Annotated in this window: 52 protein-coding genes (2 of these 52 running past the window's edge); 40 read left to right on the top strand and 12 right to left on the bottom strand. The window is 47.2% G+C overall.

Translation table 11 applies throughout. The features are described 5' to 3' along the window. Positions 1-576: the 3' portion of a GPP34 family phosphoprotein gene (locus WMO65_RS12320; protein WP_148391631.1), read on the top strand. The gene continues 87 nt to the left of window position 1, outside the view; the window shows 576 of its 663 coding nt (coding positions 88-663); its start codon lies off the left edge, out of view; its stop codon occupies positions 574-576. Positions 577-784: 208 nt separating this feature from the next. Then, on the top strand, positions 785-1,690 hold the full coding sequence (locus WMO65_RS12315) for a hypothetical protein (RefSeq protein WP_148391630.1): 906 nt from the start codon (positions 785-787) through the stop codon (positions 1,688-1,690). Between the two features lie 128 nt (positions 1,691-1,818). Here the strand turns inward: WMO65_RS12315 and WMO65_RS12310 are convergent, their stop codons facing one another. The 4 genes from WMO65_RS12310 to WMO65_RS12295 form a co-directional block, all read right to left on the bottom strand. Then, positions 1,819-2,112 (bottom strand): DUF6442 family protein, encoded by a 294-nt coding sequence (locus WMO65_RS12310; RefSeq protein WP_148391628.1) that lies wholly within the window; start codon positions 2,110-2,112, stop codon positions 1,819-1,821. Positions 2,113-2,242: 130 nt separating this feature from the next. Continuing rightward, positions 2,243-2,476 carry a kinase gene (locus WMO65_RS12305; protein WP_148391627.1) on the bottom strand — a complete coding sequence of 78 codons (234 nt, stop codon included), beginning with the start codon at positions 2,474-2,476 and terminating at the stop codon, positions 2,243-2,245. A gap of 230 nt (positions 2,477-2,706) precedes the next feature. Further along, positions 2,707-3,702 (bottom strand): SPL family radical SAM protein, encoded by a 996-nt coding sequence (locus tag WMO65_RS12300; protein ID WP_148391625.1) that lies wholly within the window; start codon positions 3,700-3,702, stop codon positions 2,707-2,709. A gap of 27 nt (positions 3,703-3,729) precedes the next feature. Further along, positions 3,730-4,587, bottom strand: a complete 858-nt coding sequence (locus tag WMO65_RS12295) for an AraC family transcriptional regulator (protein WP_148391623.1) — start codon at positions 4,585-4,587, stop codon at positions 3,730-3,732. A 244-nt stretch (positions 4,588-4,831) separates the two neighbouring features. On the opposite strand from WMO65_RS12295, the gene WMO65_RS12290 reads away from it, so the two are divergent. The 6 genes from WMO65_RS12290 to WMO65_RS12265 all read left to right on the top strand — a co-directional run bounded on the left by WMO65_RS12290 (position 4,832) and on the right by WMO65_RS12265 (position 12,195). After that, positions 4,832-7,411 carry a glycoside hydrolase family 3 protein gene (locus WMO65_RS12290; protein WP_148391622.1) on the top strand — a complete coding sequence of 860 codons (2,580 nt, stop codon included), beginning with the start codon at positions 4,832-4,834 and terminating at the stop codon, positions 7,409-7,411. A gap of 138 nt (positions 7,412-7,549) precedes the next feature. Next, the gene (locus WMO65_RS12285) at positions 7,550-8,476 is read left to right on the top strand and encodes a hypothetical protein (protein ID WP_148391620.1); all 927 of its coding nucleotides are present in this window, start codon (positions 7,550-7,552) and stop codon (positions 8,474-8,476) included. Positions 8,477-8,536: 60 nt separating this feature from the next. Continuing rightward, complete coding sequence (locus tag WMO65_RS12280) at positions 8,537-9,013, top strand: RNA polymerase sigma factor (protein WP_054351069.1); 477 nt, start codon at positions 8,537-8,539, stop codon at positions 9,011-9,013. Beyond that, the gene (locus WMO65_RS12275) at positions 9,010-9,717 is read left to right on the top strand and encodes an anti-sigma-I factor RsgI family protein (RefSeq protein WP_148391619.1); all 708 of its coding nucleotides are present in this window, start codon (positions 9,010-9,012) and stop codon (positions 9,715-9,717) included. Before WMO65_RS12280 ends, WMO65_RS12275 begins: the two co-directional genes overlap by 4 nt. Before the next feature lie 177 nt (positions 9,718-9,894). Then, positions 9,895-11,181, top strand: a complete 1,287-nt coding sequence (locus WMO65_RS12270; protein ID WP_148391617.1) for an alkyl/aryl-sulfatase — start codon at positions 9,895-9,897, stop codon at positions 11,179-11,181. Positions 11,182-11,298: 117 nt separating this feature from the next. Continuing rightward, on the top strand, positions 11,299-12,195 hold the full coding sequence (locus WMO65_RS12265) for a MerR family transcriptional regulator (protein ID WP_243128779.1): 897 nt from the start codon (positions 11,299-11,301) through the stop codon (positions 12,193-12,195). 48 nt (positions 12,196-12,243) lie between these two features. Here WMO65_RS12265 and WMO65_RS12260 read toward each other — a convergent pair whose 3' ends face one another. The 4 genes from WMO65_RS12260 to WMO65_RS12245 form a co-directional block, all read right to left on the bottom strand. Then, positions 12,244-14,283, bottom strand: coding sequence for an ABC transporter permease (locus WMO65_RS12260; protein WP_148391616.1), 2,040 nt, complete (start codon positions 14,281-14,283; stop codon positions 12,244-12,246). After that, positions 14,273-15,037 (bottom strand): ABC transporter ATP-binding protein, encoded by a 765-nt coding sequence (locus WMO65_RS12255; protein ID WP_033140540.1) that lies wholly within the window; start codon positions 15,035-15,037, stop codon positions 14,273-14,275. The genes WMO65_RS12260 and WMO65_RS12255 overlap by 11 nt, the downstream gene beginning before the upstream one ends. 307 nt (positions 15,038-15,344) lie before the next feature. After that, positions 15,345-16,379: a sensor histidine kinase gene (locus tag WMO65_RS12250; RefSeq protein ID WP_033140539.1), complete on the bottom strand. Its 1,035-nt coding sequence runs from the start codon at positions 16,377-16,379 to the stop codon at positions 15,345-15,347. Continuing rightward, positions 16,376-17,050 carry a response regulator transcription factor gene (locus WMO65_RS12245; protein WP_103731701.1) on the bottom strand — a complete coding sequence of 225 codons (675 nt, stop codon included), beginning with the start codon at positions 17,048-17,050 and terminating at the stop codon, positions 16,376-16,378. The genes WMO65_RS12250 and WMO65_RS12245 overlap by 4 nt, the downstream gene beginning before the upstream one ends. A 141-nt stretch (positions 17,051-17,191) precedes the next feature. Between WMO65_RS12245 and WMO65_RS12240 the strand changes: the two genes are divergently transcribed. From WMO65_RS12240 to WMO65_RS12220, 5 genes are all read left to right on the top strand, one after another. After that, positions 17,192-17,746: a histidine phosphatase family protein gene (locus tag WMO65_RS12240; protein ID WP_052099300.1), complete on the top strand. Its 555-nt coding sequence runs from the start codon at positions 17,192-17,194 to the stop codon at positions 17,744-17,746. A 107-nt stretch (positions 17,747-17,853) separates the two neighbouring features. Next, positions 17,854-19,248, top strand: coding sequence for an MATE family efflux transporter (locus tag WMO65_RS12235; RefSeq protein WP_103731702.1), 1,395 nt, complete (start codon positions 17,854-17,856; stop codon positions 19,246-19,248). Continuing rightward, positions 19,245-19,970, top strand: coding sequence for a DUF5058 family protein (locus WMO65_RS12230; protein WP_033140537.1), 726 nt, complete (start codon positions 19,245-19,247; stop codon positions 19,968-19,970). The genes WMO65_RS12235 and WMO65_RS12230 overlap by 4 nt, the downstream gene beginning before the upstream one ends. A 4-nt stretch (positions 19,971-19,974) precedes the next feature. Beyond that, on the top strand, positions 19,975-20,640 hold the full coding sequence (locus tag WMO65_RS12225; RefSeq protein WP_033140536.1) for a membrane protein: 666 nt from the start codon (positions 19,975-19,977) through the stop codon (positions 20,638-20,640). Positions 20,641-20,652: 12 nt separating this feature from the next. Then, positions 20,653-22,095 carry a M20 family peptidase gene (locus WMO65_RS12220; protein ID WP_148391615.1) on the top strand — a complete coding sequence of 481 codons (1,443 nt, stop codon included), beginning with the start codon at positions 20,653-20,655 and terminating at the stop codon, positions 22,093-22,095. Between the two features lie 82 nt (positions 22,096-22,177). On the opposite strand, the gene WMO65_RS12215 is transcribed toward WMO65_RS12220, so the two are convergent. Both WMO65_RS12215 and WMO65_RS12210 read right to left on the bottom strand, forming a co-directional pair. Next, the gene (locus WMO65_RS12215; RefSeq protein ID WP_148391613.1) at positions 22,178-23,056 is read right to left on the bottom strand and encodes an AraC family transcriptional regulator; all 879 of its coding nucleotides are present in this window, start codon (positions 23,054-23,056) and stop codon (positions 22,178-22,180) included. A gap of 27 nt (positions 23,057-23,083) precedes the next feature. Continuing rightward, positions 23,084-24,190 carry a C45 family autoproteolytic acyltransferase/hydrolase gene (locus WMO65_RS12210; RefSeq protein WP_148391612.1) on the bottom strand — a complete coding sequence of 369 codons (1,107 nt, stop codon included), beginning with the start codon at positions 24,188-24,190 and terminating at the stop codon, positions 23,084-23,086. 202 nt (positions 24,191-24,392) lie between these two features. On the opposite strand from WMO65_RS12210, the gene WMO65_RS12205 reads away from it, so the two are divergent. The 7 genes from WMO65_RS12205 to WMO65_RS12175 all read left to right on the top strand — a co-directional run bounded on the left by WMO65_RS12205 (position 24,393) and on the right by WMO65_RS12175 (position 31,203). Beyond that, entirely contained in the window at positions 24,393-24,833 is a 441-nt protein-coding gene (locus WMO65_RS12205) for a LytTR family DNA-binding domain-containing protein (protein ID WP_103731706.1), read from the top strand. Between the two features lie 3 nt (positions 24,834-24,836). Further along, a complete protein-coding gene (locus WMO65_RS12200; protein ID WP_148391611.1) occupies positions 24,837-25,322 on the top strand; it encodes a hypothetical protein in 486 nt (161 codons plus the stop codon). A 1-nt stretch (position 25,323) separates the two neighbouring features. After that, positions 25,324-26,178 (top strand): ABC transporter ATP-binding protein, encoded by an 855-nt coding sequence (locus tag WMO65_RS12195; protein WP_148391609.1) that lies wholly within the window; start codon positions 25,324-25,326, stop codon positions 26,176-26,178. 1 nt (position 26,179) lies between these two features. After that, positions 26,180-26,878, top strand: coding sequence for an ABC transporter permease (locus WMO65_RS12190; RefSeq protein ID WP_148391608.1), 699 nt, complete (start codon positions 26,180-26,182; stop codon positions 26,876-26,878). A 129-nt stretch (positions 26,879-27,007) separates the two neighbouring features. After that, the gene (locus WMO65_RS12185; RefSeq protein ID WP_148391606.1) at positions 27,008-28,516 is read left to right on the top strand and encodes a helix-turn-helix domain-containing protein; all 1,509 of its coding nucleotides are present in this window, start codon (positions 27,008-27,010) and stop codon (positions 28,514-28,516) included. Between the two features lie 165 nt (positions 28,517-28,681). Next, on the top strand, positions 28,682-30,010 hold the full coding sequence (locus tag WMO65_RS12180; RefSeq protein WP_158587338.1) for a GntP family permease: 1,329 nt from the start codon (positions 28,682-28,684) through the stop codon (positions 30,008-30,010). A gap of 155 nt (positions 30,011-30,165) precedes the next feature. After that, positions 30,166-31,203 carry a uroporphyrinogen decarboxylase family protein gene (locus WMO65_RS12175; protein WP_148391602.1) on the top strand — a complete coding sequence of 346 codons (1,038 nt, stop codon included), beginning with the start codon at positions 30,166-30,168 and terminating at the stop codon, positions 31,201-31,203. A 17-nt stretch (positions 31,204-31,220) separates the two neighbouring features. Here the strand turns inward: WMO65_RS12175 and WMO65_RS12170 are convergent, their stop codons facing one another. Next, positions 31,221-32,174: a LysR family transcriptional regulator gene (locus WMO65_RS12170; RefSeq protein WP_033140527.1), complete on the bottom strand. Its 954-nt coding sequence runs from the start codon at positions 32,172-32,174 to the stop codon at positions 31,221-31,223. 302 nt (positions 32,175-32,476) lie between these two features. Here WMO65_RS12170 and aspA point away from each other — a divergent pair, with 302 nt between their 5' ends. The 13 genes from aspA (at position 32,477) to WMO65_RS12105 (ending at position 48,791) form a co-directional block, all read left to right on the top strand. Then, positions 32,477-33,913, top strand: a complete 1,437-nt coding sequence (aspA, locus tag WMO65_RS12165) for an aspartate ammonia-lyase (protein ID WP_081960241.1) — start codon at positions 32,477-32,479, stop codon at positions 33,911-33,913. Between the two features lie 215 nt (positions 33,914-34,128). After that, positions 34,129-35,016 carry a fructose bisphosphate aldolase gene (locus WMO65_RS12160; RefSeq protein ID WP_148391600.1) on the top strand — a complete coding sequence of 296 codons (888 nt, stop codon included), beginning with the start codon at positions 34,129-34,131 and terminating at the stop codon, positions 35,014-35,016. Between the two features lie 668 nt (positions 35,017-35,684). Continuing rightward, positions 35,685-36,488, top strand: a complete 804-nt coding sequence (locus WMO65_RS12155) for a DeoR/GlpR family DNA-binding transcription regulator (RefSeq protein WP_033140524.1) — start codon at positions 35,685-35,687, stop codon at positions 36,486-36,488. 98 nt (positions 36,489-36,586) lie between these two features. Continuing rightward, on the top strand, positions 36,587-38,011 hold the full coding sequence (locus WMO65_RS12150) for an ABC transporter substrate-binding protein (RefSeq protein ID WP_148391598.1): 1,425 nt from the start codon (positions 36,587-36,589) through the stop codon (positions 38,009-38,011). Positions 38,012-38,087: 76 nt separating this feature from the next. Then, positions 38,088-39,017: a carbohydrate ABC transporter permease gene (locus WMO65_RS12145; RefSeq protein WP_054351079.1), complete on the top strand. Its 930-nt coding sequence runs from the start codon at positions 38,088-38,090 to the stop codon at positions 39,015-39,017. Between the two features lie 15 nt (positions 39,018-39,032). Further along, entirely contained in the window at positions 39,033-39,866 is an 834-nt protein-coding gene (locus WMO65_RS12140; protein ID WP_033140521.1) for a carbohydrate ABC transporter permease, read from the top strand. 9 nt (positions 39,867-39,875) lie between these two features. After that, on the top strand, positions 39,876-41,018 hold the full coding sequence (locus WMO65_RS12135) for an ABC transporter ATP-binding protein (protein WP_033140520.1): 1,143 nt from the start codon (positions 39,876-39,878) through the stop codon (positions 41,016-41,018). After that, positions 41,011-42,138, top strand: a complete 1,128-nt coding sequence (locus WMO65_RS12130; RefSeq protein ID WP_148391597.1) for an ABC transporter ATP-binding protein — start codon at positions 41,011-41,013, stop codon at positions 42,136-42,138. Before WMO65_RS12135 ends, WMO65_RS12130 begins: the two co-directional genes overlap by 8 nt. Before the next feature lie 2 nt (positions 42,139-42,140). Continuing rightward, positions 42,141-43,292, top strand: a complete 1,152-nt coding sequence (locus tag WMO65_RS12125) for a uroporphyrinogen decarboxylase family protein (protein WP_187370527.1) — start codon at positions 42,141-42,143, stop codon at positions 43,290-43,292. A gap of 21 nt (positions 43,293-43,313) precedes the next feature. After that, on the top strand, positions 43,314-44,903 hold the full coding sequence (locus tag WMO65_RS12120; RefSeq protein ID WP_148391594.1) for a xylulokinase: 1,590 nt from the start codon (positions 43,314-43,316) through the stop codon (positions 44,901-44,903). Next, a complete protein-coding gene (locus WMO65_RS12115) occupies positions 44,900-45,955 on the top strand; it encodes a 2-hydroxyacid dehydrogenase (RefSeq protein WP_148391592.1) in 1,056 nt (351 codons plus the stop codon). The genes WMO65_RS12120 and WMO65_RS12115 overlap by 4 nt, the downstream gene beginning before the upstream one ends. 4 nt (positions 45,956-45,959) lie before the next feature. Then, positions 45,960-47,417, top strand: coding sequence for an FGGY-family carbohydrate kinase (locus WMO65_RS12110; protein WP_148391591.1), 1,458 nt, complete (start codon positions 45,960-45,962; stop codon positions 47,415-47,417). An 18-nt stretch (positions 47,418-47,435) separates the two neighbouring features. After that, the gene (locus WMO65_RS12105; RefSeq protein ID WP_033140516.1) at positions 47,436-48,791 is read left to right on the top strand and encodes a phosphomannomutase/phosphoglucomutase; all 1,356 of its coding nucleotides are present in this window, start codon (positions 47,436-47,438) and stop codon (positions 48,789-48,791) included. A 79-nt stretch (positions 48,792-48,870) separates the two neighbouring features. Here the strand turns inward: WMO65_RS12105 and WMO65_RS12100 are convergent, their stop codons facing one another. Further along, positions 48,871-49,413, bottom strand: coding sequence for a hypothetical protein (locus tag WMO65_RS12100; protein WP_148391589.1), 543 nt, complete (start codon positions 49,411-49,413; stop codon positions 48,871-48,873). Between the two features lie 1,306 nt (positions 49,414-50,719). Here WMO65_RS12100 and WMO65_RS12095 point away from each other — a divergent pair. The 7 genes from WMO65_RS12095 to WMO65_RS12065 all read left to right on the top strand — a co-directional run. Beyond that, positions 50,720-51,448, top strand: coding sequence for an alpha/beta hydrolase (locus WMO65_RS12095; protein WP_148391588.1), 729 nt, complete (start codon positions 50,720-50,722; stop codon positions 51,446-51,448). 41 nt (positions 51,449-51,489) lie between these two features. Further along, positions 51,490-52,161: a YkgJ family cysteine cluster protein gene (locus WMO65_RS12090; protein ID WP_033140514.1), complete on the top strand. Its 672-nt coding sequence runs from the start codon at positions 51,490-51,492 to the stop codon at positions 52,159-52,161. Between the two features lie 134 nt (positions 52,162-52,295). Further along, positions 52,296-54,398 (top strand): glycogen debranching protein GlgX, encoded by a 2,103-nt coding sequence (gene glgX, locus WMO65_RS12085; RefSeq protein WP_033140513.1) that lies wholly within the window; start codon positions 52,296-52,298, stop codon positions 54,396-54,398. Between the two features lie 11 nt (positions 54,399-54,409). Then, the gene (gene fliB, locus WMO65_RS12080; RefSeq protein WP_033140512.1) at positions 54,410-55,510 is read left to right on the top strand and encodes a flagellin lysine-N-methylase; all 1,101 of its coding nucleotides are present in this window, start codon (positions 54,410-54,412) and stop codon (positions 55,508-55,510) included. 29 nt (positions 55,511-55,539) lie between these two features. Further along, a complete protein-coding gene (locus WMO65_RS12075; protein ID WP_148391587.1) occupies positions 55,540-56,496 on the top strand; it encodes a tRNA dihydrouridine synthase in 957 nt (318 codons plus the stop codon). A 2-nt stretch (positions 56,497-56,498) separates the two neighbouring features. Continuing rightward, positions 56,499-56,882 carry a hypothetical protein gene (locus WMO65_RS12070; RefSeq protein ID WP_033140511.1) on the top strand — a complete coding sequence of 128 codons (384 nt, stop codon included), beginning with the start codon at positions 56,499-56,501 and terminating at the stop codon, positions 56,880-56,882. A 79-nt stretch (positions 56,883-56,961) separates the two neighbouring features. After that, positions 56,962-57,671, top strand: the start of a protein-coding gene (locus WMO65_RS12065; RefSeq protein ID WP_103733032.1) for a sensor domain-containing diguanylate cyclase. The gene runs 1,192 nt beyond the window's last position; only the first 710 of its 1,902 coding nucleotides appear in the window; its start codon is at positions 56,962-56,964; its stop codon lies off the right edge, out of view.

The following is a 57,671-nucleotide window of genomic DNA, read 5'->3' as shown; positions in this document are numbered from 1 at the left end:
ATCGCCGGAATCGTGGCGGCGGGTATTATGGACTTAAAACTTAACGGCGTAATTACAATGGAAAATAAAAAAATCACAGTAATCAAAGACATTCCGAATGAACTCAGTCATATAGAATCTCTCTATACATATTTGAAGCAGAAATCACGCACGATGAATCAGTTAATGAATTATTATATGCTGTCAATTGGCAGCAGTATGAAGAAACTAACAGCAGAGCTGGGGGAGTCTTTGCTCCATGATGAAATGGCGACGAAAGGGAAAGGTGGTTTATTCGGCCATAAAACCATATATATTCCGGAAAAAAACCATAAGGAGGAAATGATTAGTATCTTAAAATCAGCGGCAGCTAAGGAGGAAAATTCTCCTCATGATATGGCGCTCATTTATTTATTGATGGAAACAAAGAATCTGTATCGATATTTTACAAATGAGGAATTCTATGAATTAAAATCTAAACGGAAAAAAATGAAGAAAAATCCTCAATATAAACAATTAGATGATATGTTAAATTATGCGGGGGATTTGATGTTTCTTGTTTTTATAGTGGTTGTTATATTTTTTGTTGTCTTTTAGGTTATGCAATCTTGTATTCTGGTTTGCTGACATTTGATTTATTGTTAAGGAGGGACGTAAATTAACACTTAGATAGATAAACTCCAGTGATAATAGGCTTTCGACGTAAGACTGACAGAAAATTGGAATTGGAACATATAGAAAAGTAAAGTGGAAGGTTTATGACGTTTGTGCTATTATTATATTACAAATGTATGGGAGGAATATCTTGAAAAGTAAAAAAGTGAGAAAAAAGAAGGTTGTGTTAAATTCAGCTTTGGCCGTTATTATTGGCGGGGTATTAATGGGATGCTCTGCGAATTCAGAATCCCCTGAGAAGCTGACAAAAGAAAAAGAAGTTAAAAAAGAAAAAGAAGTCAAAAAAGAAACCACGAAGCTGGAAGACTTGGAATTGTCAGACCGGCAATTAATTTTTAAAACAGATGTGGAAGCACTGACAGAATTAAATATTCCGGAATATGCTTTGAAGAAAACCGTCAAACAATATGAAGTTAATGAAGAAGTCGGAGGTAGAATTTTTACTGAAAGCGGAGGGATGACCAGTATATCATATGGAGAGATTGGAGATGAAACGGTCAGTATGGATAAGGAGCAGGCTATTGCGAAGGCAAATGCGTGGATCCATACAGCATTTAATGAGTTTGATGCAGAACTTCTGGAAAAGAAAGAGCCTGTTGTAGCAGAGATGCTTAAAACAGAATTGGGAGATGAGGTTGAGGAATCTGTTATCGGATATAGGATAGAATACCCAAACGAATATGATGGTATAAAAATACAGTATGAGGGTATTAGTGTAATGTTGGATGATTATGGTGTTATCTATGGTAATATAACATGGAATGAATACGAAAAAATAGATTCACCACACGATTACGGAGCAGCTCAAAAAGTTGATTTTAAACGATCGGAAGAATTAATAGCAGACGTAATAACGAAAGAAAATAAGGAATTAGGATTAGATGAAAATAGCGAGGATGCAAAAGTGGTTAGTAATGTAGAATTAATATTTGCAGAAATCGGTGAGGAATCTTATACACCTGTCTGGTACTATGAAATGGAGGATGGGAGAACATATTACGTAAATTGTATGGATGGTCAAGCCAACAGCCTATGATTTATATATCAACAGAAGTGGTCAATTCTGTATCCCCCTAATTCCGGAAGGGAGACCGAAAGCCCGTCCTTCCGGAATTGGGGACAAATGTTGCAGTCCCGGCTGAGGGTATGCAGAAGACAGCCTTTTTATCCGGTAATTCCAAACCAAATAAGCAGGGCTGTTCCAATGATACCCAGTACGATTCCAATGATGAAATATGTTTTTTCTTTGTATTCATCATACTTATATACAAGTGCAGCAGCACCTCCAAAGAACAGGAGAGAAAGACTTCCCTTCCATGCAGGATTACCCTTTACAATACACAGAATCGTCAAAATCTGTGCAGCGGCTGCTACAAAATCAAGCGCATGGCTTCTTGAACGGGTTTCGATCTGATTATCGCATTCATTCTTTACAGGGCGCTGTATCTTTGTTTTCATTTCTGTCGTTCTCCTTTTCCTGAATCTTTCGTAATGGTACTAAGCGTTATCTGTTTGACAGGCAAACATGGGAGAGGAGACAGGTTTGTCTGAAATACAAAAAACGGACTCCCAAGAGCCCATTTTCTGCTTACCAGTCTTTCATGACCTGAAAGATTTCCTCTTCATAGTCACCGGTGATATCTTCATTGTATCCGCCGTGTTTTACATTCGTCTCCACGCCCCAGCCGTCTTCCTGGTACTCCCAGATATGATAAGGGATACCTCTGTAGTCAAAGTCCAGGCTGCCGCAGCCGTCCACTTCATTATATTGGAATTCCAGGGATTTCTCTTTCAGAAGAGTTTGTATTTTTTCCAGACGCATATGTATTTCCTTCCTTTCCGGTTATCTTCAGATAGTATTGTAACAAAGAGAAAGAAAAATAGCCAGCCCTCATGGTAAAAATACTGGCGGAAATTTTGTATGCCGGATGATATGCAGTAATAAACATCCAACCGATAGGAAAGTATGTATCCTGACAGAAGCCACGTATCCCGGAAGATTCGCGGCTTCTTTTTCCGACATATGGATATGTGGGGATAAGTCGGAAACACTTAGCTGAAATATAATATTTCCATATTCGGCAGTTTTCTGGCAAGCTCTTTGCGGAAAAACAGTTCGCCCTCCTGTCTGGACGGTTGATTGTAGCCGTATTTGCCGCGGCCTCTGACCTGCATTTTATCTTTGTCGTAAAGGTCAGGGGCATCCGGGAATGCCTCCTCATTGATCTTGCGGTGGACAAAGCTGTAGCTCATGAAAATGATTTCTATAAATGCTGTTTTCTTGATCTTTTCCGAAAGCTTTTCCGATAGGACCGTGATCAATCCGCTGTACATATCCTGCCATCCGGACAGGAAAATAACAGGGGCAATGAGGATTCCGCAGGGGTATCCTGCTTCACACATCTGGTTCAGGGCTTCGATGCGTTTGTTTAAAGGGGAGGTGCCGAGTTCAATCTGCCGGATGATTTTTTCCGGATTTACGCTCATGCGGAATATGACCCTGCCGCCGTGATGCAGGGAGAGAAGAGGCGCTACATTTGCAAATTTGGTCGGAAAGGTCAGGCGGCCTTTTTCATTTTCGGCAAAGCGTTCTATGGTCCATTCCAGATTGTGTGTGATGGTATTTTCCAGGACCAGATCGCTGTTGCTGCCGATTTCAAAGGTCAGATCTTCTGAAGCGCGGTTCGCTGTTTTCATGATTTTATCAAGCATTTCTTCCCGGTTTACGAAGAGACGCAGATAAGAGCATTTGTTATAGTTGCAGACCAGATAACAGTACAGACAGGCGGCAATGCAGCCGGATGAGGTGTAAGGTACCAGAAAATCAGAGACTTTGGCATTGGGTACATGCCGGTGTGTTTTGCGGATGCCGATAATGAGATACTGCTTCATTTCCCGGAAATCAGAGTTTGGGCGCGTGCGCAGTTCATCTATTTTATTGTGGCTGTCAATGGGAATCCAGGTTTTGTCCTGATATTTCTGCTTCAGGTATTTTCCCAGTTCATAGCCCATGGCTGCTTCTTCATAGTAGATTTTGTCTGGAAACATAATGCGGACCTCCAAGTTAGTATAAACTTAGGATGGCAGTTCCGGTGAAAAATATTCCCTGATCTCGCTTCGTATCTTCTGCGGTGTATCACCATACAATTTTTTAAAGGTGCGCATAAAAACTTTGTAGTTACGGATACCGTTTTTTTCCATGAGTACAGTGATGCTGTCGTCCGTATTTTTTAAATCTTCATATAAATGCATGGTGCGGACAGAGTTCAGGTATTCCAGAAAGGTCTGTCCCGTATACCGTTTAAAAAGACGGCAAAAGTATTCCCGGCTCACTGCCAGACTTGCGGCTGCATCGTCCAGTGTCAGCGGTTTTTGAAAATGATTCCGTACCCAGTCCATGACCTGTGTGACACGTTCCAAGTCCCGGTTGGCCCCCGTTTCCGGTGCGGAAGGGGAGAGCGTACAGAAGTTCCTATACAGATGGTACAGAAATTCATAGAGTTTGGCAGCAAAAAAGAACTGATAACCATTTCCCTGACGGGTATAGGCATCCAGCATATGCTCCAGGCTCTGTCTGAGGCCGGAAAAGACCTCCCCGTTATCCGCAGGAGCGATCATAGTCTGAAAATGCAGTTCGGTGCCGGAAGGCAGAAAATTATGCAGATGCTCAGCGGAAATCTGCAGCAGAATATAACAGACAGAGCCATTGGCACGGGTCATATGGAGTTCTTTGCTGTTGATGATCATCAGATTGCCCGGGGTGAGCAAATAGGAACCCGCCTGTACTACTGCGGTCAGTTCTCCCTCCATCATATACAGAACTTCCAAATAATCATGCCAGTGGGCCGGAATGGTCAGATCTGTACACTGGGAGAGCATGAATTTTGCAGGCAGACCGTTGTTTTCACTGATTTTCTCATAATAGTATGACATGGGCTTTTCTCCTTCCGGTCATGTGGTCTTGTCATGGTGTGTAATTTGAATTTATCAATACTGACAGAGAACCTTCTGGGAACATTCTAGCAAACCAGGTGAAAAATATCAATATCAGCCTATAAATAGTTAAAAAGAACCGTAGAAATTTCCTGTTTTATTCGTCATAATATAAGACAGGATAGCAGCTGGGAGTTACGGAACAGCTGCGGTTAATAAAGACAAGCAGTCTGGGAGGAATACCATGCAGTTAAAAAAGAAAACATTTACAGGAACAACTTCAAATGAAGTGACAGCCAGAGAGACAGAAAACAGAAAAATTGCCCGTCAGGCAGCAGCAGAGGGGTTTGTACTTTTAAAAAATGAGGACCATATTCTGCCCATCAAAAATGGTGCAAAGCTTGGACTTTACGGTGCCGGTGCAGTAAAGACCATCAAAGGCGGCACAGGCTCCGGCGATGTCAATGAAAGAGAATGCATCAATATCTGCCAGGGATTGAAAAACGCGGGATATGAGATCACAAGTGACGCCTGGCTGGAGGCTTACGCATCTCTCTATGAGGAGACACGGCTTAAATGGCGGGATGAGATATTGGGAAAACTGCCGGCATATAACAACAATTTCTTTGAGGCATATTCTACAACCCCGTTTTTCATGCCCTGCGGAAATCCCGTTGATGTGGAAAAGGCTGCTCTGGATGGTGCAGATACAGCCATTTATGTACTGAGCCGTATAGCGGGAGAAAATGCGGACCGTCATGACACGGAAGGTGATTATTATATTTCCGCGGAGGAAAAAGCGCTGATCGCTCAGTTATCAAAGGCTTATGATTCCCTTGTTCTGGTGATCAATACAGGAGGTCTTGTAGACCTGGCGTTTGCAGAGGAGTTTGACAATATTAAAGCTGTGCTGCAGTTTGTGCAGGCAGGGCAGGAGGGCGGCAATGCCTTTGCGGACGTGATATCCGGCAAAGTGACACCAAGCGGCAAACTGGCGGATACCTGGGCCCTTGATTATAAAGACTATCCGAGCAGTGATACGTTCAGCTTTAAAAACGGGGATGTGAATACAGAAAAATACCAGGAAGGCATTTATGTAGGATATCGGTATTTTGATACCTTTGACGTGCCTGTGCGTTATCCGTTCGGTTATGGTCTGTCTTATACGGATTTCTCAGTCAGCACAAAAGGGATTGAGGCTGTGAATACAGAGAGCGGAAAACCGGAAATCGCGGTAACGGTGGAGGTGACCAACACAGGTGATACATACTGCGGCAAAGAAGTAGTGCAGATCTATGTCTCCTGCCCTCAGGGAAAACTGGCTAAAGAATACCGCCGTCTTGCCGGATTTGCCAAAACAGAGGAATTAAAGCCGCAGGAGTCCTGCAGTATGACCATTACATTCCCGGTATACCAGCTTGCCTCTTTCGATGAGGAGAAGGCAGCCTGGATTCTGGAGGGAGGCACTTATGGTATCTGGGTGGGCAGCTCCATTCAGGATGCAGAGCCTGCAGGAAGTCTATGTCTGAACAAAGATGCCGTTCTGGTACAGTGTGAACATATCTGCCCGCTGAAAGAGGAGCTGAAGGAGCTGACACCGGACCATGGCAGGATGATGGAGAAAGAAGCTGCCTGGCTGGAAAAAACAGCAGGGCTTCCCTGTGTACATATGAGCGCAGAGAATATAGGAAAAGAAATCGTGGTTTACTCAGAACTGCCGGAACATTTTACCGGCAGGGCGGGTGAGATTGTGGAGTCCCTGTCCCGGGAGCAGCTTGTGCTGATGGCGACCGGAGACCCGGGAAAAGGCCAGGATGCTGTACTCGGTTCAGCAGGGATCACTGTGCCGGGAGCTGCGGCTGAGACCTCCTCCGCTGCGTCCGGGGAACCCTGGAATCTGCCGTCCATGGCTCTGGCAGACGGCCCTGCAGGGCTGCGCCTGAACCAGAAATATCAGGTGGTTGACGGAGAGATTGTACCTGAGAATTTCATGAACTCTATAGAAAAAGGATTTTTCGCAGAGTCGGTAAAAGAGGAAGGAACCTCCTATTATCAGTTCTGTACTGCGATTCCGGTGGGAACACTCTTAGCCCAGACTTGGAATGCCGAACTTGTAAAAGAAGTGGGAGAGATGATAGGAAAGGAGATGGAACTTTTCCAGGTGACTTTATGGCTTGCACCGGGCATGAATATTCACAGGAACCCTCTCTGCGGAAGAAACTTTGAGTATTATTCCGAGGACCCTCTGCTGTCAGGTATCATGGCTTCTGCCATGACTCTGGGTGTGCAGAAGGTACCGGGATGCGGAACCACCATCAAACATTTTGCCTGCAATAATCAGGAGGATAACCGTATGGGTTCCGACTCCGTACTCTCCGAGCGCGCGCTGCGCGAAATCTATCTGAAAGGATTTGAGATCGCAGTGAAAAATTCCCAGCCCATGTCCATTATGACCTCTTATAATATGATCAATGGCGTGCATGCTGCCAACTGCTACGACATTTGCACCAGGGCAGCCAGAGATGAATGGGGATTTGCAGGCGCCATCATGACAGACTGGACGACGACCTTTGCGTCCCCCAGAGGCGAGTGTACAGCGGCAGGCTGTATGCGTGCGGGCAATGATATGGTAATGCCGGGCATCCCCCAGGATCATGAGAACATCCGTCAGGAGCTGTCAGAGGGAACGCTTAGCATACAGGAGCTGAGACGCTGCATCTGTAATACCGTAAATCTGATTCTGCAGTCCAACCGTTATGAGGATGCAGTCAGCTATCTGGAGCAATTTACAGGGCTGGATTCATATCTGAAGGTGGAAAAGTAAAAAAATAAAATAAATTTCATATTTTTGAAAGGATTCCTCCGGTCCAATCGTTTTATTAGTATAAAGAGGAATTTCCGGGCGTTCTGCCGGGAAGAAACCGCTGAAAATAAAAGGATGAAGAATCGGAGGAATAAAAAGATGAAGTTTGATAAAAGAAAAGTTTTAGCTGCCGCGGCAGCAGGTGTGCTCCTGGTTGGGACAATGAGTACCGTTGTGATGGCAGGAGGAAAAGGGGATCACAGCCGTCTGTGGTGCCGGGATAGTGTGTGCAGAGAACATGGAGCAGACTGCTCATATCCGGAAACCTGTGCAGGAACAGATTATCAGAAGAGGGAAGACTGTGAACATGGAGCAGGTTGTCAGAACCCGGGCAACTGCGTCTATGGTACTTCCGGACAGAGCCGGGATACTGTCATAAACGGAACAGGCAGCCGGGACCGTACAGGTGTTGTAAATGAAGCGGACAGCCAGAATCGTGCAGACACCGGGAATAAAGCAGGCAATCAGAGTGGTAAAGGCACTGCAAATGAAGCGGGCAGCCAGAAACGTACAGGTACTGCGAATGAAACTGACAGCCAAAACCAGTTCGTCACTGTGAGCTATGAGGACAGTGTGAAACAGACATCTGCCGGGAATAATCCAGACAGTCAGGCAGATGCCGCAGACAGTCAAAACCAGACAGATTCTGCGTATCATGCAGACGGTCAAAACCAGGCTAATACTGTCATCACCGACAGCATAAATAGAACCGACTGTCAGAATCCGGAAATCTGCATGAATGGAACCGACTGCCGGAACCAGGGAGTCTGCATGAACAATGAAGACTGTCAAATCCAGGAGAAGTGTGAGTACGGCGCCAATTGCCAGATTCATGAAGCCTGCAGGAACAGCGCAGCCTGTCAGAATTCGGAAGAGTGTGAGTACGGCGCCAACTGCCAGATCCATGAAGCCTGCAGGAACAGCGCGGCCTGTCAGAATCCGGAAGATTCTGTGAACGGCACAGACACTTTCGGGGGCCATGGGAAACATCACGGCAGCAGTCATGGAAATCATCACGGAAAATAAGACAGCATCAAGGAAAAGAAGACAGATAGTATCATATAAAGCCGAAAGGATTTCATTCACATGATGACAAAATGGGACATCAATGTAATAGTGGAAGAATACGCAGATACCATAACCCGTATCTGCTATTCTTATGGAAAGAATTATGATGACACCCAGGACATTATGCAGAACGTCTTTTTGAAGCTGATGCGCGCCAATCCGGAATTTGACTCTAAGGAACATGAAAAAGCCTGGATCATCCGGGTGACGATTAATGAGTGCAAGGATTTCCTGAAGAATATTTTCCGCAGGCATACTTCCCTGGAGGAAGCACAGGAAATTCCCATAGAGGAGAAGGAGGATTTATCTTACATACGGGAGGCAGTCCTGAAACTGCCGGACAAATACAAATCCGTTATTTATCTCTTCTATTACGAGGGATACACAGCAGTGGAAATAGCGGGAATCCTGCATAAAAAAGAGAATACCGTTTATACCTGGATGAACCGTGCCAGACAGATGCTGAAGGATATGGTAGGAGGTGACGTGGAGTGAGCAGAAAAATCAGAGACGCATTTGATTCTGTAAAAGCAGATGAGCAGATGAAGGAAAAAACAAAGGAAACCCTGATCGCCCAACTGGATTCCTGTTCAAAACGCCGCTTTTACCAAAGACCGGTATTTTACCGGACACTGGCAGGGGCTTTGCTGCTGGTACTGGTGTTTGCGGGGAGTATGAGGGCTTATGAGATAAAAGCCGAGGCAGCATATATCACTATGGAAGGCCCGGTTGAGATTGGTCTGTCCGTAAACGGCAAAGAAACGGTGATTTCAGCGGAGGGTCTGAACGAAGACGGAGAGAGCATAATCTCCCAGGTGGATGTGACGGGAATGCATTACCAGGAAGCGCTGCAGGCCATTATGGAGACAGATTCCTATCAGGAGTGCCAGGGGGATAAGGCGAAGGTGAAGGTTTCCTGCCATGATGACGAGCAGGAGGCAGATATGCAGCAGAGCGCCAATGAGGCCTGCCACTCATACGGTCAGCAGTACCGTGAACATCACAGCCGGGAACATGACACGGAGACAGAAGGCCACAGAGAAAAACACAGCGGCCAGGGCAATGGAAAACACGATGAGAAATCCAGGGGTGACCAGTCGGAAGAGAGTCAGGAAAATCAGCATAGCAGTCATTCTTCCGGCGACTCAGACTATGAAAATACAGAACACGGGCATAGAAACGGGCATCACGGAGAATAAACACAGCATGACAGGACATAAAAACATCACCACAAAAAACGGCATCAGCCATTACGGCTATGCCGTTTTTTCGTCCATTTCCTTCTGCCTTCTGGCATCGGCAGCAAGTTTCTCATGTTCACACCCCTGTAATTGTGGTAAAATAGAGAAAAACCAAAGGAATGGAGGCATAATTATATGCTTATAGAAAATGGCGGTCAGACATTACGGGACTTTACAGAAAAAAATTACAAAGAAACCGTTTCTGAAGTGACAAAAGGGGTGTGGTTCGTATCAGGCTTCGGGCACAGCAACGCTGTCTTTGTTGAGGGGGCTGCCGGCGTTATTTTAATTGATACTCTGGACACCCTGGAGCGCGGGCAAAGATTGTCAGAAATCATTGAAAAGAATACTGGCAAAAAAGTAAAAACCATTCTTTATACACACGGACATCCCGATCACCGGGGCGGCGCAGGGGCATTTCAGGAAAGCGCAGAGGAAATCATAGCCTTTGAACCTGTAACTGCTGTATTGGAAAAAACGGAACTTCTGCAGGATATTCAGAATCTGCGGGGAAAACGGCAGTTTGGATATTCTCTCACAGACGAGGAAGCCATCTCTCAGGGAATCGGACCGCGGGAGGGCGTGGTCTACGGGGAACACAGGGCTTTTGTCCCACCGACCAGGGTTTGTCAGCAGGAGCGCATTGTCAGAGAAATTGACGGGGTACAGGTCGAGATGGTTCGTCTTCCGGGTGAGGCGGAAGAACAGATCATGATATGGTTCCCTGAAAAGGAGGTGCTGTGCTGCGGCGACAATTATTTTGGCTGTTTTCCCAATTTATACGCGATTCGCGGCGGACAGTACCGCAATCTCGCAACGTGGATCCACAGTCTTGATGTGCTCATGTCTTACCCTGCAAAATATCTTCTGCCGGGCCATACAGCGCTGATATCCGGCAATGAAAAAATCCGGGAAGTGCTGGGGAATTTTAAAAATTCTATTGACTATATTCTCACCAAAACATTAGAGGGAATGAATGCAGGCAAAAGCCCGGAAGAATTGGCTTCTGAAATCCGACTGCCCGGGGAATATGCAAATCTTCCGTATTTGGCAGAGCATTATGGATGTGTGGAGTGGACGGTACGAGAGATTTATTCGGCATATTTAGGATGGTTTGACGGAAATCCGACGAATCTCCATCCCCTTGCCCCGAAAGCGCATTCCGAAAAAATGCTGGATCTGATAGGCGGCAAAACGAAAACTTTTGAGGCGGCCAAAAAGGCACTAAAGGAAAAAGAGTACCAGTGGTGCCTGGAGCTCTGTGATCTGCTGCTGGCTGCGGAACCTGACAGCAAAGTGCTGCAGTTAAAAGCCGCAGCTCTGGAAAAAACGGCAGAATACGAAACAAGCGCAAATGGGCGCCATTATTATATGGAATGCGCAAAAGAACTGCTCCGTGCAAACGGAGATATCCAAGGATAAAAATTATATTTCCCCCTTTTAAATTTATTGAAAAACAATATTGACTCTCACGTTCCGTGATAGTGTAAGATGAAATTATCATAGAAAAGAAATATGATACAGAGCTGCAAAAAACACATGGACAGAAGGGAGTGGAATCATATTAAGACAGTAAAACAGGTTTCTGAGCTAACAGGGATCAGCGTAAGGACATTACAGTATTACGACGAGATAGGGCTTCTGGCACCAACGAAGCTGACGGATTCCGGCTACCGCTTATACGATGACGCTGCACTTGGAACCTTGCAGCAGATACTGTTTTTCAAGGAGCTGGATTTCTCTTTAAAAGAGATCAAAGCAATTATCGAAAATCCGGCCTTTGACAAAACAGAGGCGTATAAGCAGCAGAAACAACTATTGGAGACAAAGAGAAAACGGCTGGACAAAATGATTCGTCTGTTGGGAAAATTAGAAAAGGGGGAAACGTGTATGAGTTTTGAAGAATTTGATACAAAAGAATATTTTGACATGCTATCCGAATTCCGGAAGGAGCATGAGGATGCTGTCATAAAAAGCTTTGGAAGCATGGAAGCATTTGATGACTGGGTGAGTAAGTGGAAAGGAAAAGAGTCCTTCCTGGTTGACGCTGCCAAGAAAAATTATGACAGTATGGATGATTTTATATCTGCCATGAGAAAGAATCTGGAACATATGCCCGAATTGATGGAAAAAGGACAGAAACTCAAAGAGGACGGCGGACTGCAGCGGAACAAGGAGCTTACAGAGGCTCTGGTATCCAATCTGACAAGAGACCCGGGCTCGGAGGAAGTGCAGGCGATCATAAAGGAATGTGTGGATATCACGGAAAAACTGTACGAAGGAATGGAAATGGGCAAAAACTTCTGGGAAAACATGATTGACGGCTATCTGCATGAAAAATTTTTGATTGATACTATGGATAAAAACTATGGCAAAGGGGCCTCTGAATTTATAGGAAGAGCCTACCAGTATTTTATTCAGAACAGAAAAGCATAGGGGACAATATCAGGGGGAAGTCCGGTAAACCGGGCTTCCCCTTAAATGTTATTCCACATCAGGCACTTTCTGCGCGGACATGATATTCCGTTTGAATTCAATGTAAGTTGCGATAAAGTAAATTATATACACACCGCCGAACAGCAGCAGTGCAAGCCCGAAGTAAGACCAGGACGGTGCCTGCACACCGGAGTATTTGACGAAATTATGGCTGATAAAGCCCACAATGCCTCCGCTGAGCAGTACCGCTCCTGCAAAGGGGCAGATATAGTAAATGACAAGCTGCCGGAAAATTATCTGGTTCAGTTCCTTTGTCCGCATGCCCAGTTTGCCGAGAAGCTGATAGCGGTATTTGTATTTTCCGGAATCTGAGAGCTGCTGGACTGCCAGCACTGTGAGCGCCACACAGAGGAACACAAGCCCTACATAGATCAGCGGAAAGATCAGGGTGGAGAGCAGAAATTTCATTTCCCTTGCGTCGTTTTCTTTCAGAAATACCAGCTTATCAGACACATAGATGGCATCTGATCCGGTTCCCCGGTCCAGGCTGTCCATATAGTTATCCAGCTCTTCATAGGAATTATTTTTCATATTGATGCCCCACATGGACAGCACCTGGTCGTAGAAATCATCCGGAAGGCTGCCTTTTATACTGGCTGCCATGAGGGAGTAGTAAGGCGTCATGGAGGCCGCCGTTTCATCCGGGACGACCAGTATATAATCAGCACCGTTGTGTCCGCTTTGCTCAAAGGTATCGGTATAGATTCCGGCACAGACATAGTCCTGCCCCTGAATGTGCAAAGGGGTTTCGGAGAACGGCAGCAGTGTTTTTTTCAGCCTCTTTTTTGTCTGTATCAGATACTGGTCCTGCTGAAGGCTGACCGGCTCCAGATGCAGCATCTGCCGCAGGCGGTTGTAATCGCTTAAACGCATATAGGTGTCGTATTTAAAACAGGAGTAATAGTAAGTGTCGTTCTCAGAAAGCGCTTCCGTAAGATAACGATTGCAGGAATTGGTATGATCCTGATAAATCTCATAGGCCAGAAAATCTGTGATTTTCGCGTACTTTTCCGTCAGCGCTTTCTCTTCGGCAAAATCATAATCGGTATGTTCGTTGTATATGCAAACATCAAAGGGATATTTTTCCTGCACCTGTGTGTTTTGAAACTGGTTCAGCATCAGGGCATCCGATACCCCCACCAGGGCCACCATAAAAAGAATCGTGAGTGTGCCCAGCGTAAACTGCATGGTTTTTACTTTGGAGGCAAGCTGCCTGAGAAGGAATATATTGGCTCCGTTATATACGCCGGCTCTTCCTTTCCGGATGTAGCTGATAAGAAAAGCGGAGAGCCCCATGTACAGAAAATAGACGGAGACAATGAGTGCCGCGATCATGGGATATACATTCCATTGATTAAAATGCCCAAAGTACAGCATCCAGCCAAACAATAGAATCGTGAATAGGGAGACAAAAAACATCCACTGTTTTCCCGATTTATTTCCGTTTTTCAATTCCTCATTCTGGCGGTCCAGGTACATCATCTCACGGATATTCATTTTCTTAAAACGCCGGTTGCTCCGGAACATTGCCAGCACATAGGAGCCGAAGAAAATCCCTGCAGTCATAAAAAAAGTCGCTATGTTCCATTGGATATGGATCGTGTAGTCAGCCTGCACAATGGCATAGATCAGGGTTGTGATAACCTGCTGCAGAAAGAGGCCGGGAAGCAGGCCGATGAAGAAAGCAGCCAGGCCCAGAAGCAGCATTTCTTTTAAAAACAGCCTTGCAATCTGCTTTTTGTGAAATCCGAGAAGCAGATAGGTAGCAAATTCCCTGCTTCGCTTTTCCGCCATGAATTTCATCATATAGTGCACCAGCCATATCATGATCAGCACGATAAAGAAGGTGGCCAGACCCAGCATGGCGCCCATCATTCCCGCCTCGGCGCATAGCTTTTTTACATCCTCTGAGAAGATCATGGAGTCAAAGGAGAACATCAGGGCAGCAGTGAATACCATGGTCAGAAGATAGATGAGATAGTCTCGGAAGGAGCGTTTGGCATTGCGAAGAGCCAGCTTATTCAGCATCCCCATCACCTCCTGTCAGGGAGAGCACATCCAGGATCTCATCCAGGAATTCCTTCCTGCTTCTGGAGCCCTTCTGCAGTTCATGAAAGATTTTTCCGTCCTTTAAAAATAAGATGCGCTTGCAGTAACTGGCAGAAAAAGCGTCGTGGGTGACCATTAAAATGGTGGCATTCATCTGCTCGTTCATATGGGTAAAAGTCTCCAGCAGCATCCGGGCAGATTTGGAATCCAGAGCGCCTGTAGGCTCATCCGCGAAAACAATTTTCGGATGGTTGATCAGTGCCCTGGCACAGGCACAGCGCTGCTTTTGTCCGCCGGATACCTGGTAGGGGAATTTGTCGCAAAGGGGCAGGATATCCAGGCGCTCCATGATCTTTTTCGTCCGTTCCTGGATCTCCTTTTTGCTTTTCTTTGTCAGTGACATGGCAAGGGAAATATTCTCCTGAATGGTCAGCGTGTCGAGCAGGTTGAAGTCCTGGAAGACAAATCCCAGATTGTTTTTCCTGAAATCAGCCATTTTATCCTCGCTGAGCCTTGTGATGTCCTCGGGACCGTAATAGATATGGCCTGAGGTAACCATATCCACAGTTGCCAGCAGATTTAAAAGTGTTGTTTTGCCGCTTCCGCTGGCTCCCATGATACCGGTGAACTCCCCCTTGCTGACAGTAAAAGAGATGCGGTCCACAGCTTTTGTGAGATTGTTTTTACTTCCGTAATATTTTTCTATATCCTCCACACGGATTAATTCTTCCATCTTGTTATCCTTCCTTTCCGGCTGTTGTACAGGGGAGTTCCCTGTTCTTGGTTCTATGATACCGGAAAGCGTCTGTGTTTCATATCAATGTAGTCTGCAGTAACCTTACAATTTTGAAAGATTGGCGTTACTGTTCACGGCCAATGTTCCGCGAGGGGTTTTCCCCAAGGGGATGCTGCGCGATGCGAAGCAAAATCCCGAGTTGGCCAGCGCCAAAATGCAATTTATTGCATTTTGTACCCTAAAGGGCAGAACTGTTCTTCGCGAAGCGTGTTACTGGGCACGCAGTGAACAGTAACAGATTGGCTCAGGCTTCTGCATTTTGTCCGTCTCTGGAGAAATGACTGCTGCCGTCAGGAAAATGCAGCAGTATTTTTGTGTATTTTCCTTCCTCAGAACGGGCTTCTATGGAGATTCCCAGTTTTCTGCAGAGCTTTCGGCACAGATACAGTCCGATCCCTGTGGACTGCCGGTTATGTCTGCCGTTGGTTCCGGTAAATCCCTTGTCAAAAATGCGCCCGATCTCACTGTCCTGAATGCCGATACCGTTATCTGAAACAATAAGTGCAGTGCTGTTATTTTCCCTGAGAGTATCAATGGTTATGCGCAGGCTTTCCTCTTTTTTATACTTGACGGCATTGAGAAATATCTGGTTTAAAATAAATTCCAGCCATTTATCATCGCAGTATACCATTTCCTCACAGCCGTGAAGCTCTACCTGCGCCTGATTCTGTATCAAATAAGGGCGGATGCGCTGGATGGCAGTCAGAACCGCGTCTTTCAGCACGATCCGGTGTATGAAGTAGTCCTGATACACCGTGTCAGATCTGGCATAGAAAAGTGCTTTTTCCACATCATTTTCCAGCTCTGAGAGCTGGGCTTTGATCTTTCTCGTCTCTGCTGTTTTGTTGTTGTCACAGATGAGGTTCATGGAGGTGATGGGAAGTTTTACTTCGTGTATCCAGTTCTCTATAAAGTCTTTATACTCTGTGCGCTCGGATTCCAGATGATGGACTGTGTCGATGACGGATTTGTTGGAGCTTCTGAGGATCCTTTTATAGAGCCGGTCCTCCAGGCGGAAGGAATCCGGCATGACCTCTGATATGAGATAGGGCTTGTCCAGCGAGTCTGATATGTGGAACAGCTCTTTAAAGTACCGGCTTCTTCTGTACCAGTCAACGGTGAACCAGACAGCCAGAAGAAAGAGCCAGGCCAGATAAAAAAGCAGAAGCTGGTTCTTTTTCATACCGCAGGTGTACAGGTAGATAAAACTGCCTGTCATGCACAGTATCTGCATCAGTATGGTCAGTATTTTGTCTTTGATATATTCCGGAAAATTCATATGCGGTACCCCTGTCCTCTCCTTGTCTCAATCAGATTTTCCACGCCGATCCTGCGCAGCTTGCCGCGGATACGGGTGATGTTCACACTCAGTGTATTGTCATCAATGAATATCTGATTATCCCACAGATCGTCTATAATGTCTTCCCTGGGTACGATTTCACCGCACCTGGAAAAGAGATTCCAGCAGATGCGCAGCTCGTTTCTGGTAAGCTCCACTGTCTTATCCCCGCAGGCCAGAGTGCTGTTCAGAAGATTGAGCCGGCATCCGCGGCAGGTCAGGATACAGGCATCCGTGGCTGTGTTTTCCCTTCCCGAGCGTTTCAGCACCGCGGCTATTCTGGCAAGCAGAATGGGGGCCACGTAGGGCTTTGTGATGTAGTCATCGCCACCCATCATGATGCCGTTCAATTCATCCATGGAGGAACCCCGGCTGGTCACAAAGATGACAGGCGTGTCTTTTGTTTTGCGGATCTCCCTGCACAGAGACAGACCGTCAACTCCCGGAAGCTGGATGTCCAGCAGGATCAGATCAGGGGAGAGCGCGTCCACCTGAGCGGGAATATGGGTAAAATCCTCTATGACATCTGTCTGATACAATGCGTTTTCCAGCATCAGCTTCAGTTCACTGCGGATATCCGTATCATCTTCAATAATTAATATATGGTACAAATTCAGGCCTCCTGCTGTTTTTCTTATATTATAGTATTCCCGGCGGCGGTTTGCAATGAAAAGGAAAATTCATTGCGTTAATTGACAAAAACGAGTATAATTTTAAATTAAGAGAAAAAATGGAAAAAGGAGAGCATTATCATGGACTTACTGCTGGTCAGACACGGGGAACCGGATTATTCTGACGTTGATAAGAGAGGTTATGCAGGGCACGGCCGTGATCTGGCAAAACTGACAGAGAAGGGAGTGCAGCAGGCAGAACAGGCGGCTGGGGACAAAAGACTTCCGGGTGCGGATCTGATTCTCTCTTCCCCCTATACCAGAGCGCTTCAAACCGCGTCTGTCATATCCCGGGTTACCGGTATTCCCCTGACCGTGGAAACAGACCTGCACGAATGGATGCCTGATTTGACCTTTACATACACGGGGCCGGAGGAAATCCCGGCTATTCTTAAGGAGATGGAACGGTATGAAGGAGAGTGGTGCAGCGAATGTAAATACCACTGGGAAAGTCTTTCAAAGGTTGGAGAAAGGGCCTTTTTGGCAGTGAAAAAATACATGCACTGTAAAAAGATAATTGTGGTTTCCCATGAGACGGTCATACAGCGGTTTATAGAGAGGAAATCTGTAGCCAGTGGCTCTGTGATACAGATGGACTTTCAGCAGGAAAGCAGGTGGCTGGGATTTTACCGTTAAAGCGTGTAAAAGAAAACAACAGCCCCAAAATTGAGGAGAATATGGTTCACTATGAAGTGTAATGACACACACGGATGCATGGACAGAAGAGGGATGGAGACAGTGAAATGACAGGAATACGCAGGACAGAAAACACGAACTTACATATCAAGGTAAATAAAACATTTTATTACAGCTTTTTTTCTATATACGCGGCACTGGTGCTGCAGAACGTTATCACGCTCAGCGTAAATCTGGCGGATAATATGATGCTGGGAGCTTACAGTGAAACATCACTGGCAGGCGTGGCAGCGGTCAATCAGATCCAGTTTGTATTTCAGCAGATCCTTATGGCACTGGGAGACGGGCTTGTGATCTTCTGCAGCCAGTATTGGGGGAAAAAGCAGACGGAACCCATGAAAAAGATTGCAGCCACAGCTATGCATGCAGGGCTTGTGGTGGCGCTCCTTTTGTTTGTGCTGGTCAGTCTGTTTCCCTTCCAGGCAGTGGGTGTTTTTACCACTGACAGACACATCATCGAGGAGGGTGTGCAGTATCTGAATATCATACGGTTCACGTATCTGTTTTTTGCGGTTACCCAGCTTTTGCTGGCAGCGCTGAGAAGCGTGGAGGTGGTAAAGATTGCGTTTGGCCTCTCCATTATGACATTTTTTATCAACTGCGGAATCAATTATGTCCTCATATACGGACACTTCGGCGCACCGGAAATGGGAACCGCAGGCGCAGCGGTGGGAACGCTGACAGCCAGAATCGCAGAGTGCGCTGTGCTGATCCTATACATAGCAAAAAAGGAAAAGAACCTGAATCTCAGATTAAAAGATTATCTGTCATTCGACAAAGTTCTGTGCAGGGACTACTTTAAGATCACAGCACCCATGGTGGTGGTACAGAGCCTCTGGGGTGTCAATACTGCTCTGCAGACAGTGATCCTGGGGCATATGACATCCGCGGCGATTGCCGCCAACAGCGCGGCGTCCACACTGTTTTTGATGGTGAAATCCACAGCAGTGGGAGCAGCCTCCACGGCATCAATCATCATAGGAAAGACCATCGGAACAGGAGACATAGCGCTGACGAAGGTGTACGCAAAGGTGATGCAGAGAATGTTCCTGGTGATTGGAATCTTATCGGGAATCCTTTTATTCTTTATCCGCATTCCAATTCTGAATCTTTATGATCTGTCGTCTGCAACTAAAGATATGGCCAACACATTCCTGATCATTTTGAGTGTAGTCTGTGTGGGCATGTCCTACCAGATGCCCACCAACAACGGGATCATCCGGGGCGGCGGCAATGCTATGTTTGTAGTGAAAATGGACCTGATCAGTATCTGGGGCATTGTCATACCTCTGTCATTTTTTATGGCGTTTGTGATGAAAGCATCCCCGGCAGTTGTGGTTTGCTGCCTGAACGCGGACCAGATATTCAAATGTGTACCGGCGTTTCTGGAATCCCATTATGGGAACTGGATACGGAAGCTGACAAGGGAGGAGAACACATGAAATTTCAGCCAAACAGTACCTTTTTGTTTACCCTGGCAGGACTGGTGATCCTGTTCGTTATTGCCCAGTCCATATTTTTCCTGGTGCGGGCTTACAGGCGGGGAAAAAGCCTGGGAATCGAGACAGCGCAGATGAAGAAGACCATTCTGTCTACCGCAGTATTTACCTTGGCCCCGGCTGTGTCCATACTGCTGGGCGTCATCACACTGTCTAAGTTTTTGGGGCTGCCTCTGCCGTGGCTGAGGCTCAGTGTCATCGGAGCCATTACATATGAACTTCCGGCAGCCACGTCCACAGCCAATGCCCTGCATATCTCCCTGTCGGAGACCGTGACAGACCCGAAAGTCTATACAGCCATCTGCTGGGTCATGACACTCGGCATCTTTCCGGGGCTTATCTGGGTGCCCCTCTTTATCAAAAAGATTCAGGGAGGCCTGCTGAAGATCAAGAATAAGGACAGCAAATGGGGCGATATTTTTATGACAGCCATGTTTTTGGGCATGATATCCGCATTTCTGGGAATGGTGTTCTCTGATATCCGCAATGGACTGAAGGGCTGGATCCCAATCTTTGTCCTGCTGTTTTCCGCTCTTCTTATGGGTATCTGCGGGATTCTCATAAAAAAGTGCGGCTGGAAATGGCTGGAGAATTATGCGCTTCCTGTCAGTATGCTGGGAGCTATGATCTTTGCGGCGGTTATCACACCCATGATAGGAGGTTGACAGGATGAAGAAAAACGGCAGAACATATGAAGACATGACACACATTTACGGGCGCATCTGGATTCTCTGCGCGCTGGGCATGATTTTCGCCTATCCCATTGTCACCTGTATCTATTATCAGGCGTGGCCGGGCTGGAAACCGGTACTCAAAGGACTTCTGGGTGTGGCGCCTATTTTCTGGACGGTTGGCTTGATCGAGGTGGTGACCTTTGTTCCCATGCTGGGGACAGCCGGGTCTTATCTGGCCTTTGTCACCGGTAATCTGACCAACCTGAAGGTTCCGGCAGCCCTCACCGCCATGGAGAATGCAAGGGTAAAACCGGGAACAGAGAAGGGAGAGGTGATTTCCACCATAGCGGTTGCCACCTCCTCCATTGTCACCACCATAGTCATTGCCCTGGGCGTGGCGCTTCTTGTACCGCTGACCCCAATACTGAATAATCCGGCAGTAAAGCCTGCCTTTGACAATATACTTCCGTCCTTATTCGGCGGTCTGGCGGTGGTGTATGTGAGTAAAAACTGGAAGATTTCCGTGGCGCCGCTGCTTTTTATGGTCATACTGTTTCTTCTGGTACCGTCCCTTTCCGGGTCTGTGGGCGTGCTGGTACCTGTTGGGGCGCTGATCGCCATTGGCTCGGCAAGATTTTTATATAAGAATGGAAAGTTATAGGAGGGATTTGAAATGCTGCAGATGATATTGTGGATTCTATTGGCGGCAGTCATTGCATTTTTGGCTGTTATCTTAGTGCGGGCGGCGATGTTCAAGCCAAAGCCGGGGCCAAAGCCCTCCGGGGAGCAGGTCACAGTAGATGAAGAAAAGACGGTACAGGACATGGCAGAGATGATACGCTGCAAAACCGTATCGTATAATGACGAAAGTCTCATAGACAAGGCTGAATTTAAAAAATTCCAGGAACTGCTTCCGAGAATCTATCCTGAGATCCACAGCCGTCTGACCCGCCAGTTTATCGGGGTTAACGGCATGCTGTACCACTGGAAAGGAAAAGAGGAGGGGCGCCCGGTTGTCCTTATGTCCCATTATGATGTGGTGCCTGTGGAGGAATCACAGTGGGAGAAGCCGGCGTTTGCAGGCATTGTGGAGGATGGTGTGCTCTGGGGCAGGGGAACACTGGATACCAAAGGAACCCTCTGCGGAATCATGGAGGCTGCGGAGCAGCTTCTAAAAGAGGGATTTGTGCCGGAACATGACATTTACTTTGCCTTTTCCGGACAGGAAGAGATCAATGGGCCGAGCTGTCCGTCCATTGTGGACTGGTTTGAACAAAACGGCATTTCCCCGGCTATGGTAGTAGACGAGGGCGGCGCCGTGGTGGAAAATGTATTTCCCGGCGTTTCACGGGAATGTGCCCTCATCGGTATCGCTGAGAAGGGTCTTACAAACATTGAATTCCACGCAAAAAGCAACGGCGGCCATGCCTCCATGCCTCCGGTCCATACCATTGTTGGAGAGCTTGCCAAGGCAGTGACAGAGGTGGAAAACCATCCCTTCCCCCGCCAGCTTACCAAACCCGTGAGGGAAATGCTGGACATACTGGGGCGCCACTCCGGTTTTCTGTATAGAGTGATTTTTGCAAATCTCTGGTGCTTTGAGGGGCTGTTTGACAAGGTGTGCAAAAAGTCCGGCGGTGAGCTGAATGCCATGATGCGGACCACCTGTGCCATGACAAAAATGGAGGGCGGAAAGGCCTACAATGTGATTCCGCCCATGGCCTCTGTGGGTATGAACCTGAGGCTGATTGGCAGAGATACCGTGGAGTCTGCCAGGGATTATCTGTCCCGCACCATACAGAATCCGGATATAGAAGTGCGTGTGGTGGAGGGAAGAAATCCTTCCGCAGAGTCGGATACTTCCTGCAGGGAATGGGAACTTTTATCCCAGGCAGTATGCGACACCTGGACAGAGGCACTGGTTTCCCCGTATCTCATGATGGCATGCAGCGATTCCTGGCATTACTGCAGGATCACGGACAGGGTGTACAAATTTTCTGCGATGAAGCTGTCTAAAGAGGAGCGAGGTATGATTCATGGAAACAATGAAAGAGTTCCCGTGAAAACCCTGGTAAAGACCGTTGAGTTTTATATTCGCCTTATGAAGCGCTGTTAGAAGAACGGCGGAGTATGGGCACTATTGGTGAAAGAAAAAAGCTGCCGTGAATGGATGGAATCTTCCATTTGCAGCAGCTTTTTTATCCCCGTTTTCGATCATGAACCGGGAAATAAATATCAATCTCAGCATTTTCATCTTCCGGTCCTGTAAACCGTTCTGTATAACATTCAAAATCATCCCGGGCGGCAAGCTCAAACCCGCTTTTGGGAAACCAGACACCCCAGATATAATGATAGGTTCTAAGCAGAGTATCCACAGTTCCTTTATGCGTGAACTTTGCGTATGTGCCCCCGCAGAGCTTTTTCTTTTTCATATGGTCGGGCACAGGATACGCATTCGGAATTTCAACCCCCACAAAGGCGGAAGTTTTGCTGTCTATGTGAAATCCGTCAGAAGAGCAGGTTTCCCCTGCCTCGTATACGCCAAACCGTCTGTTTGAGAGAAGCGAGGCGGGAATCTGTCGGTTAAACTGCTCCCACATGGCAATTGATTCATTGCCGCTGACCGTTGTATTGAACCGAAATCCCATAATATTTATGGCAGGCATGGAGACAAATTCCGGGGTTAATCCGGCATGGGTGACAATGGTCTCATCAGGGAGCCGCGCTGACTGGCGGTTTCCGATCAGAACATCAATTCCATGTTTTCTGTATTCGGAGGGTGTCATGGAATACCTGTCTTTAAACGCCCGGGTAAAGCTCTCTGCTGATTCAAAATAAAGAGAAAGTCCGATGTCAATAATCTTTTTATCGCTGTGGGTCAAGTCCCACGCAGCCTGTGTCAGGCGTCTGCTTCGTATGTAATTTCCGATGGTTTCCCCCATGACAGCGCTGAAATAGCGGTGGAAGTGATAATAAGAGTAGGAGACCGCTTCTGCGGCGTCACGTGCTGTAATCGTTTCATACAAATGATTCTCAATGAATACAATAGCCTGTCCGATGATTTGATGGTCGTTCACAGTCTCCTCCCTCCTTTTATGGTTCGGTCAAAGTATATTATAGAATTCCGGGCCTGCTTTTTCCTGAGGCAGCAGTGCCGGTATTTCCCAGGCATCCAGCATGCCGACGGAAAATGTCTGCCATGTATTTACCTGCGGTGAGCCGAATGTCATCTCTATGGTCTTATCTGTCACATCAAATACCATGGAGCGCAGTGTTCCGAAAAATTCTTTATAGTAGTGGCAGCAGAGGCCTTCAGGATAGGGAGCGGACAACAGATGTTTCATGTCTTCCTTGGAAATACGCCTGTCCTGTTCAAAGAGTTTTTCTATATTGCGGTTACGGATCAGGGAATTTTCGATAACCATTTTTTCGTAGGGCTTGATTTCCTCAAACAGGGTGTGGTTTGTGGACGTGAGATATGTTTTTTCACTGCTGCTGTCCAGGATTTCATATGCCTTGTGGCCATCTATGCATTGTAATAATGCTATTCTATCATAGCTGTCAGCCAACATCAAATTGATATTAAAACCAATAGGGGCATCCATGGTCCACCGGATTGCTTCCTCCACGGTTCTGCAGTTTTCCAGAATACTGCGCACAACGATCCAGAGCTGGAATCCCGTTACCCCCGGCTTTTGTGCACCCTCAAAATTGCCGACGGGAAGTCCGTTCCCCGCCTGGCACACTGCGAGGCCATGCTCATTTATTCCGTCACCTCTGCCGAACAGATGCAGGGTGGAGCCGATATAGCGGTATTTTCCCTTGATATCAGTATAGGCAAAGCACATCTCCTCCATTTCATCGTGGAAGTCATAATTTCTGGCCATCATGGTGTGGCGGTTTTCTGTTTTGGATGGAAGGGCTGCCATCAGGCTGCATCCGCGTTCCAGATAGGTCATTGCGTAGAAGAGGATCTGTTCCGCATGAACGCCGACGGTGTCTGAAAAGCCCAGAATCTCCTCGTTGATACCGGGACAGTATTCATCCAGCAGAGCGGTGATCTGCGCAAATTTATCATGGGGATAGGTATCGGGCGGCAGCAAGGCCCTCTGCAGCAGAACCGGCGCAGATAATATCCAGTTCCCAATCTGTATTCCCACTTCATAGCTTGTGCCTGTAAAATTTTTCAGATATACGTTTGTTTTTTCCATATTTCACATCATTCCTTTCTGTTATAAAAAGATTATAATTTGAAAGAAAGAGAGAAACTTGATATTTTTTGCTGTCCGGCAGATCAGTCTGTTTGGCGTGCGTGGTAACTTGGTACCCGAATAGGGCAACTGGGGCCCCATGCTATTGCGCATTTAAACAGAGTCTGTTAAGGTTTAGGCAGAAGGGAAAGGAGATGGCTGCGTGAAGATAACCGTGCACACGGACACAGATGAAAAAGAGACTCACATCCACGTAACATGCCCGGAAATGACACCGGAGATCGAAAGAATACTCTCCATGCTGCATATGCTGAACAAACAGCTTGCCGGGTATAAAGCAGGGGAGATGTATCTCATCGAGGCAGTGGATGTGCTGTATATTGATACCGCGGATAAAAAAACATTTCTCTATACAAAAAGTGAGGTGTATGAGACGGATCTGAAGCTTTATGAGCTGGAGGAACAACTGGAGGACGCTGATTTTTTCAGGGCAAACAAGTCCTGCATCATTAATTTCCGGCACATTGCTTCTCTGAAGTCAGAGCTGAACCGGCGTCTTCTTGTGACTATGACAAACGGGGAAAAACTGATTGTATCCAGACAATATGCAGAGTATATGAAAGAAAAACTGGGGGTTCGGTAGAGTATGGAAAGAGAGAAAACGATATTTGATTTTTTGGGAAATGTGTTTTGTATTTACGGGATCACTGCCACTATACTGATTCTGATCGCCTTTTTTTTCGGCGAAACGGCAAAGGAAATTTCCGGCATATTCAGGCTTGGAAGGCAGGGGATTCCTCTGGAGGTCATGGCGGAGTTTTTGCTGACTTCTTTTCTGGTGACCTGTATGCAGTACCTGTTCTTCTCGGAAAAGTTGTTCAAACGCTTGTCAGGGACCGGGCGGACCGTATGTATGCTGCTGTCCATTCTGACGATCACCTGTATGGCAATCTGGGGATTCGGCTGGTTTCCCGTAAATATGTGGGAACCGTGGGTATGTTTCATTGTCTGCTTTGCCATCAGTGTTGCTGTGAGCATAGGTGTTATGCGCCTGAAAATGAAGGCTGAGGACCGGAAACTGGAAGAGGGTCTGAACCGCATGAAGAAAAAATGGGAAGGGGAAGAGAAATAAAATGGATTGTGAAAACAGTATAAAAATAATGGAAATCACCCAAAGGTTCGGAGACAAAACAGTTCTGGAGGACATCAGCCTGACACTGAAAAAAGGTGAAATTTTCGGCCTGCTTGGCCCGTCCGGAGCCGGGAAAACAACACTGATCAAGATACTTACGGGACAGCTTGTACAGACAGGAGGAAGGGCGGAAGTATTGGGAACGGATACCAGAAAACTTACCAGCAGTATTTACACAAAGATGGGCATGGTGCTGGATAACACCGGACTGTATGACCGTCTGAGCTGCCGTGATAATCTGGCATTATTCGCGGAAATCTACAGGATACCAAAGGCAAAAATACGGGAAATCCTAAGCGCTGTGGGACTTTTGGAGGCAGAGAAGCGTCCGGTCAGCAAGCTTTCCAAGGGAATGCGGCAGCGCCTGGTCATGGCAAGAGCCCTGATGCACAGCCCGGAAATCCTTTTTCTGGATGAACCCGGCAGTGCGCTGGACCCCTCCACAGTAAGCGAGATCCATAACCTGATCCGTCAGGAGCAGGCAAAAGGAGCCACAGTCTTTCTCACCACCCACAATATGGAGGAGGCAGAAAAATTATGTGACCATGTTGCGCTCTTAAACCAGGGGAAAATCGTGGAATACGGAAAACCGGAGGAAATCTGCAGGAAATATAATGAGCAGAACCAGGTCAGGATTCTGCTGAAGGACGGCCGGGAGATCGATCTTCGAAACAGCAGGGAATCTGCCGGAAAGATTCAGGAGCTTTTTGCATCGGAACAGGTGGAGAGTATCCACTCTACAGAGCCAAATCTGGAAACGGTATTTCTGGAATTGACCGGAAGGAGGTTTGAGTAGCATGGATGGAAGAAAGATATATGCCGTATGGAAAAAACAGGTAAAAGATACCCTGAAAAATAAAGTGATACTGATTCAGTTTGTTATGTTCCCGCTGCTGACGGCTGTGATGCAGAATACCATAGATATGCAGGGAATGCAGGATAATTTCTTTGTGATTTTATTTGCCACCATGTATATCGGCATGGCTCCTCTCACCTCCATGGCGGCAATTATATCAGAGGAAAAAGAATGCAACACTTTGCGCGTACTGCTTATGTCCAATGTAAAGGCAGGGGAATATCTGCTCGGAACAGGCGGTTATGTGTTCATGATATGCACCATTGGCGCACTGTTTTTCGGGATCATGGGAAATTTCAGGGGAGAGGAACTGGCCGGTTTTGTGCTTGCCATGTGTGTGGGAATCGTGCTCTCCCTGCTTCTGGGAGCAGCGATCGGGGTGAAGAGCAGAGGGCAGATGGCTGCCACTTCCATAGCAGTTCCTGTCATGATGGTGCTCTCGTTTCTTCCCATGCTGGCGGCCTTCAATGAGAAAATCGCAAAGGTGTCAAAGTACATCTTTTCCCAGCAGGTCAGCAAAATCATGGAGGGGATCGGAACCCATGGAGCAGGGACTGAGAGTATGGTGATCATAGGAATCAATTTCTTTGCTGTTGTTTTGTTTTTTACGTTTTGTTACAGGAGATATGGTTTGGAATAAGTGTTGTGATCACAGAAGAGACTCTCCGGGCAGGATGTGCATTTCATACAGCCGGAAGATGGCTGCATGCAGTTCCGTGTCAGTAAAATGCGGAAGGCCGGGATGGGTTTTGTTTGAGGAGGAGAAGGTATGAAGCTGAATATGACCATAATTTCCGATTATCTGGACAGTCAGGACATAAAAAGAAAGCAGACGAACCGCCCCTTTTCTTTTTACCTGGAAAGCGTGGAGGTCTGCACAGGAGAAAGGTTCCGGGAATCCTGTCTTTACATTGCAGATGCAGAAGATCTTCCGGATGTTCCGGAGGCAGAAAACAGTATATCACTGATCTGTATAGGAAAACTGCCGGAAATTTACAGGCAGATACCCTGCGAATACCTCTGTGTGGAAGAGGGGACAGATATCACCCGACTGTTCCAGAAAGCAGCAGAAATCTTCCGGCGGTTTCAGGACATTGAGGTGAGGATTCTGAGATGTCTTGTGGACCATGCACCCATGAACGAGATAGGGAGGATTCTCTTTGAGGTATTGGAAAATCCCGTCTCTTTCGCGACCCCTGTATTCCGGATCATGATGTACGTGCCGGGAAAGAAAAACCATGATAAGAACTTTTCCCTGGCTGAGAATGCTTATCTTCCGGAAGATGAATACATGGTTGTTGTCTCTGACCCGGAGTACAAGGAGACGTTAAAGACAAAAATTCCCGGTATCTTTTCAGAGAAAATGTACGGGTTTCGGAAAATCTACTATAACATTTTTCACCGTCAGGAATATCTGGGAAGGCTTGTGGCAGATGAAGTTTACCGCCCCTGCAGGGAAAGTGATCTGTCATTTCTGATGCTCATATCCGATTATGTGAAGATGGCGTATCTGGACATCTGTCCCGTCAATCTGGGAGAGACAAAGGAGTTTGACCACATGGTGAAGGCGCTTACCGTTTCGGAACGGCCTTATCTGGACGTCTATGATTCCATACTCCGGTCTTACGGATGGGAAAAATCAGATACATATCTCTATGTCTATCTGTCCAGTTTTTCAGAGAATAACCGGCATTCCAGGCTGGCGGAACACATGTTGTATCTGCACCGGATCCTGGACAGTAATTATACGTTTGTCCATGGAAATCATATTCATCTCATTCTGCGATATCCATCCGGGAAAAATAAGAAAATATATGAAATACTGGAGAGCTTTGCCGGCCGTCATGACTTTTATATCGGATGCAGCGGCTGGTTTTCTGATTTTGAAAAAGTAGGCATGTATTACCATCAGGCAGTTATCGCTTTTGAAACAGGCAATCAGACGGACAGCACTGAAAGAGTGTATCTGTTTGAAAAATATATTCTGGAATATATGGTAAGGACAGCCTGCCTGAAACATAACAAAGAGTTTTATATTGCCCCGCCCCTGGCTGCACTGATGGATTACGACAAAAAGCATGGGACAGAGCTGCTGTATACCCTGAAAATATGTCTGGAAAACAGCGGCAGGGCAGTTATTGCCCAGGAAATCCTTCACGTGCACCGGACCACCTATCTGTACAGGATAAAAAGGATTGAGGAGATCACCGGCTGGCAGTTAAGCGATTATCGGACAAGACTGTATCTCATGCTTGTCTTTGAGATGATAGATACATGAGGGCCTGCCGGTTCCTACAAAATAGAGTAAAGAACCGGAAAAGCTTTCGGTGTTATGAGCATATTTTTTTACACTTGCCGGTGCTATGATGAAAGCATAAAAGAAGATCTTCTTTCAGGCCAAGAGATTACAGCGTGTTTAAAAATGGAGAAAGGGAGGATTCACATGGTAAGTGTAATAGGAATCGTGGCAGCCATTGCTCTGCTGGTATTCCTGGCTTTTAAACAGTGGAATATGCTTCTTGTCAGCCTGATCTGTGCTGTTATTGTGGGGCTGACAAGCGGTATCGGACTGTGGGCGGTTTTCAGTGATTACTACATGCCCGGTCTGGTGGGATTTTTCGGTTCGTGGTTTTTGATCTTTACCATCGGTGCCGTGTATTCAGAGTTCATGTCACGTTCCGGTTCGGTCTCAGCCATTGCGTATAAGCTGGTGGATGTATTTGGAAAAGAAAAGATACTGCTGGTCATGTTCATTGTGTGCTGTCTGCTGAATTTGGGCGGGGTAAATCCTTATGTACAGATATTTATTGTATGGCCAATGGCAGTGGTTCTGTCAAAGGAATTTAATATAAACAGAGGAATCTGGCTCTCTGTATTTTATCTGGGATTGTTCACAGCACAGCTCTTTCCGGGAAATCCCAGTATGGTGAATACCGTGGTATCCCAGATGCTGCAGGTGTCTGCCGGGACGGTGCCGGTGATCTGTCTGGCAATGTTTGTCCTCTATGCAGCAGCGGGATATTTCATCATCAGAAGGACGGAAAAAAGATGGGAAGAAAAAGGACGCAGATACGTGGAGACGGAGTCTGACAGGCAGATGGTGAAGCCTGACAGGGAAAATCTGCCGGGTCTGGCAGCAGCGCTTGCTCCCATGGTACTGGTGATTCTTTTGTATACAGGACTGACATCGGGCTGGTTTTCTTTTATGGGAATCGGGAGACTGGAAGCGTCCAATAGTATACTGGCCTCCATGGGAATCGCGTGTATTGTATGTTATCTTCTGAACCTGAAGACGCTTCGGGGCAGTGAAAAGGATATTCTGTTCAAAGGAATGGCCGGAGGATTAAATCCCACCTTTGCCGCTGCTGTTATTGCGGGTTTTCTGGGTGTTATTACAGGTTCCCACGGTTATCAGCTTTTCACCGAAGCGGTTCAGAATGTAGGAGGAAACCCGTATATGCAGTGCCTTATAGCGGGAAGTGTAACGGGATTTATAACCGGGGGCGGAGCTGTGACCGCGCAGACGGTCCTTGGAACTTTTGGGGCAGGATGGCTGGCGAATCCGTCAGTAAATACGGGGCTGCTGCGGCAGATAACCGTTGCGAATACAGCAGGCGGCATCACCTTATCCCCACATTCGGGCGGACTTCACGGGGTAATGGGATTTGCGGGAACGGATTTGAAGGAATCATATCCGGTGTGTATCACCAGCGTGATCCTTCCATCTATTGTGATCAATATTATTTTTTCTGCTATTGCAGTATTGATGTAACGGTTCAGACAGGTGTGCGCATTCACTGCGCTGACCGCATGAATGCGTGGCAGCAGTGAGCATCCGGCCCATGGCAAAGCGATTTTAAATGGCCGGATGCATGTAACTGTTCAGTTATCTGAAGGATTACGTTTTTGTAGAAGGAGGAATGGATTATGGCAGATAATATGGTACTGGACTGGATGAAATTCAGCAGCTCCGTAGGCGGTGAGGCAGACGAGAAGGAAAATTATCTGAAGGTTATCCGGGGAGAGGAACCGGACTGGGTACCCCTGTATTTTGACGCCTGCGACTGGGTATTTACGGGTTTTATGCTGGACTATGTAAATAAAGAGAGAAAGTTTGATATTTTCAACGTGGAGTGGGAAATTAACGATGCGGGCAAGATGCCAAAACCGGACAGAAAGCTGTTGGAAGACGTGACAAAATGGAGGGAGTTTGTGAATTTCCCGGATACCTCCAAAATTGACTGGGAGCAGATGGCAGCAGAGGCTCTGCGCATGCATAACCCCAATAAGGCCATGGGCTACCGGACAGACGGCTGCGGGGGTAACTTTTTCATTCCTCTGATGAACATGATGGGATTTGAGGAGGGTTTATGCGCGCTTCTGGAGGAACCGGAGGCGGTGGATGGGCTGTTTGATGCAGTCACTGTGCTGACCGAGGAGGCTATGCGGCATCTGATCCCCATCTATAAACCGGATGTGGTGATCATTGATGATGATATGGCTGCTGCCACGAATCTTTTTATTTCCACAGAAACCTTCCGGAACAGGTTCCGTCCTTTTTATCAGAGGCTTATTGATGTGGCAAAGGAATTTGGGCTGCCGGTTGAACTCCATATGTGCGGGTGCTGTGAAAAGATCATACCTGATTTTGTGGAAATGGGTGTCAATATCTGGCAGCCGGCCCAGGTCATGAATGATCTTAAGGGAATCAAGGCCAGATATGGAAACTGTCTTGTATTAAACGGCGGCTGGGATTCCCAGGGAAAGGCCGGAATGCCCGGAGCGTCCGAGGAGGTAGTGCGGCAGTCTGCGAGAACTGCCATAGATAACTTCGCAGCGGGCGGCGGCTATGTATTCTGGGATTTGAGCCCTGTAGGCAATTCGGATGATATGCTGAGAAAAATAGCCTGGGTGGAGGATGAGGCCAGAAAGTACGGCAGGCAGTATTACCGCAGGAAAGATTAGGAGTGAGCCTGTCTTTGTCATTGCCCCGTGGGGATACCGGAACCTGCGATTTTTAAAAACTCCTCCATGGCTCTTGTCACATACCGGGAGCGTTTGTGGTAGAAATAAATATTCCGCTGGGAGATGTCCGGCGGCAGCTTATAAAAAACAATCCTGGAGTCATCAGGCACATGCCGGATCAGGGTGTCTGTTACAAAGGCGATCCCCATGCCGTAACAGGCAAGATGATAGGCCGTGACCTGCTGGTCCAGCTTCAGAGGCACATGGGGCGCAAGACCTGCGCTTTTTAAAAGCAGGTCAGAGCGCTCACGTGTGTCATTTCCTGCTCTGAGAAGCAGGAAAGGGTCATGGGCAAAATGCTGCAGGATATCAGGGCAGACACAGCACTCTTCATAAGAACCGTTTTTTATGGAGGCAGCGTCCAGACAGCAGGTATCCGGTCCTTTTTCGCGGGCCAGTCCTGCGGGGACTGCAAGAAGAAGCTGTTCCTTGCAGAAAAAATGGCGGTCATAAATGGTATCTGAGAAAGGATAGTTGTCAATCACCAGATCCAGACTGCCGGAAAAGAGTTGTTTTTCCAGATCGCCTGTGGTGGACTCCGTCATTTTCACCTCTATGGAGGGATATTTTCCCATAAAGCCGGAGAGCAGGGGCGGCAGGACGTAGGAGGCAAAGAGATTGCTTCCCCCTACAGAAAGATGTCCGGTCCTGAGGGCCTCAAAGTCATTCAGATAATTTTCAAATTCATTTTCCATATCCATGAGATGTTCCACGTAATGTATGTATTTTTCCCCGCACTCTGTAAGCATGATAGGGCTGGTGCTTCTGTCAAAAATGGGGGTTCCGAGACGGGCCTCAATCTTTTTTATGGTAGCGCTTAAGGACGGCTGGGAGATATAGAGGTTAGCGGCAGCTTTTGAAAAGCTCCTTGTTTTATAAACTTCATAAACGTATTTTTTTCCTTCAAACATGAAATCCACCTGCATTTCTGGTAAGCGTTCAGCCGGGTGAATACTTACCGCTTCTTTTTTTATCTTATCATGAATTCCCCTGTATATAAACAATTATTTATAATAAATATATACATATATGTATTAGCTTCTAATAACAGGCGAACTTATAATATAGATAGCAAAAGACTGTGGTATACAGAACTGCTTTATGCGGCAGTATATTAACAGTAAAAAGAAGAGGCAGGCAGTGGCGAAAAACGCTGTAAAATACATGTAAGGCGGCAAGAACGGCCTGCAGGAAAAAGAGGTAAGGAAAAGATATGGATACAAAAGAAAAAATGGTAAAGACAAGACTGGAACATGATTCTATCGGCACAAAAGAAGTACCGGCGGAAGCCTACTACGGAGTACAGACCCTCCGCGCTGCAGAGAATTTTTACATAACAGGCATGAATATGCACCCGGAACTGATCAACAGCGTGGCGCAGATAAAAAAGGCGGCAGCCATCACGAATTTTGAGGTGGGACGGCTGGATAAAAAAAGAACGGACGCCATCGTGCGGGCCTGTGACGAGATCATATCCGGCAGACTTCACGACCAGTTTATTGTGGACCCAATCCAGGGCGGTGCAGGGACATCCCTGAACATGAACGCCAACGAGGTGATCGCCAACAGGGCCGTCGAGATTTTAGGAGGCAGAAAGGGAGATTATTCTATTGTCAATCCCAATGACCATGTAAACTACGGGCAGTCCACCAATGATGTCTTTCCCTCCTGCGGAAGGCTCACAGCCCTGAAGCTTCTGAACCGGGCAAAGGAACAGTTAGAGCGGCTGTATCAGGCGCTTATGGAAAAAGCGGAGGAGTTTGACGATGTGATCAAAATGGGCAGGACACAGCTTCAGGACGCGGTGCCCATCCGTCTCGGTCAGGAATTCAGGGCCTATGCAACGGCGATCCGCCGGGATATTACCAGATTTGAACACGCAAAGGAGGAGATGAGTTCCTTAAATCTGGGCGGGACAGCCATCGGCACCGGCCTGAACGCAGATGTGCAGTATCTCCAGAAAGTAGTGAAGAATATCGCTCTGGTATCCGGCCTGGATCTGGTGCAGTCCTATGACCTGATCGATGCTACACAGAATCTGGATGGATATACTTCGGTATCCGGCGCTGTGAAGACCTGCGCAGTCAATCTCTCCAAAATGTCCAATGACCTGCGCCTCATATCATCCGGACCGAGAGCCGGCCTTGGGGAGATCAATCTTCCGGCCAGACAGAATGGCTCCTCCATCATGCCGGGAAAAGTCAATCCGGTCATCCCGGAGGTAGTGAATCAGGTTGCCTTTAACATCATCGGCAATGATATGACCATTGCCATGGCAACAGAGGCGGGACAGCTTGAACTGAATGCTTTTGAGCCGATCATCTTCTACAATCTTTTCCAGTCCATTGAGACCCTGACCTTTGCCGTGCATACGCTGGTGGACAACTGTATCAAAGGGATCACAGCCAACCGGGAGCACTGCAGGAATATGGTGGAGAACAGTGTGGGCATCATCACTGCCATCTGTCCTCATGTGGGATATGAAAAGGCAGCCGTTCTTGCAAAGGAGGCTATTTCAACGGGGGCTTCCGTGCGGAGTCTGATCCTGAGAGATAAACTGCTTGGGGAGGAGGAGTTAAATGTTATTTTAAACCCCTACTCCATGACGGAACCGGGAATTTCCGGTGAACAGTTACTGGATAACATTTGACAAAATGGACAAAAAGTGGTATGTTTTTCTTATGGATTTAGTGAAAATCACTATAATCCGGGTATTGCAGACAACATGACAAGAATGGCGGCAGCAGCGCTGCTGTCAGAATCAAAAGACCGCGCAGCCAGCCGGTTTGCCTGCGTATGAGGAGAGGCAGATTTCACCGTATGCGGACAGAGCATGGATACTGACAAACGGCGAAAGGAGGAAGCATGAACACGGAACAGTTGAATCGAATGCGTTCGGGAAAAGGTTTTATAGCAGCCCTTGACCAGAGCGGCGGCAGTACGCCGAAAGCGCTGAGACTCTATGGTATTGCTGAGGACAGCTACCATGGGGAGGAAGAGATGTTTGACCTGGTCCACTCTATGCGTACAAGGATCATGACCAGCCCGGCATTTACTTCGGAGCATATTCTGGCAGCCATTCTCTTTGAAAAGACTATGGAGCGGGAAGTGGAAGGAAAACTGACGGCAGATTATCTGTGGGAAGAGAAACACATCCTTCCGATTCTGAAAGTGGACAAAGGACTTGCACTGGTGGAGAATGGTGTACAGTGCATGAAACCCATTCCGGGACTGGATGAACTGCTTGTACGGGCAAAAGAGCGTCATATCTTCGGAACCAAGATGCGCTCCGTCATTAAAGAAGCCAATGAGGCAGGCATCCGTGCTGTTGTGGAACAACAGTTTGAACTGGGGATTCAGATCGCAGAAGCCGGACTGGTTCCCATTTTGGAACCGGAGATTGACATTTTCAGTACAGATAAAGCGGAGTCTGAAAGAATCATGAAAGGATATCTGCAGGAGCATCTGGCAAAACTGGATGACAGTATACAGATTATGTTCAAGCTTTCGATTCCGGATGTGGATGGTTTTTATTCTGACATTATGGAAGACACTCATGTGGTTCGTGTGGTGGCTCTTTCCGGGGGTTACAGCAGGGATGAGGCAGACGAAAAATTAGCCCGGAATCCGGGCCTGATAGCCAGCTTCTCCAGAGCACTGACCCAGGGGCTGAATGTTAATCAGACGGAGGAAGAGTTCAATAATTTGCTGAGGGAGTCCATAGACGCGATCTATAAGGCTTCTATTACCTGAGGGTAGTGATATAATGACAGTATTTCCTGCAATTGCAGGGTATATTCTATGATGAGGTGCTGCGTAGTTTGCAGCACCTTTTATAGTTTTAGAGGAAAACGTTTCTTTTTATCAGCAGATACAGGCGAATTGTCTGCTGTTCTTCCATCAATTCCCATGGTAGAAATTACCATTCAGTAAATATACGCAAATATATATTATTATCTGCTATTTTTCATTATAATACTTCCAAAAGACTTTAGATTTCATAAGAAACAGGTTTTAAATTGTTATGAAACCTTTTGTTTTGGTTGCGAATAAAGGAAAGGAGAGGCCGGAAAGCAGAGAAAATGGACTTAGAATGTTATATTTTACTCGTCTGAAATATAACGAAAGTTACGAATGGTTTCAAGTGATATTGAAAACGAAAGAGAAAAATGGGAAAACGAAACTGAAAATTGTAAGATATACATCAAAATGAAAGATAAGAATGAACATTATGCTGATTATGTATGAATTGTTTATGAATAGATTGACAATTTGTGGCGGCTTTTGTAAAATTAACTTATAAAAACAACAGGAAATCACATCATATTTAGCAGAGCTAAATAAGCACAGATTCCATTTTCAGACGAACCAGCCGGCATCCGGAAAAGATGGATAGAACGAAAGAAAAAAGAGAGGAAGCAATGTTACAGGAAGAGAGAAAGCAGTACATATTAAATTTGCTGAGTGCAAAATCATCGGTAACAGTTGCAGAATTGAGCAAAGCGTTTCAACTGTCCGAGGTCAGCGTCCGCAAGATGCTCGTGAAGATGGAAGAACAGGGGGAAATAAAAAGGACATGGGGAGGAGCCGTCAGTGTGGAAGGTTCCCTGCAGGAATATTCACATTCTGAGAAAGTTCCCAAATATTTGAAAGAAAAGCTTTCAATTGCAAAAGCCGCATATGAATGCATCAATGACGGGGATGCCATCATGCTGGATTCCGGGACAACCACTTTGCAGATAGCAAGACTGATCAAGAAGGGGCCAAAGAGAAAAATCATGGTGACCACCAATGCAATCAATATTGCCATGGAGCTTGCAGAAGCAGAAGACATCCCGGTGGTATTGATTGGAGGAGAGGTAAGGCACAGAATTCTCTGCTGTACAGGGAACTTCGCAGATGAGATGGTGCGGAGGCTGTTTTTTGATAAAGGCTTTGTGAGCGGAAACCACCTTTCCCTGGAACATGGATTTACAACGCCGAACATAGGGGAAGCGAATTTTAAAAGAGCAGTTATGAACTCATCCAAGGAGTCATTTATAGTTTTGGATCACTCAAAATTCGGTGACGACTCCTTATCCCTAATCTGTCCCATTAAGGAAATGGATACAGTGATCACAGACTGGGGCGCCCCTATCCAGTTTGTGGAGCAGCTCAGGCTGAAAGGGGTGCGGGTCATCTGCGGCAATGAACCAGTCAATTATTGGAAGGACACGGTAGTGTGAATTGTATGGCTGAAAAGGACAGATTCAAAGTGCGCACGGTCTGTTCGGACAGTTTATATAAGAGTTTAAAAAGCAAAAGAACGGGAGGATAAAACCGTATGAAAAACAAAAAGGTGTGGAAGTTTCTGGGTGTGATTTTGTCTGTAAGTATGATGTTTACGCTGAACGGCTGCGGTTCCGATAAGAAAGAGGAATCACAGGGCGGGAGCAACACGGATCATGCAGAGTTTTCCTGGGATATGTGCTCCGGGGATACTATAACGGTGCTGTTCAACGAACATCAGTATGTAACGCCGATCATAGAGAAAATGGAGGATTTTGAGAAACTCACCGGCATAAAAGTGGAGCATTCGACTATACCGGAATCGAATTATTTTGACAAGATAGGAACTCTTTTAAACGCAAAATCAGATAAACTGGACATTTTCATGACAGGACCTTATCAAATCTGGGAATACGGAAGCGCCGGCTATATGGAAGACCTGCAGCCCTATATTGACAATGATAAGAAGACAAATCCTGATTTTGACTCGGATGATTTCTTCCAGTCGATTCTGGACTCTGCGCGCTGGGATGGCGTTGAGGGCCATGAAATGGGAACAGGTCCCCTTTTAGGCCTGCCAATGGGATTTGAATCAAATGTCATGATCTACAACAAGAGAATCCTGGATGAGAAGGGCCTGCCGGTTCCAAAAACCACCTCAGAGCTTTTAGAGACCGCCAGGGCACTTCAAAAACACAATGGGGAAAACTCCTACGGTGTCGCACTCCGCGGGGAATTAGGCTGGGGAACCATCATCACTGCTTATCAGAGTCTGTATAAGATGTGGGGGGCCACTGACTTTGAAGTGGAGGGTGACAAGCTTGTCTCAAAAGTAAACAGCCCGGAAGCTGTGGAAATGACCGATTGGTATGTAAAACTGATCCAGGAGGGCGGAAGTCCTACATGGGCAAGTGCGACCTGGTCTTCCTGCGGTGGGGAATTAGGTGCAGGAACAGCAGCCATTATGCTGGATGCCACCAACAACGCGTTTTCCCAGACAATCCCAGAAAATGCGGCAGAAGCAGAGAATTTGGTGATTGCTCCCATTCCTCTGCCGGACGGCAAGACAGATGCAGATACAAAATCACAGCTCTGGACCTGGTCCCTGGCAATGAACAGCGCATCTGCCCACAAGGATGCCGCATGGCTGTTCTTACAGTATTTTTCAGGCAAAGAATATCAGAATGAATCTTCTGTAAGCGCGAAGATTGTAAATACCCCCAGGCAGTCAAGCTATGACCAAGATGCATACCAGGAACTGCTTAAAAATTCTGAGGGATTTGTGGAGACTTTTGATGCCACAGTGGATTACACAAGGATGTATTACACACCCGAGACATATTTCTTTGAGGTGTCACAGACCTGGTGCCAGACACTACAGGAGCTGGTGGAAGGTAAATACGCGTCCACACAGGAGGGAATGGACAAGTTAAAAGAAAAGCTGGATGAGATCGTATCACATATAGAGATTACGGAATAAGAACTGGGCCCGCCTTGATATTGGTGTCTGGGCGGGCTTTTTTTGACTTTTTTTACGAAAATGAGGAGGTTGGGTCATGCGGGGAAATATGGCAAAAACGAAACAAACAGGGCAGAAGCTGAATAAAAAGCCCATGAATCTGCGCCTGCGGCCATGGCTTATCATACTGCCCACTTTGGTAGTGACGCTTGGTATCTTGTATCCATTTTATCAGGCTGTGTTTTATTCCTTGACGGATTATTCATTGAAAAAGCCGGTATGGCATTTTGTGGGACTGAAAAACTGGCTGGAAATGTTCAAGGGAGTGAATTTCTGGCACTCTCTGTGGGTTACCGTGAAATATACCATAGCCGCACTGGTGGTAGAGATGGGACTGGGGCTGGTAATCGCCTTATCTCTGAATCGGAAAGACAATTTGTTCACCAGGATCTTGAAGGTGGTCTTGATCTTTCCTCTGATGGTATCTCCGGTCATTGCTACACTGCTTTTTAAATTGATGACCAATTCCTCTGTGGGTGTGGTGGAAAGATTCCTGAATCTGTTCGGCGTGTATGGATTTCCGTGGACGGCTGATTCCTCCACCGCATTGTTTTCCGTCATTTTGATTGACACCTGGGTATATACGCCTTTTGTGCTGCTTCTCATCCTGGCAGGCCTTCAGGGACTTCCAAAGTCACCCTATGAGTCAGCCATGATCGACGGGGGAAGCGCATGGTTTACCTTTAAGACTTTGACACTGCCGCTTTTAAAACCGGTGATCCTGATCACATTGATCTTCAGGCTGTGCGCTGCGATACAGGAGTTTTCTATCATATATTCTACGACAAAAGGCGGCCCCGGGGATACCCTGATGAATCTTTCACTCAGTGCATACCGGGATGCATTCACCTATTCCAGTATCGGAAAAGCGGTTCCTCAGATCTTGGTCTTATGGGTGATCATAAACTTTATCAGCAGTAAACTGGTCAAAGCGTGGCTGAAAGCAAAGTCAGCGAACAACGGATAGAGAGGAGGGTGTGCTATGTATCAGAACAAATCGAGATTTGCAAAAGTGCTGGGGATCGCCAGTACGGTTTTTCTTGTGATCTATACGATCTTTTCCGTTTTCCCGCTCATTTGGATGGTTATCATTTCTTTCAAGAGCGATGTGGATATGTTCAAGACATTGTTCATATTTAAACCCACACTGGATAACTTCAGAAATGTCCTGACTACGGGAAACTATGTAAAAGCGTTTGGAGATAACTTTATTATCTGTTCCGGGGCGGTGCTGGTGTCCGTGATCGTGGGCGTACCCGCGGCCTATGCCCTGGCAAGATATAATTTTAAGCGGAAAGAGACTGTGGCGTTTACGATACTTTCGTTTAAGTTCGCGCCTGAGATTCTTATCATAATTCCGTTATTTGCCATATTCCAAAAACTGCATCTGTATGACACCTATTTCGGAATGATATGGATCTATCAGTTTATTGGTCTTCCGCTGCTGATCTGGGTCTTGCGGGGGTACTTTGAAGATATTCCCGTGGAAATGGAAAGAGCGGCAGAACTTGACGGATACAGCTGGTTTGAGGTGTTCTTTAAAATGCTGATACCGCTCATACGGCCGGGTCTTGTGGCAGCAGCGCTTCTGACCTTCATTTTCTGCTGGAATAACTTTACGTTTGGATTGATGCTCTGTGGGTTTAATATCCAGACAATTACAGTTTCCGCACTGACGTATATCGCTACGGACACGATACATTACGGGCAGATGGCTGTGGCATCCCTGATCGCCATAGCACCTGAAATCGTGTTGTGTCTGTGCATCCAGAAACATCTGGTCCGGGGACTGAGCTTTGGTGCCGTGAAAGGATAGGTGAATAAAATGGCGAGAATCAGACTGGATCATGTGACAAAAAAATATGGCAGCATCACAGCGCTGAAGGATGTATCCATTGATGTAAAAGACAATGAATTCTATGTGATCTTCGGTCCTGCAGGCGCCGGAAAAACCTCTGTTTTGAATCTGATAGCCGGCATCTCAGACCCGGAGGAAGGGGATATCCTGTTTGACGATGCATATATGAATTATGTGGAGCCAAGGGAGCGGGATGTGGCCATGGTGTTTGAAAATTATGCCCTGTATCCTCACAAAACGGTATACGAAAACATCGCTTCCAGCATGAGAACGAAAAAGCACCGGCAGCCGGAGGAAGTGGTGGACCGCGAGGTGAAAAGAGTTGCAGCGATGATGAATATATCCGAGCTTCTGGAACGGAAACCCACTCAGGCCAGCAATGGGCAGCGGCAGAGGATTGCACTGGGACGTGCCCTGGTAAGAAATCCGAATGTATTTCTTATGGATGAACCGCTGGCCCATCTGGATGCAAAGCTCAGGAATTCCATGCGCAAGGAATTGAAATCCATGCAGGAAGCATTTCACACCACGACAATCTATGTGACACATGACTATACGGAGGCAATGAGCCTTGGAGACAGGATAGCGGTTATCCATGAGGGCAGTATCTGCCAGGTAGGGACAGGGAATGAGGTCTATTACCTGCCTGAGACGGAATTTGTGGCAAAGCTTTTCGGAGACTGTGAGATCAATATCCTAAAGGGGTGTGTGACGGAGGAAAAAGGAAGAACCGGTATCCGTCTCCCCTATGGAGAGGAAGTCTATCCGGTGCCGGATGACGTGGGGGAGAGACTGCAGTGTGCGGGGGTAAAGGATGTGGATATCGGCTTCAGGGGCTGGGCGATTGACTACAGCAGAGAGCCGCGAAAAGGATATGTCCGGGGGAAGATCTATACCCATGAACCGCTTGGAAATAAAGTGGAGCTTACAGTAAGCCTTGGTGATGATATGATACGTTTTATTGTACATGTGGATGAGAGATTTGAGATCGATGAGGCGATTTATCTTCATTTTAACATGGATAAAGGTATTTTCTTTCACAGTGAGACAAAGGAATACCTGGTGCGCCACAATGAGGAAGTCATGAGAGGCGGTGGAAAGAATGGCTAATTTAAAACTGCAGAATCTGTACAAGATGTATGACCAGGGCAATGGAAAAAAGGACGGCGTCTATGCAGTAAACAACCTGAATCTGGAGATTGAAGACGGTACGTTTCTCGGCATTCTTGGCCCTTCCGGATGCGGGAAATCCACGACGCTCCGCATGATCGCAGGACTTGAGGAGATCACAAAAGGTGAGATTGCCATTGGTGATATGGTCATCAATGACATCCATCCGAAAGAGCGGAAAATAGGACTGGCATTTGAAGATTATGCTTTATATCCACCCCTGTCAGTGTACAATAACATCGCCTTTTGTCTGAAGGCGAACAAAGTAGACAAGAAAGAAATCGACCAGAGAGTCAGGAAGATTGCTAAGACCATGAAGGTGGAAGAACTGCTGGATGCAAAAGTGGAGGGCCTGAGCGGAGGACAGAAGCAGAGGGTCAATATAGCCAGGGCCCTGGTAAGGAATCCGAGAATCCTGCTGCTGGATGAACCATTGTCTCACCTGGATGGGAAGATGAGACAGATTTTAAGGGGAGAGATCAAAAGACTGCACAAAGAGATTAAATGTACCACGATCCTGGTGACCCATGACCAGATGGAGGCATTATCCCTGGCTGATCATATTGCAATCATGAAACTGGGAGTGCTGCAGCAGTATGGGACGCCGGATGAGATATACAATGACCCGGTCAATATATTTGTAGCAGATTTCATCGGTGAACCTCCGATGAATCTGCTGCCAGTGACTGTGCAGAAAGCGGACGGCGGCTTTTGTTTTCTCCTGCTGGATGGCACCAGGATAAAGGCACCGGCTAAGTTTCATTCCATTCTGGAAGACGGACAGCAGTATACCATGGGAATCCGGCCTACCAGCATTATGATCGCCGATGAGAAAGACTATGATGCACAGTTTACCGTGGATGTATTTGAAAATCTGGGTGATGAGAGAATCATCAGTATTCGTATCCTGGAGGATTTTCTTACAATCGTGATAGAAGATATGCTGGTTTTCCAAAAAGGAAGCAGGATATATGTGAAAATGAAGGAAGATTTGCTGTACCTCTTTGACAGGGAAACAGGAGAGCGTGTGAGGGAACAGGGACAAAGAAATGGAGGATGATTATGGGAAAAGTATATACCAGAAGAGAACGTGTCGAGACTGCACTGAACCACCGGGAGCCGGACCGGGTTCCCTGTGATATGACCATTGCGCCGCCGGCGTACATGGAGCTGTGCGAATATCTGCATGTGCCCTTTGAGCCGTATTGGTGGGATGACTGTAATCACGCATTTGCATCTGCGGAGGTATTGGAAAAGCTGGATATTGACATCATGCATTTTTCTGCAAATGCATTTGTGCCGAAGAATTTTTCCATCGAACAGGATGAATTCCGGGACCAGTGGGGCGTTCTCAGAAAGAAAATCTGGGATACAGAGACGGATTTTATGTACATCAATGGAGATGCGCCTCTGGCAGGAATCGAGGATGTAGCGGACGTCTATGCCTATCACTGGCCAGAACCGGAGGAACTCTATGACCCGGATTTGGCGGTGCCGCTGGTGAGGAGTCTTTATAAGGAGACAGACTTTGCCCTTACCTGCCAGGTGGGTGGACATCTTTTTGAGATGGGACAGTTCCTGTTAGGCTTTGAAGATTATCTGGCATACCTCTATACAGAACCGGAAATCGTGGAAGCCATCATGGATAAAACAAGGGAAATCCAGATGAAAGTAGAGACTATGGTGATGGATACCATAGGAGAGTATCTCTCTTATGTCCGACTGAACGGGGAAGATGTGGGGACTCAGAACGGTCCTCTGATTAATCCTGCATATTACGAACAGGTGGTAAAACCCCGCCATGAAATAGAATGGAACCATGTGAAACGGGAATTTCGGAAACACAATCCCCAGGGGAAACTCTCAATCCATACCTGCGGCGGTGTCTATCCTTTTATTCAGCATTTTATAGATGCAGGAGCAGATATCTTAAATCCGATCCAGCCGTCGGCAGCGGGGATGGATACAGCTCTGATCGGACGGGAATTCGGCAGCCGCCTTTGCTTCCATGGTGGAATAGACAGCGTAAACGTACTGGCTTTAGGAAATGAGGAGGATGTCAGGAAAGAAGTAAAAAAGAGAATCCGTGATCTGGGACAGGGCGGAGGATATCTGTGCGCTCCATCCCATAACATACAGGGCGGCGTGCCCATGAAAAATGTGATCGCCATGTATGAAGCGATTCATGAATATGGAAAATATCCGCTTAGTTAAGCGGCAGAAAGGACGGTGTAAATGGACGATAAGATTCTTATGGGGTTTGACTTCGGCACAAACGGTGTGAAGGCCCTGGCATACAGTGTCAGGATGGAAAAAGTGATGATAACGGCTTATAAGAGTTATCCTGTGATAACCCCTTATAAAAATCAGACGGAACATGATCCGAAAGAGTGGTGGAGTGCATTTGTATGGTGTGTCGGCAAGCTTTTGGCAGAGGGCGCTTTTCAAAAGGAACAGGTTTCGGCTCTTTGTGTCAGTAGCCACACGCCGACTCTTACACCTGTAAAAGAGGACGGAGAGCCTTTGATGAACGGCATGATATGGGCCGACGGAAGGGCTGTGGAGGAGAGTCTGGAACTTCAGAGAGATTACGGAAAAGAGATCGCTTCTGTGAATCCGGCCTCGATTCGTCCCTATCATATTGTCTCAAAACTCTTCTGGTTTAAAAAATATAAGAGAGAATTGTATGACAGGACAGCCATGTTTCTGGACTGCAGTAACTACATTACATACAGGCTTACTTCCCGCTTTACCATTGACCGATCTATGGCTACGAACTATCATTTCTATAACATTTTTGAAAAAAAATGGGATGAAAGGCTGGCAGAAAAACTGCAGATCGATCTGAGGCGTTTCCCGAAAGTCTGCGACTGTCATGAGGTGATTGGACATTTAACAAATGAAGCCGCTGAAGAACTGGGACTGCCAAAACAGACTATGGTGGCAGCAGGAGCTTCGGATACGGCAGTGGCAACACTGAGCGCAGGAATCTTCAGCAGAAATCAAATGGCCTATTCCTGCGGGACAGGGAGCAGCGTGGTCATGCTCCAGGAATGTGGGGAAAGAGAGCAGTATAAGACAGATGACAGGCTCATCACGATCGGATATGCGGATAAGGATTATATGATGAATATAGGAGTCATGTCCAATACGGGCGGAGCTTTTAAATGGATGAAAGAGGCTGTCTGTGATATGGAGACTTTGTGTGCAGTGACCCTTCATAAGGATGTCTTTACAGTCATGAGCGATTATGTGACGGAGGCCCCGATCGGGGCGAATGGAATTGTTTTTCTGCCGTATCTGGCAGGTGAATTATCTCCAATCTATAACCCCAATGCAAGGGGGGTATTCTTCGGATTGTCAGGGACTTCCACGAAAAAAGAAATGCTCAGGGCCGTGATGGAGGGGACCTGCTATGCGGTTAGGCAGAACGTGGATATTGTCCTTGATGCCCAGGGGATGAGGCCGGATGAGGTTCGGGAAATCGTCGCCACAGGCGGTCCGTGCAAGAGCAGTGCCTGGATGCAGATGCTGAGTGACATCCTGGGGATTCCTGTGACCATACAGGAAAACACAGAGGGGGCAGCTATGGGAGATGTGGTGGTGGCAGGCTGCGCGGCAGGTGTGTTTTCGAGCCTGAAAGAAGGGGCAGAGAAGATGAAGACCATCGGACGGACGTATCTGCCTGATGCTCATAAACAAAGACAGTATGAGATAAATTATCAGACCTTCTGTGAGCTGCAGAAATGCCTGCTTCCCTGCTTTGATTCACATATGCAGAGGCAGGAAAGCAGAGAGATGAGAACCGAAGGAGGAAATATATGAAAATCGTATGCATTGGTGACCTGCTGCTTCCACCGGAAATGATGGAAAAAGGAATAGAAGGCTTTGTCCGTTATGATGAGAAAAAATTCTTTTATTTCGGGCCAAAGTCTCATGAAGAGATGCGGGTCTATATCAAGAACATGGAGACGACAGGGTCCCGCTGCGTGCCTGTACCGGATAAGATCATGAGAGAGATCAGAGATGCGGATGTGATACAGACGCATCAATGCCCCATACCCTCCCAGGTCTTTGAGGAGGCTGAATGTCTGAAGCTACTGCTGACAAACAGAGGCGGAATTGAGAATATCGACCTGGAGGCAGCTACAAAGGCAGGGATACCTGTCATTGCCAATCCGGCGCACAATGCCAACGCCGTGGCAGAGATGACGATTGGACTGATGATCGCAGAGACCAGAAATATCGGCCGCTGTCATGCCTCCATGCAGGCACACCACCGTTGGTTGGAAACCTTCCCCAACTTCGGAAGAATCCATGAGATGAAAGGCAGGACAGTAGGAATTATCGGATTCGGCACCATCGGCCGGACGGTCGCAAGGCTTCTGGCAGCGTTCCAGGTAAAGCTGCTGGTATATGATCCTTATGTGAAGGAAGCTGAAGTGCTGGAGGCGGGGGGAGAAGCAGTCAGTCTGGAAGAACTGTTAAAACGCAGTGATATCGTCTCCATGCATGCAAGAGTTTCTGAGACATCAAGGGGCATGATGGGAAGAGAGCAGTTCAGGATGATGAAAGAAACAGCAGTTTTTATCAATACAGCCAGGTCTCCTCTGGTTGATATGGATGCCCTTTATGAGGCACTGAAGGAACGGTGGATCACAGGGGCAGCCATTGACAATTATGAGGTGGAGCCGGTACCTATGGACAGCCCACTTTTTGAATTGGATAATCTGACATTCAGTTGTCATAAAAGCGGAGATACAGTGGAGGCTTTTGCTGACAGTCCTGCCATGGTTCTCGGACAGGCAGAACGGTATTTTGCGGGGGAGATGCCAAGATTTCTTATGAACCCGGAAGTCCTGAAAGGATCAAGGTGATGGGATGCTTTTTTTAGGGATTGATGTGGGTACCCAGGGAGCCAGAGGTATTATATGTGATGAACAGGGCCAAGTCTTTGCACAGGGGACATGCAACTTTTGGGAGCTGAATACAAGCAGGAGAGAGGGCTGGTATGAACAGGCCCCTGCTATGTGGTGGGATGCGGCCGGAACGGTTATAAAAAAGTGTGTGGATGCACTTAAGAGGACGGGCAGAAAGCCGACGGAAATACGCGCCGTCACGGTAGACGGTACTTCTGGTACAATCGTGCTTTTAGACGAAGAGAAGCATCCTCTCAGGAATGCGTTGATGTATAATGATATGCGCGCGGCTGTCCAGGCGGAGAAGATACACGAACATGCCGGTGAGCTGGAAAAGAAAATGGGTTATGTATTCAACGCATCCTTTGCCCTGCCGAAGATCCTGTGGATAAAAGAGCAGGAGCCATATGTGTATGAGAAGGCAGAATACATGGTGCATCAGTCAGACTATATCGTAGGCAGGCTTACAGGTGAATATGGAATCACGGATTACTCCAATGCGCTGAAAAGCGGGTTTGACCTGAAAGAAGAAGTCTGGCCGGAACTGCTTGAGGTGCTGGGGCTTGACCGGCGCATATTTCCATCGGTGATTCCCCCGGGGCAGGTCATAGGAAATATCACAAAAGAGGCTGCGGAGGAATTTGGGTTTTCACCGGATACCGTGGTTGCTGCCGGAGCGACAGATGGTTATGTGTCCGCAGTCTCTACAGGAGCAGTCAAAAGAGGAGATTGGGCTTCCATCATCGGAACGACCATGGTCTTAAAAGGAGTCACAAAAGAACTATTCGTCGATGCGGGGGGAAGCAGTTATTCACACAAACTGCCCTCCGGGGACTGGATGTTTGGAGGCGCCTCCAATATTGGGGGAAGGTGTCTGAATGATTTTTTTGAAAAAGAAGAGTTTGAGATGTGGAACCGGGGAGTTATGGACGTGATTCCCACGCAGGTCATCAGTTATCCTCTGCATGGCAGAGGGGAACGTTTTCCATTTCTGGACCCGGAGGCCCGGGCATTTGTCCTAGGAGATATTTCCGATCCGCAGATTCATTATGCTGCGCTCATGGAAGGTGTGGCCTACGCTGAACGGCTGGCCTTTGAACATATGCAGGAGTGCGGCGCCTGTGTGGGACAGGAGATCTTTACAACAGGCGGGGCCTGCAGATCATCGGAGTGGCTGCGTATACGGGCAAGTGTACTGGACAGGATGCTGAAAGTGCCGGAGAATACGGGGGCGGCTATGGGATGTGCGATTTTAGCGGCATCGGCTTCCTGCTACCATGATTTACCGGAGGCAGCAGGGCACATGATTTCTTACCGGGACATCATTGAGCCGGTGTACGGGCTTACCTCTCTATATGATGAGCTTTATCAGTGTGCATTTGAGGCGTATCAAGAGAGATATCAGCTTGGAAAAGGATGAACAGCGAAGGAGTGTTACATGAGTATTTATAAAGACTGCGATATACGGGGGATATACGGAGAGGAATTTGATGAAAAGGATGCTTACCTCATCGGCAGAGCAGTCGGGACCCTGCAGAGGGGAAAGCGGCTGGCGGTGGGAGGGGATATCCGCCTGTCAACACCGGTTTTGAAGGCCTCTCTTATGCGGGGACTGATGGAAACGGGCATCCATGTGATAGATGTAGGCTGTGTGACCACACCTATGTTTTATTACGCTCTGGACGCAGCGGAATTTGGAACCGAAGCGCCGCAGGGAGGAATCATGGTCACAGCATCCCACAACCCGGCACGGTATAATGGATTTAAAATGATGTTCGGGAATTTCCCGGTGACGTCGGAAGAAATCAAAAAGGTGGAGAATCTGGTGCACCTGAGAGACTTCTTAACAGGGAACGGCTCATATGAAACAAGAAATGTGGAGAAAAACTACGCGGCTTTCATAGAAAGAAACTGCAGAAAGGGAAGTCTGAAGATAGTCCTGGACTGCTGTGATGGCGCCACCAGTAAAATTGTACCACAGATCATGGAAACGATGGGGTATGAGGTGAGCCGGCTTTACTGCGGATACGACGGAAATTTTCCGAACAGGAACCCCAATCCCGCAGAGTATAACTGCCTTGCAGATGTCTGTAAGAAAGTTCTGGAAACAGGGGCAGATTTGGGAGCCGCTTATGACGGAGACGGGGACAGAGTTGTCTTTATTGACAACAGGGGGCATTATCTGACCAGTGAGAAAAGCTTTGCCGTTTTTATCCGTCAGTATTTGAAAGGAGGCCCCGGTTCATTTGTATATGATCAGAAAAGCGCCTCCCTGGTGAAGAATACCATATTGGCTTACGGTGGGATGCCTGTGATGGAGCGGAGCGGATACGGATTCATCAAGCAGCGTTTTTTAAAGGAACGGGCACTGGCAGCAGGGGAGATCAGCGGACATTTTTTCTTCCGGGAAATCGGCAGAGATGACGGCCTTTACGCAACACTGAAAATGTGCGAAATCCTGGAGGAGGAAGGCAGGAGCCTGGCAGAGATGGCAGAAGAGTTTCCGGATTCCATCATCACACCGGATCTGAGGGTCTTCTGCCCCTATGAGGAACAGGAAAAATGGCTGGATAAGGCGGCAGAGATGGGAGAATGCTATCCTGTGAGCAGAATGGACGGTGTGCGTATTGAATTTGCAGACGGCTGGTTCCTGCTCAGAAAATCTGTAACGGAACAGGCCATGACGTACCGGATTGAGGCGGCAGATGCGGAGGCTTTTGAGCGGATAAGAGGAATTGTGAAGGCGGCAGTGCCGGAGTTAAAGGAATCTCTGCTGAATCTGGCAAAGGGATAAGGAAAACGGAAAAAGGAGACTATGCTGCCGGGGAATATGGATATATTCCCCGGCAATGCAGTCTCCGTTTTTTGTGTCCTTATATTTTGGAAAGTATTTCAGCCCCCATCACAATCTCCGGACTAACGCATTCCCCGTCCTCCTGCACACATAAGAATATACTCTTCCGCCCAAGAAATGGCTGCAGATTCTTTTTTGTCCTCTCCTCATCCAGCACCACCGCGCCTGCGGCTGATCCTGTACCGAGCAGGCAGATTACCAGCTTAGACCTGGCGTGGAAGCGTTTCAGGGTATCTGTAAGGGTGTCCAGGGATTTATTTCCGGGCAGGGATTCATAGTTTTCCAACCCTCTCCCAAGCTGCAGCATGGAAATTGGCACCACCTGGTTTACAAGCACCTCGTTCTCCTTCCAGTGCAGAAGGTTGAGCCGGACATTCTGAAAGACATGGCTATGGGAGCGGAGCACAGCGGCAATCTCTTTTGTCATGGATACGGCACATTCTTTGGAAAGCGCATAATCCAACACAAAGGTCATTTCCAGAATACCGCCTGTATAGTTATGGGGAACATGAAGCACACGTTCCACTGCATTTTTAAAATTTTTCCGGAATATCAGATTCATTTTCACAAGACCTCCCGTGCAGTTTTATGATACAGTCCGGCATGGAGATCATCCGGACAGCCAGACACTATTATACTACATTTCCTGCAGCCTGCAAGCTATATATAGATTCCATACGCCATACCGGGTCATTGCTGTCTCATTTTATAAATACCCTTGTTGTATTTATATATTACCCATCGCACATCATCTGTTAGATATCAGAGTTCTGAATTACCTGGAAAGTAAGGACACATGTCGAATTTCCGGATTTACCTATAGATTATATGGCTGTCTTTCAAATTATCTGTAAAACAAGCAGAAGACATGGTCTGGTTCTTGAAGATTACCTATAAAAACTAAAGTTTTTTAATGAATTATCTGCAGAACAAGAAGAAATCATTGTCGGGCGCCCTAAGATTACCTACGAAAGCTAAAGACATCCTTCAAATTATTTGTAAAACAGACAGAAACCATTGCCAGGAGTCCTAAGATTACCTATAAAAACTAAAGCTTTTTAATGAATTATCTGCAAAACAAGAAGAAATCATTGTCGGGCGCCCTAAGATTACCTACGAAAGCTAAAGACATCCTTCGAATTATCTGTAAAACAGGCGGAAACTATTGTCGGGCGCCCTAAGATTACCTACGAAAGCTAAAGACATCCTTCGAATTATCTGTAAAACAGACAGAAACCATTGCCAGGAGTCCTAAGATTACCTATAAAAACTAAAGCTTTTTAATGAATTATCTGCAAAACAAGAAGAAACCATTGTCGGGCGCCCTAAGATTACCTACGAAAGCTAAAGACATCCTTCGAATTATCTGTAAAACAGGCGGAAACTATTGCCAGGAGTCCTAAGATTACTTATAAAAACTAAAAATTTTAATAAATTATCTGTAAAACAAGAAGAAAGTATTGTCAGATGCCCTAAAATCACCTACGAAAACCAAAGATTTCTCTAAAATTAGCCGTAAAGTGGGGAGAACTTGCTGCCAGGCGCTTAAGACTATATACGATAATAAGAGATTTAGATTCCTTTCAATTTGTCTATAGAGCAAGAAAAATCAGAGTCATCCCTCGCAGCTGCCCCTCCCATGTCATGCTATCATGCAGCCCCGCCTACGGCCATTTTCCCGTCCCCATTTTCCCGTCCCTGCGAATAAAAACATTGCGGTTTTCTACCCCGTCCCTTATAATAAAAAAGAAGAAAATAAATTGCTAACCGTTCAGCCGTATCTGTACATTTACTGTGCTGAACTTGTATAAATCAGCGGCAACACCAGTAAAAATACTGACTGCACACAGAAAGGTCTTATTGCTGCCATGAAAAGTTTTAAAGAAGAGAAATGTGAAATCTACCTTTGGGGAGAGGAGATAAAAGAACCGGTTCCTGTTATCTGGTGCCACATTTTTTCCCGGGAGGAAGGGGAGAAGATATGGCAGCAGATCACGAGGCCGTGTGTCCTTGCGGGCGTTTCGGGAAGAGACTGGAACGGTGATTTTTCTCCCTGGAAGGCAGAGAAGGCTTTTGCAAAGAGCACGGATTTTACAGGCGGAGCCGGGGAATATCTGCGGTATTTTGAGCAGGAGCTTCTTCCCCGGGCGGAACAGAATCTTACGTTTGAAGTGAAGGACAGAGGAATCGTGGGATATTCCATGGCCGGATTATTCGCCGTGTATGCCATGTACCATTCGGACAAGTTCAACAGAATCGGCACCATGTCCGGTTCCCTCTGGTTTGATGGCTGGGCAGATTATGCCATGTCCCACAGTATGAAAGCCGAAAATCCATTGATCTATATATCTCTTGGCAGCAGGGAGCATAAAGTCCGCAATGTGAGAATGGCTTCCGTAAAAGTGTGCACAGAACGTCTGGCTGCCCACTGGGGGAAATTTTGTCCGGTTATCTGTGAGAGTAATCCGGGCGGTCATTTTGATGACCCGGAGGGACGCGTGGCAAGAGGGATTTCCCGACTTTTGGCTTATGGGGGAAAATCTCCCACAGAGTGTGACGTACAGCCGGCCAAAGAAATTTTCAAACACATTCTGTAAAGTCCATAAACAGAAATACATAAGACAGAGAGGTTTTATACATGGAGAGAGAAGTTCTTGCAGAGGACTTAAAGAAATTATATAAAGCGGGAGATATGGTGAAGGCTGACTGCGGAGGCTGCCAGGGATGTTCCGAGTGCTGCCGGGGCATGGGGGACTCCATTAAACTGGACCCCCTTGATGTCTACAGGCTGGAGACAAACCTGGGCCTCACTTTTGAAGACCTGATGAACAGCCACATAGAACTGCATGTGGCAGAGGGCAGTATTCTGCCGAATCTGCGGATGACAGGAGCAAAAGAAAAGTGTACCTTCTTAGATGAAAATGGAAGATGTAAGGTCCATGCCTTCCGTCCGGGGCTCTGCCGGTTATTTCCCTTGGGGAGATATTATGAGGAAAAAGGTTTTTTCTATTACCTGCAGAATCAGGAATGCCCGAAGAAAAATAAGACTAAAATAAAAGTGAGCAAATGGCTGGATGTGCCGGATTTGAAAAACTATGAAGATTTTGCTGCCAAATGGCATTTTCTTTTGAAAGACATCCGGAATCTTCTGGAAGAAAAAGAGGAAGAGCAGCTCACGAAAGATCTGAACATGTATGTCCTGAATCTTTTTTATACACAGCCGTTTGAAAGCGGAAGAGACTTCTATGTACAGTTTGAGGAGCGCCTGGGACAGATGAGGAAGCTGCTGTCAGTGCTCAGGCAGGACTGATGCCTCCCGGAAGAAATGCTGTGTACCGTATGGGAGCTCCCGGAGCCTGGCTGCTGCCGGGCTTTTTCCGACTCTCCCGCAAAGTAAGAGAACCGAAAACCGTGATCGCATAAAATTCAGGGAGGGATGTCAGCATGAATGATGAGCTTCAAAAATGGATACCAACAGACGAGGTGGCAGGTTTTCAGGTATGCCCGGGGCTGTACGGCAACTACGGTGCCACAGTTTTACAGACTGCCGTTAACTTTACCGTGCATTCAAAGGGTGCGGCGTTCTGTGAGCTGCTGCTTTTTCACAGGACAGAGGAGGAACCGTATGCGGTTCTCAGGTTTCCGGAGCATTTTAAGATCGGTGACGTGTACTCCATGATGGTGTTCGGTCTGGATATCGGAGAATTTGAGTATGCTTACCGGCTGGGCGGTGTCTGGGACAGGGAACAGGGCCTTCTCTTTGATGAGAACCACATACTCCTTGACCCCTATGCAAAGGCAGTGACAGGCCAGAGTGTATGGGGCAAAAAGGTGAATGAAAAAGGATATCGGGCCAGAGTTGTGAGAAATGATTTTTTCTGGGGAAAAGAGCGGCAGCCAAAGGTTCCCATGGATGAGCTGATCATTTATGAGATGCACGTCCGCGGATTTACGAAGATGGCAGAAGATGTTGAGCACCCGGGAACATTTGCAGGCATTAAGGAGAAAATCCCCTATCTGAAGGATCTGGGAGTTAATGCAGTGGAGCTTATGCCCATCTTTGAGTTTGATGAGCTGCGGGAGCGGAGAATGGTGAATGACCGGCAGGTCATCAATTACTGGGGCTATAATACCGTGGCATTTTTTGCCCCCAACACCAGTTATGCGGCCTCAAAAGAGTACAACCGGGAGGGAATGGAGTTAAAGGACCTGGTGCTGGCGCTCCATGAAAACGGAATAGAGGTCATTCTGGATGTGGTGTTTAACCACACGGCTGAAGGAAACGAGGAGGGGCCTTTTATATCGTTTAAAGGATTTGACAACAACATTTACTATCTTTTGACGCCGGACGGCCATTATTATAATTTCAGCGGCTGCGGCAATACACTGAACTGCAATCACCCGGTGGTGAGGAGAATGATTCAGGAATGCCTCAGATACTGGGTTTCCGATTACCATATTGACGGTTTCCGGTTTGACCTGGCGTCGATTCTGGGGCGGAACGAAGACGGTTCACCCATGGAACGGCCGCCTCTTGTGGAGTCTCTGGCCTATGATTCCCTGTTAAGCGGCACCAGGCTGATTGCGGAGGCATGGGATGCAGGAGGACTATACCAGGTGGGGCAGTTTCCGGCCTTCTGCCGCTGGTCAGAGTGGAACGGAAAGTACAGGGATGACCTGCGGGAGTATCTGAAGGGCGGACTCTGGTCAGCCCAGGCGGCTGCCATGCGCATCGCAGGTTCTACGGACATTTACAAGCCCAAGATACGGGGGAAAAATGCCTCCGTTAATTTCCTGACTTGTCATGACGGCTTTACACTCTATGACCTGTATTCCTATAACTGGAAACACAATGAGGCCAACGGATGGGAAAACCGGGACGGTTCCGATGATAACAGGAGCTGGAACTGCGGGGAGGAGGGAGAGACAGATGACCCTCAGGTCAATGCGCTGAGAATGCGTCTGATCAAGAATGCCTGCGCAGTCCTCATGTGCAGCAGAGGGACGCCTATGTTCTACGCAGGGGATGAATTCTGCAACACCCAGTATGGGAATAACAATGCCTACTGCCAGGACAACGAGATATCCTGGATTGACTGGAGCAGGCTTGAGACACACAGAGATGTGTATGAATTCTTCCGGTTCATGATACATTTCAGGAAGAGCCATAAGAGCATCAGCGGCAATCTGGGCAGCAACCGCTTCGGCCTTCCGGAGATCAGCTTCCACGGGGAAAATCCCTGGGTGGAGAATTTCGGGCAGGAGGCAAAGGTTACGGCAGTGATGTTCACAGGCTATGATGAGGATAACGGCAGGGATGACATTGTCTATCTCCTGGTGAATGCCTTCTGGGAACCTGTTTCAGTCAGACTGCCTGAGCTTCCGCGGCCCCTGCTGTGGCATGTATCCGTGAATACCGGAGAGATCGGTTCGGAGTGGAAAAAACAGCCTGTCCGCCTGGACAGTGACAGTATACTTGCCGGCCCCAGGAGTGTCATAGTCCTGACCGGGTGTGAGTTCTGTTCGGTTTACGAAAGAAATCAATAAGGAGACGCAATATGAGATATATAAAACCCGGCTATTATGACGATTTTGTCTGTATTGCCGGAGCTTGTCCGGCTACCTGCTGCGCCGGATGGCAGATTGTCATTGATGAGGAGTCACTGCAGACCTATGGAAATGTGCAGGGAGAGTTTGGCAGAAGGCTCAGAAATTCCATTGACTGGATGGAGGGATGCTTTTATCAGTATGACAGGCGCTGTGCGTTTTTAAACGAGGAAAACCTCTGTGACCTTTACAGGGAACTGGGCCCGAAGGGGCTATGTGCCACCTGCAGCATGTATCCCAGGCATGTGGAGGAATTTGAGGATCTGCGGGAACTTTCCCTTACGCTGTCCTGTCCCGAAGCTGCCAGAATGATTCTTTCCTGCAGGGAGAAGGCGGAATTTATCACCTGGGAGACAGAGGAGGAAGATGAGTTTGAGGACTTTGATTTTTTCCTTTTTACCCTGCTTTCGGATGCCAGGGATGTGATATTTCAAATCCTTACAGATAGGGAAAAGGACCTGCGGATCCGGATGCGGGAGGTGCTTTTTCTTGCGGAGGATTTCCAGGCATGCATAGACCGGGAAGAATTTTTCGCCATAGATCAGGTGATTGAAAAATACCGCCATCCCACCGGTGCAGAGATAGAAAAGGAAGGGCGGTACGCCAGAAGAAAGCAGGAATTTTCCGTGTTCCGGAAATTGGAGCGGCTTAGGAGCGAGTGGGGCACCCTGCTTTCGGATGCCTGGAAGAATCTCTATGAAAACGGGGAGGAGCATTATCTGGATCTGTGCGGGGAATTTGAACGCAGCTTTGGGTATGAGAGCAGCGTACGCGGGGAGTGGGAACGGATGGGAGAACAGCTTATGGTGTTCTTTGTATATACCTATTTCTGCGGTGCGGTGTACGACGATGCTGTCTATTCCAAGATGGCTCTGGCTGTATTTTCCACGGAATGGATTCAGGAATTTGTTATGCTGGTATGGCTGAAAAAGGGGAAAAAGCTGGAATTTCAGGATGTGGTGGAGACTGCGTACCGATATGCCAGGGAGGTGGAACACTCTGACATGAATCTGGAAGTGCTGGAGAGATGGCTGGAGGAACATAAGACTTGAATAAGACCGGGAGGAAGACAGAAAATACTATGAGATTTTATCTTGCGCCAATGGAAGGAATTACAGGATATATCTACCGCAATGCCCTGTATTCATGTTATAATAACATAGATAAATATTTTACCCCGTTTATCATGCCGAACCGGAACCGCTGTTTTAATTCCAGGGAGTTAAAGGATGTCCTGCCGGAAAATAACCGGGGAATGTACACAGTGCCCCAGATTCTTTCAAACAACGCAGAGGATTTTGTGAAGACAGCTCTGGAACTGCAGAGTATGGGATACGAGGAGGTCAATCTGAATCTGGGATGCCCTTCCCGGACCGTTGTGACGAAAATGAGAGGCGCGGGATTCCTGGGAGAGCAGAAGCTGCTGGAAAAATTTCTTGATGAGATTTTTGATACACTGGATCTGAAGCTTTCCGTTAAGACGAGAATCGGTATGGAGGATGCAGAAGAGTTTTACGAGCTGATAGAGATTTACAACAAATATCCCATGGAGGAGCTGATCATTCACCCGAGACTGCAGACAGATTATTATAAAAACAAACCGAATCTGGATGTTTTTGCAGATGCCCTGTCCCTGAGCAGGAACAGGGTCTGCTATAACGGGGATATTTTTACGAAGAAAGACTATGAGGCATTTACAGCACGGTTTCCCCAGGTGGAGACAGTGATGCTTGGCAGGGGAATGCTCACAGACCCGGACCTTGCGGGACATATTACGAAGGGCACACTGCCGGATAAAGAGAAATTTCGGGAATTTCACAACATCCTCTGTACTGAATATGAGAAAGTCATGTCAGGAGACAGAAATGTGCTGTTTAAGATGAAAGAACTCTGGTTCTACATGATACATATGTTTCCCGACAGCGCGAAATACGCAAAGAAAATAAAAAAGGCCCAGCATCTGAATGAATACAGGGCAGCAGTGGATGCCCTCTTTTGCGACAGAGAACTGCGGATGCCGGGCGGAAATGAGGGATGACTATGAAATTGAGACTGCAGCAGGCGATACAGGAAAATGAGTATTATTTCAGAGGGTTTGTCCGCATGGCAGACCTGGCAGAACTTTTCAGGGAATATCCTTTTGAGGAGGAGACACTGGAGAAGGCTGCCATACACAGACGCAGTATGGAGCATGGCATATCTTCCTTTACCGTTACGCTTCGCGCCATGCCGGATACGGGCCGGACGACAGAGGGGGAAGACCTGTTTTTTGAAGATGCCATGTGGGAGATTCGGGATGGAAAAAGCAGAGTGGCCGCTTTGAGCAGAATGACAGAGGAGGAACTGGACGGTCACGAGGCAGAGGTTAAGATTTTTCTTCTCACAAAGGAAAAAATGGAAAACATGGAGCAGAACCGTTTCTGACAGAATAAACAAAAGAAAAATGTGAAATACGCCTAGTTGTACAAGGAAATATGAGCGGAGGAAAGAGTATGGTACATGTATGACGAAAAAAAGGAAACATACACGGGCAGAGCAGACACTGTGGGTGTTTGCGGTATTGGCAGTTTTTCTTGCAGTGGCAGTGCTGAATTATAATCAGAAGACAAGCCGCAGGGTGAACGAAGAGATTCACGCGACCCTGGAAAGTTATGCGCAGCAGCAGGCGGATCATGTGAGAACTGTACTTTCCGGCCAGTTTGATTCCCTGGGCGCCTTTGCCAGTTATCTGGGGCAGGCAGGGATGGAGGATACAGAGACCTTCCTGAACGCAGCCGATGCCATCCGGCAGACCCAGGAGTTTTATCGCATTACCATGGCGGATTTGAATGGAAACGGAATGACCAATGAGGGAATACAGAGGAACATCAAAAATCTGAAAGAGTTCCAGGCAGCTGTGAAAGGGGAACAGACGATCTCAGAGCCGTTTATCTCCAGTATCGAAGACGGATACCTCTGTGTTCTGCTGGCTGTTCCCATCAAAAATCCTCAGGGGGAGATCACAGGCGTGCTCTGCGGCTCTTATACGGCAGAACAGTTCGGGACCCTGTTCCTGCATGACAATTTTGAGCGAAATGATGCCAGTGTTCTCATCAACGGACAGGGAGACGTCATAGTGGCCTCCAAAGATGAGGAGATGGTGGTAGGGGATAAGAGCCTGGAAAACATATATGAAAAGACAAAGAACGAAGCCTTTCTGGACGGTCATTCCGT

The sequence above is a fragment of the Blautia caccae genome, assembly GCF_040095955.1.
Lineage (GTDB): Bacteria > Bacillota > Clostridia > Lachnospirales > Lachnospiraceae > Blautia > Blautia celeris.
This window is presented reverse-complemented; position numbering and strand designations above follow the sequence as displayed.

Excerpts from the sequence above, each read along its gene's own strand:
- WMO65_RS12310 (WP_148391628.1), bottom strand. The coding sequence starts at position 2,112 with ATGAAAACAAAGATACAGCGCCCTGTAAAGAATGAATGCGATAATCAG.
- WMO65_RS12305 (WP_148391627.1), bottom strand. The coding sequence starts at position 2,476 with ATGCGTCTGGAAAAAATACAAACTCTTCTGAAAGAGAAATCCCTGGAA.
- WMO65_RS12300 (WP_148391625.1), bottom strand. The coding sequence starts at position 3,702 with ATGTTTCCAGACAAAATCTACTATGAAGAAGCAGCCATGGGCTATGAA.
- WMO65_RS12295 (WP_148391623.1), bottom strand. The coding sequence starts at position 4,587 with ATGTCATACTATTATGAGAAAATCAGTGAAAACAACGGTCTGCCTGCA.
- WMO65_RS12290 (WP_148391622.1), top strand. The coding sequence starts at position 4,832 with ATGCAGTTAAAAAAGAAAACATTTACAGGAACAACTTCAAATGAAGTG.
- WMO65_RS12285 (WP_148391620.1), top strand. The coding sequence starts at position 7,550 with ATGAAGTTTGATAAAAGAAAAGTTTTAGCTGCCGCGGCAGCAGGTGTG.
- WMO65_RS12280 (WP_054351069.1), top strand. The coding sequence starts at position 8,537 with ATGATGACAAAATGGGACATCAATGTAATAGTGGAAGAATACGCAGAT.
- WMO65_RS12270 (WP_148391617.1), top strand. The coding sequence starts at position 9,895 with ATGCTTATAGAAAATGGCGGTCAGACATTACGGGACTTTACAGAAAAA.
- WMO65_RS12265 (WP_243128779.1), top strand. The coding sequence starts at position 11,299 with ATGGACAGAAGGGAGTGGAATCATATTAAGACAGTAAAACAGGTTTCT.
- WMO65_RS12260 (WP_148391616.1), bottom strand. The coding sequence starts at position 14,283 with ATGCTGAATAAGCTGGCTCTTCGCAATGCCAAACGCTCCTTCCGAGAC.
- WMO65_RS12255 (WP_033140540.1), bottom strand. The coding sequence starts at position 15,037 with ATGGAAGAATTAATCCGTGTGGAGGATATAGAAAAATATTACGGAAGT.
- WMO65_RS12250 (WP_033140539.1), bottom strand. The coding sequence starts at position 16,379 with ATGAATTTTCCGGAATATATCAAAGACAAAATACTGACCATACTGATG.
- WMO65_RS12240 (WP_052099300.1), top strand. The coding sequence starts at position 17,192 with ATGGACTTACTGCTGGTCAGACACGGGGAACCGGATTATTCTGACGTT.
- WMO65_RS12235 (WP_103731702.1), top strand. The coding sequence starts at position 17,854 with ATGACAGGAATACGCAGGACAGAAAACACGAACTTACATATCAAGGTA.
- WMO65_RS12230 (WP_033140537.1), top strand. The coding sequence starts at position 19,245 with ATGAAATTTCAGCCAAACAGTACCTTTTTGTTTACCCTGGCAGGACTG.
- WMO65_RS12225 (WP_033140536.1), top strand. The coding sequence starts at position 19,975 with ATGAAGAAAAACGGCAGAACATATGAAGACATGACACACATTTACGGG.
- WMO65_RS12220 (WP_148391615.1), top strand. The coding sequence starts at position 20,653 with ATGCTGCAGATGATATTGTGGATTCTATTGGCGGCAGTCATTGCATTT.
- WMO65_RS12210 (WP_148391612.1), bottom strand. The coding sequence starts at position 24,190 with ATGGAAAAAACAAACGTATATCTGAAAAATTTTACAGGCACAAGCTAT.
- WMO65_RS12200 (WP_148391611.1), top strand. The coding sequence starts at position 24,837 with ATGGAAAGAGAGAAAACGATATTTGATTTTTTGGGAAATGTGTTTTGT.
- WMO65_RS12195 (WP_148391609.1), top strand. The coding sequence starts at position 25,324 with ATGGATTGTGAAAACAGTATAAAAATAATGGAAATCACCCAAAGGTTC.
- WMO65_RS12190 (WP_148391608.1), top strand. The coding sequence starts at position 26,180 with ATGGATGGAAGAAAGATATATGCCGTATGGAAAAAACAGGTAAAAGAT.
- WMO65_RS12185 (WP_148391606.1), top strand. The coding sequence starts at position 27,008 with ATGAAGCTGAATATGACCATAATTTCCGATTATCTGGACAGTCAGGAC.
- WMO65_RS12180 (WP_158587338.1), top strand. The coding sequence starts at position 28,682 with ATGGTAAGTGTAATAGGAATCGTGGCAGCCATTGCTCTGCTGGTATTC.
- WMO65_RS12175 (WP_148391602.1), top strand. The coding sequence starts at position 30,166 with ATGGCAGATAATATGGTACTGGACTGGATGAAATTCAGCAGCTCCGTA.
- WMO65_RS12170 (WP_033140527.1), bottom strand. The coding sequence starts at position 32,174 with ATGTTTGAAGGAAAAAAATACGTTTATGAAGTTTATAAAACAAGGAGC.
- aspA (WP_081960241.1), top strand. The coding sequence starts at position 32,477 with ATGGATACAAAAGAAAAAATGGTAAAGACAAGACTGGAACATGATTCT.
- WMO65_RS12160 (WP_148391600.1), top strand. The coding sequence starts at position 34,129 with ATGAACACGGAACAGTTGAATCGAATGCGTTCGGGAAAAGGTTTTATA.
- WMO65_RS12155 (WP_033140524.1), top strand. The coding sequence starts at position 35,685 with ATGTTACAGGAAGAGAGAAAGCAGTACATATTAAATTTGCTGAGTGCA.
- WMO65_RS12150 (WP_148391598.1), top strand. The coding sequence starts at position 36,587 with ATGAAAAACAAAAAGGTGTGGAAGTTTCTGGGTGTGATTTTGTCTGTA.
- WMO65_RS12145 (WP_054351079.1), top strand. The coding sequence starts at position 38,088 with ATGCGGGGAAATATGGCAAAAACGAAACAAACAGGGCAGAAGCTGAAT.
- WMO65_RS12140 (WP_033140521.1), top strand. The coding sequence starts at position 39,033 with ATGTATCAGAACAAATCGAGATTTGCAAAAGTGCTGGGGATCGCCAGT.
- WMO65_RS12135 (WP_033140520.1), top strand. The coding sequence starts at position 39,876 with ATGGCGAGAATCAGACTGGATCATGTGACAAAAAAATATGGCAGCATC.
- WMO65_RS12130 (WP_148391597.1), top strand. The coding sequence starts at position 41,011 with ATGGCTAATTTAAAACTGCAGAATCTGTACAAGATGTATGACCAGGGC.
- WMO65_RS12125 (WP_187370527.1), top strand. The coding sequence starts at position 42,141 with ATGGGAAAAGTATATACCAGAAGAGAACGTGTCGAGACTGCACTGAAC.
- WMO65_RS12120 (WP_148391594.1), top strand. The coding sequence starts at position 43,314 with ATGGACGATAAGATTCTTATGGGGTTTGACTTCGGCACAAACGGTGTG.
- WMO65_RS12115 (WP_148391592.1), top strand. The coding sequence starts at position 44,900 with ATGAAAATCGTATGCATTGGTGACCTGCTGCTTCCACCGGAAATGATG.
- WMO65_RS12110 (WP_148391591.1), top strand. The coding sequence starts at position 45,960 with ATGCTTTTTTTAGGGATTGATGTGGGTACCCAGGGAGCCAGAGGTATT.
- WMO65_RS12105 (WP_033140516.1), top strand. The coding sequence starts at position 47,436 with ATGAGTATTTATAAAGACTGCGATATACGGGGGATATACGGAGAGGAA.
- WMO65_RS12100 (WP_148391589.1), bottom strand. The coding sequence starts at position 49,413 with ATGAATCTGATATTCCGGAAAAATTTTAAAAATGCAGTGGAACGTGTG.
- WMO65_RS12095 (WP_148391588.1), top strand. The coding sequence starts at position 50,720 with ATGAAAAGTTTTAAAGAAGAGAAATGTGAAATCTACCTTTGGGGAGAG.
- WMO65_RS12090 (WP_033140514.1), top strand. The coding sequence starts at position 51,490 with ATGGAGAGAGAAGTTCTTGCAGAGGACTTAAAGAAATTATATAAAGCG.
- glgX (WP_033140513.1), top strand. The coding sequence starts at position 52,296 with ATGAATGATGAGCTTCAAAAATGGATACCAACAGACGAGGTGGCAGGT.
- fliB (WP_033140512.1), top strand. The coding sequence starts at position 54,410 with ATGAGATATATAAAACCCGGCTATTATGACGATTTTGTCTGTATTGCC.
- WMO65_RS12075 (WP_148391587.1), top strand. The coding sequence starts at position 55,540 with ATGAGATTTTATCTTGCGCCAATGGAAGGAATTACAGGATATATCTAC.
- WMO65_RS12070 (WP_033140511.1), top strand. The coding sequence starts at position 56,499 with ATGAAATTGAGACTGCAGCAGGCGATACAGGAAAATGAGTATTATTTC.